The following is a 50,142-nucleotide window of genomic DNA, read 5'->3' on the forward strand; positions in this document are numbered from 1 at the left end:
TCCACCACGTAGTTGCTCTCCGGCCGGCCCGCGCCGCGATAGGCATCGACCGGCACGGTATTGGTCAGCACGCCGATGACGCGGGCATGGATGGCCTGGAAGCCATAGACGCTGGCCAGCACCTTGGTGCCCGCCATCGTCGGGATCATGGGCGCGAAGGTATTCAGGTAGGCGCCCATATTGGCGTAGTTGCGGGTACGCAGCGCGAGGAACTTGCCGTCCTTGTCCACCGCCAGCTCGCCGAGGGTGATGTTGTCCCGGCCATGGGTGTCGGACTGGAAGGCCTCCGTCCGCTCGCTGACCCACTTCACAGGGCGCTTGAGGCGCCGCGCCGCCATGCAGACGAGCGCGTATTCGGCATAGAGGTAGAGCTTCATGCCGAAGCCGCCGCCGACATCGGGGGTGACGACGCGGAACTTCTCGGGCGGCAGGTTGAAGACGTTGCCGGCCAGCAGGTTCTTCACCAGCCAGGAGCCCTGGGTGCCGCAGGTCAGGGTGAACTTCCCCTGCGCCGCGTCGTACTCGGCCAGCGCCGCGCGGCTTTCCATGGAGGCGACGACGACGCGGTTGTTCACCACCGTCAGCCGCGTGACATGGGCGGCGGACTTCACCAGCGCCTCGGCCTTGGCCTTGTCGCCGGTCTCCCAATCGAAGGCGATGTTGCTGGCGACGCCCTCCCAGACCTTCGGCGCGCCGGCCTCGTGCGCGGTGGCGAGGTCGGTGGCCGAGGGCAGGACCTCGTAGTCCACCACGACGGCCTCGGCCCCGTCGCGCGCCGCCTTGGCGTTCTCCGCCACCACGAAGGCGACGGCATCGCCCACGAAGCGCACGCGGTCCTCGGCCAGCGCGCCGCGCGGCGTCTCGGCCCTCGGGCTGCCATCCGAGTTCTTCAGCGGAATGACGCAGGGGATCTCGCCGAGACCCTCCTCCTTCCACTCCTTCGCCGTGATCACCGCCAGCACGCCGGGCACGGCCAGCGCCGGCGCGGTATCGATGGAGAGGATCTTCGCCGCGGCATGCGGGCTGCGCAGGACCACGCCATGCGCCGCATCCGTCCTGACCGCGATGTCGTCGGTATAGCGGCCGCCGCCCTTGAGGAGCCGCGGATCCTCGATGCGCCGCAGCGGCTGGCTCAGCCCGAACTTGGCCATGGGGCCCTCCCGTCTCTTGCGTTCGCCCCATCATCTGCGGAGGAAGGGGGCGGCGTGAAGGGGGAAAGGGCAGGAAAAGGCATTGTCCCCATCCCGGCGGCGGGATGGGGACGGTTTCGTGACGCCTGCGCTACTTCGCCATCTCGGAGACGCGCTGGTCCGGCGCCGGGTGCGGGCTCTGCCCCGGGCCGCGGCTCGGCGGCTCGACCGGGCGCACGCCGAACCAGGACTTCACCTTCTCCCGCGTCCACTGGAAGGTCACGTAGAGCATCGGGATCATGAAGATGCCGACCAGCGAGGCCGCGAGCATGCCGCCGAAGACCGGCGTGCCGACGGCGCGGCGCGACAGCATGGCCGCCCCCGTCGCCGTCACCAGCGGCAGCAGGCCGAGGCAGAAGGCGATCGAGGTCATCATGACGGCGCGGAACCGCAGCCGCGACCCTTCGATCGCTGCGTCGCGGATGGACATCCCGCGCTCCCGCGCATCCTTGGCGAATTCGATGATCAGGATGCCGTTCTTCGCCGCCAGCGCGATCAGCACGACGAGGCCGATCTGGGCATAGACGTCGAGGCTGAGGCCCGCGATCACGATGGCGAGGAAGGAGCCGAGGCCGCCGACCACGACGGACATCAGCACCGGGATGGGAATGGTCCAGCTCTCGTACAGCGCCACCAGGAAGAGGTAGGCGAAGAGCACCGCGAGCGCGACCACGTAGATGGTCTGCCCGGCGGCCAACTTCTCCTGGTAGGCGGTGCCGGTCCATTCGAAGCTGTAGCCCGCCGGCAGCACGCGGGCCGAGAGCTGCTCCATGGCGGCGAGCGCATCGCCCGAGGAGACCCCGGCCTTGGGCGAGCCGTTGATCAGCACCGAGCGGTAGTTGTTGTAACGGCTGATGGTCTGCGGCCCGACCACGATGCGGATATCGGCCAGTGCCCGCAGCGGCACCATGACGCCGCTGCTGCTGCGGACCCGGATGCGCCAGATGTCGCTGATGTCGTCGCGGTCCTGCGCCTCCGCCTGGATGTTCACCTGCCAGGTGCGGCCGAAGAGGTTCAGGTCGTTGACGTAGTAGCCGCCGAGCGAGGCCTGCAGCGACTGGAAGATGGCGCTGATCGGCACGCCGAGGGCCTGCGCCTTGTCCCGGTCGACGTCGAGGAAGATCGAGGGGTTGGTGGCCGAGAAGGTGGAGAAGACCTGCTGCAGCCGGGGATCCTGGTTGGCGGCGACGACGAGGCCAAGCATGGCGCTGCCGAGTTCCGCCGGGTCGCGCCCCTGCAGGTCCTGCAACTGGTACTCGAAGCCGCCGCCGGTGCCGAGGCCGATGATGGGCGGCAGGTTGAAGGCGACGACATTGGCCGTGCGCACGCCGGCGCCGGCCCGGAAGACCCGGCCGATGGAGGCGAAGACCGAATCCGCCGGGTTGGTCCGCTGGTCGAAGGATTTCAGCCGCGCCACCATGAAGGCGGAGTTGGACTGCGCGCCCTGGTCGATCAGCGAGAAGCCGACAATGGCGAGGACGTTCTCGACCGCCGGGATCTGCTTCAGGATGCCCTCCACCTGCTCCACCGCCGCGCGGGTGCGCGACAGGGAGGCCGCCTGCGGGAGCTGGACCTGGACGAAGAAGGTGCCCTGGTCCTCCTGCGGCAGGAAGCCCTGCGGCGTCTTCGAGCCGATGGTGAAGATGGCGAAGGCGAGGCCGGCGGTGACGGCGAGCGAGATGACCGCGACGCGCACCAGCCGCCGCACGACCGCGGCATAGCCGTCCCGCACCTTGTCGATGCCGCGCAGCACATACTTGATCGGCCCGCGCTTCGGCCCGGTATGCCGGAGGAAGAGCACGCAGAGCGCGGGGGAGAGGGTCAGGGCGTTCATCGCCGAGATCACCATCGCCGCCGAGATCGTCACCGCGAACTGCCGGAACAGCACGCCGGAGAGGCCGGGGATGAAGGCGATCGGGACGAAGACCGAGAGCAGCACCAGCGTGATCGCGATGATCGGCGCCGTGATCTCGTTCATCGCCTGCTTCACGGCCTGGTTCGGCGTCCAGTCCGGGTGCTCCTCCATCACCCGCTCGACATTCTCGACCACCACGATGGCGTCGTCGACGACGATGCCGATCGCCAGCACCATCCCCAGCAGCGAAATGGTATTGGCGCTGTAGCCGATGGCGAGCAGGACGGCGAAGGACCCGATCAGGCTGACCGGCACCGCGATGGTCGGGATCAGCGTGGCGCGGAGCGAGCCGAGGAAGAGATAGACCACGATGACGACGAGGACGAAGGCCTCGAGCAGGGTCTTGATCACCTCCTGGATCGTGTCGACCACGAAGCTGGTGCTGTCATACAGCACCTGCGCCTTCAGCCCCTCGGGGAAGCGGGTGCCGAGCTCGTCCAGTGTCCGCCGCATGGCATTGGCGACGGTGACCGCATTGGCGCCGGGCGAGAGATAGACGCCCATGGTCACCGCCGGCTGGCCGTTCAGGCGGCTGACCGTGTCCATGCTCTGGGCGCCGAGCTCGACCCGCGCGACGTCGCGGATCCGCAGGACCGAGCCGTCCGGGTTGGCGCGGATGACGATGTTGCCGAACTGCTCCGGCGTCACCAGCCGCCCGAGGGTCTGGATATTGATCTGGAACTGCTGGGTGTCCGGGATCGGCTGGGCGCCGATGCGGCCGACGGCCGCCTGGACGTTCTGGCTCTGGATCGCCGTGATCAGGTCCTGCGGCGTCAGGTTCAGGTTGGTCAGGCGGTCGATCTCGTACCAGACCCGCATCGAGTAGTCGAGCCGGCCGAACAGGTTCACCTGGCCGACGCCCGGCACGCGGGCCATGCGGTCGATCATGTTGATCGTCGCGTAGTTCGACAGGAAGACCGGGTTGTGGTCCGGGTTGGTCGAGGTCAGCGCGATGAACTGCAGGACCGAGGAGGACTGCTTGCGCACGATCAGGCCGGCGCGCTGCACCTCCTGCGGCAGGCGGGCGATGTTGGCCTGGATGCGGTTGTTGACGTTGACGGTGTTGATGTCGCCGTTGGTGCCGAGGGCGAAGCTGACCGAGAGCTGGTAGGACCCGTCATTGGCGCTGTTCGAGCGCATGTAGATCATGTTCTCGACGCCGTTGACGGCGCTTTCGATGATCTGCCCGACGGTCGATTCCACCACCGCGGCCGAGGCGCCGGGATAGGTCGCCTGCACCGAGACCTGCGGCGGCACGATGTCCGGGAACTGCGCGACCGGGATGCGCAGCAGGGCGAGGGCGCCGGCAAGCGTGGTGACGATCGCGATGACGATCGCCAGCCGCGGCCGGTCGACGAAGACGCCGGAGATCACCGCGTCAGCCCTGCCGGCCGCCGGCGGGGGTGCCGCCGCCGGGTCCGCCGGACGGGGCGGCCGGGGCGCCGGGCGGCCGGCTGCCGGGCGGCGGCGCGCCGGCCGGGGCGGCGTTCACCTCCTGGCCCGGGCGGACGCGCTGCAGCCCCTCGGCGATCACCGTCTCGCCGCCCTGCAGGCCGTTCTCGATCACCACCTGGTCGCGGATGGTCTGGCCGAGGCCGACCGGGCGGCGCTGCGCCTTCTTGTCGGCATCCACCACCAGCACGTAGTTGCCGCCCTGGTCCTGCAGCACCGCGGCGCGCGGGATGACGATGGCGGGCACCGGCTCGGCGCCCTCGACGAAGACGGAGACGAACTGGCCGTCGATCAGTTCCCGGTCGCCGGCGCCGCCGCTCATCGCTTCCCGCAGCCGCGGGTTCGGTATTAGGGCGCGGATCAGCAGGCTGTCGGTGTTGCGGTCGACCTGGGTGTCGATGAACTCGATGCGTCCCTTCTGCGGATAGATGCGCCCGTCGATGGTGCGGATGCGGACCACCACGGCATTGACGCCGCCGCGCGGCTCGTAGCGGTTGCGCAGCTCCACCGCCGTCCGGGAGCTGATGGTGAAGACCACGCGCATCGGGTCCTGGCTGACGATGATGGCCAGCGGGTCGGTCAATGTGGGGGAGACGACGTTGCCCGGCGTATAGGTGGCGCGGCCGATCTTGCCGTCGATGGGCGAGATGATGTCGGTATAGCCGAGGTTGATCTCGGCTGTGCGGACCTGCGCCTGGGCGCCGAGGACCTGGGCATTGGCCGTCCGCTCCTGCGCCTGCGCATTGTCGAGGTTGACCTGCGGGCCGTAGCCAGTCTGCCGCAGTTCCCGCGCGCGCTGCAGGGCGATGCGGGCATTCTCGAGCGTCGCCTGGGCGGAGGCGGCCGAGGCCTGCGCCTGCTCGAGCGCCGCCTCGAAGGGCGGCTTCTCGATGCGGAACAACACGTCGCCGGCCTTGACCTCCTGGCCCTCGGTGAAGGCGCGTTCCTGCAGGAAGCCGGTGACGCGGGCGCGGATCTCGACGCGGTTCACCGCCTCGATCCGGCCGGTGAACTCGGCGCTCTCGGTGACCGGCTTCTTCTCGGCAGTGACGACGCCGACGGCGGGCGGCCCCTGCGGCCCGAACTGCGCCAGCGCCGGCGCCTGCGCAAGCAGGAGGAGAAGCAAGGCGAGGGGGAGACGACGCATGCAGGAAGTCCGGCTCTGGGCAGGGGATACTGCACCAGCGAAGTACGGTTTGGCAGTTGGCCGGGTGGCGGGCAAGGCTGGCGTGGGAGGATGACAATCCCGCCATCGCCGGCCTGGCCAAGGATCACCCCGATCCGGCCGCCGTCGCCGGTGCCGCGACGGGCGCGGGCGGCGGGATCAGCAGCAGCGCCGCTATCGCGGCGAGGCCGGCGCAGGCCGCGCCCAGCAGGGCGGCGAGGCGGAAGCCGGCGATGAACTCCGCCGGCCCCGGTAATGCCAGCACCGCCCCGAGCAGCGCGGTCGCCACCAGCCCGCCGAGCCGCGCCACGGCGCTGTTGAAGCCGGAGGCAGCGCCGGTATGGCCGGCATCGACCGAGGCCATGACGGTGGTGGTCAGCGGCGCCGCCGAGAGCGCCATGCCGATCCCGACGAGCGCAGTCGCGGGCATCAGCCCCGTCCAGACCGCGATGCCCTCCCCGTCGAGCCGGGCATAGAGGGCGAGGCCCGCCGCCGTCACGGCGGCGCCGGCCGCGAGCGGCAGCCGCCCGCCATGCCGCGCCGTCAGCCGCCCCATCAGCGGCGAGCCGAGCCCGATCAGCAGCGGCAGCGGCAGCAGCGCCGCGCCGGCGGCGAGGGCCGACCAGCCCTCGATGCGGATCAGCAGATAGGGCAGCAGCACGATCAGGCCGCCGAGCGCGCCGTAGAGCAGGAAGGTGAGCAGCGTCAGGCCGAGGAAGGGCCGCGAGGCGAACATCGCCATCGGCAGCAGCGCGCGCGGGCCGCGCCGCCGCTCGAGCCAGAGGAAGCCGGCCAGCAGCGCCGCGCCCATGAGCGTGGCGGGCAGGACGAGGCCGCCGGCGCCGCGCCCCGCCGCCTCGGTCAGCGCCCAGGTGAGCAGGGCGAGGGCGAGGGTCGCCAGCGCCGCCCCCGCCCAGTCCAGCCGGGCGGCGGCCCTGCCATGGCTCTCCCGCACATGCGCATGCGCCAGCCAGGCAGCCGCGGCGGCGATTGGCAGGTTGATCAGGAAGATCGCGCGCCAACCCACGGTCTCCACCAGCCACCCGCCCGCGAGCGGCCCGATCGCGCCGGCCAGCGCGCCGACCGCCGCCCAGGTGCCGATGGCGCGGCCGCGCGCCTCGCCCTGGAAGGTGGCGCCGAGGATGGCGAGGCTGTTCGGCATCAGCAGGGCGGCGCCGACCCCCTGCATCGCCCGGCCGGCCAGCAGCCAGGCGATGGAGGGCGCGGCGGCGCAGGCGGCGGAGGCCAGGCCGAAGAGCCCGAGGCCGAGCAGGAAGAGCCGGCGCCGGCCGAAATGGTCGCCCGCGCCGCCGCCCAGCAAGATCAGCGCGCCGAGCGGCAGGAGATAGGCATTGATCGTCCAGGCCAGGGCGGCGGCATCGGCGCCGAGGTCCCGCTGCAGCGCCGGCAGCGCGACATTGACCACCGAGCCGTCGATGAAGGCGAGGCTGGAGCCGAGGATGCAGGCGGCGAGCGTCCAGCGGCAGGCGGGGTTGCGCGCCGGCGGGCGGGCGGCCGCCACGGCGGCGTCGCAGGGCGTGGCGAGGGCGCCGGTCACGCGGCGCGGCCCGGCGGGGAGATCGGCGGCATCGGCATGGCGGCGAGGATTGCCGCTGGCCTCGGCGCCGACAATGCGCTGCCGCTGGCCGCATGGCCGGGCGCCGCGCTTTTCACGGCATGGTCATGGCAGCGAAGGGCGGCCCGGCCGCCGCAGCCAGAGATAGGCGAGGCTGCACACCACCAGCGCCACCGCGAAGGTCGAGAGCGCCGCGCCCGTGCCGCCCCAGGCCGCGGCGAAGCCCGAGACCGCCTGCAGCACCGCCGCGCCGCCGAAGAAGGCGATGTTGTTGGCCGAGAGCGCCCGGCCTGTCTGCTCCGGCGGCACCGCCGCGCGGACCTGGGCGAAGACCAGGATCTGGAAGGAGATGACGAGGCCGATCGCCACCATGACCGCGGCATCGAAGGAGGCCGGCAGCACCTCCTGGCCGAGCGCGCGGGACAGCCAGCCGCCCGGCCCGCCCGCCGGCAGCAGCAGCACCAGCGCCGCCACCGTCAGGTGGCTGCCCGCCAGCAGCGCGACCGGCCGGCCGACGAGGCGCTGCACCACGCCCGCGATCGCCGGGCCGGCGACCAGCGCGACCGCGACCAGCAGCAGCACATTGCCGGCCTCGACCCGCGTCAGCCCCTTGGCCTGCATCAGCCAGGGCCCACCCCAGAGGCCGCGCACGCCCAGCACCACGGCGAAGCTGGCGAAGCCGATGGTCATCGGCGCGCGCAGCCGTGGCGAGACGGCGATCGCCAGGATATCCCGCGTGTCCTGCCAGAGCGAGCGGCGGCCGGCCTGCGCCGGCGGCGTCCGCTGCACCGTCGCGGCGACCGCGACGAAGGCCAGCGCCGCCAGCGCGCCGGAGGCCCAGAAGCCGGCGCGCCAGCCCTGCCGCTCCACCAGCAGCGCCAGCGGCGAGGCGCTGAGCAGCATGCCGCAATTGCCGAAGGCCTGGATGATGCCGGACCAGAGGGCGAAGCGATGGCCGTCCATGGCGCGCGCGGCATAGGTCATCGGGCACATCAGCGCGCCGGCGCAGCCCATGCCGAGGACGCATTGCGCCAGCAGCATGGTGCCCGGCCCGGGCGCGAGGGCGGCGAGCGCGCTGCCCGCCATGCCGATCCCGAGCAGCACCAGCGCCGTCCGCCGCACGCCCCAGCGGTCGAGGCCGATGCCGACCGGGACCATGGCGAGGGCGAAGGTGGCGGGGAAGGCGCCGGTCAGCGCCGCCAGCCCCTCCGGCGTCAGGCCGAGGTCGCGCGAGAGAACGTCGGCCGCGATGGCCGGCAGGGTGCGGACGGCATTCGAGAAGACATGGCCAAGGGTGAGCGCCAGGATCGGCAGCTCGGGGCCGGAGAGGCGACGCACGTTTCCCCCGTATTTTGCTTGTGGCCCGGGGGGAAGGGAGAGAACGTTCGGCGCAGTGCGCCGAACCCCCCGTACCCCCCAACCCACCTTTTTCTCTGAGTCCGCTGTTGCAGCCTGCAGACTCACGGAAAAAGGTAGGGTGGGCGTGGGAGGGGAGTTCCCTCCCCTCCCACTCTTCCTGTCTCAGTTCCGGAACAGCTTCCCCGGATTGAGGATCCCCTTCGGATCGAGGCTCGCCTTGATCCCCCGCATGACGGCCAACGCCTCGACGCCGTGCTCGGCCTCGAGGAATTCCCGCTTGCCGATGCCGACGCCATGCTCGCCCGAGCAGGTGCCGCCGAGCGAGAGGCCGCGCGCCACGATCCTGCGGTCGAGCTCCCAGGCGCGGTCGAGCGCCGTCGGGTCGTTCGGGTCGAAGAGGATGATCTGGTGGAAATTGCCGTCGCCAACATGGCCGACGATGCAGGTGGTGAAGCCCGCCGCGATCGCATCCTGCTTGGCGCCGACGATGGCATCGGCCAGCTTCGAGATCGGCACGCAGACATCCGTCGTGATGCCGCGATAGCCGGGGATCAGGTTGATGCCGGCCCAATAGGCGTCGTGCCGCGCCTGCCAGAGCTTCGTGCGCGTCTCGGTATCGGTCGCCCAGCGGAAGTTGTCGCCGCCGTAATCGGCGGTGATCGCCTGCACAGCCTCCGCCTGCTCCTGCACCGCGGCCGGGGTGCCGTGGAATTCGAGGAAGAGCGTCGGCGTCGCGCGCAGGCCCTCGAGCTTGCTGTACCTGATGCAGGCCTCCATCTGGTCCGCATCGATCAGCTCGATCCGCGCCACGGGGATGCCGGACTGCATGGTGACGATCACCGAGTTCACCGCCGATTCCAGGTCGGCAAACTGGCAGACCGCCGAGGACATCGCCTCCGGGATGCCGTGCAGGCGGAGCCGCACCTTGGTGATGATGCCGAGCGTGCCTTCCGAGCCGATGAAGAGCCGCGTCAGGTCGTAGCCATTGGCGCCCTTGCGGGCGCGGCCGCCGGTCTGGATGACGCGGCCATCGGCGAGCACCACCTCCAGCCCCAGGACGTTCTCCCGGATGGTGCCGTAGCGGACCGCATTGGTGCCGGAGGCGCGCGTCGCGCACATGCCGCCGATGGTGCAGACGCTCCCGGGGTCGACCGGGAAGAACATGCCCTGGTCGCGGAGGTAGTCGTTGAGCTGCTGGCGGGTCACGCCGGGCTCGATCAGGCAGTCCATGTCCTCGGCATTGACCTCCAGCACCGCGGTCATGCGGGAGAGGTCCACCGAGATGCCGCGCCGCACCGGGTTCACATGCCCTTCCAGCGAGGTGCCGGCGCCGAAGGCGACGACCGGCACCTCGTGCCGGTGGCAGAGCGCGAGCAGGCGGCTGACCTCCTCGGTGCTCTCGACGAAGGCGACGGCGTCCGGCAGGGTCGGCGGGGTCTGGTCCTCGCCGCGGCTGTGCTGCTCGCGGATCGCCTGGGCGGTCGAGAGGCGGTCGCCGAGGAACTCCCGCGCGGCGGCGATGACGGCGTCCACCGGACGCGAGGCGATCGTGTTCATGGCGTGTCCTCGTCCCGCGCCAGCGGGCATGTCAAGCAATGCGGTCCGCCGCCGCCGGCGGTGAAGAGCGAGAGGGCGGGGTCGAGCACCGCCAGCCCCTCCGCCCGCAGCGCGGCGTTGAGGTCGCGGCTCTCGGCCGCCGATATAACCTGTTCCGCGCCGAGGGCCAGGATGTTGCAGCCGAGCCGCATGGCGTCGCGGTAGGGCACGGGGATGCAGCGGATGCCGTGCCCCTGCAGCCAGGCGACGAAGCCCGGGTCCAGCACGTCGAGGCAGGCGACGGCGAGGCCGGGCGCGGCCAGGCAGAAGATCACGTCGAGATGCAGGAAATGCTCGTCGAAGGGCTCGACGCGCACCTCCCAGCCCTCCGCCCGCAGCCAGCCGGCAAGCTGCTCCGCGCCCTCCAGGTCGGTCCGCCCGCCGCTTGCGCCGATCACGGCGAGGCCGGGGCGGAGGATCTGGATGTCGCCTCCCTCCAGCGTCCCGGCCGACGACCTGCGCCAGAAGCGCGAGCCCTGCGCCTCGTGCCAGTCGATGAGATGGGCGTATTCGCCGCGCCGCTGCGGCCGCTCGAGCTGGCAGAGCACCGGGCCGCGATGCGTCACCACCACGCTGTCGCGGGTATAGGCCATGTAGGGCAGGTGCGGCTGGGGCGGCAGGTGGTGGACCCGGGCGCCGCCCTGCTCCAGCGCCGCCACCAGCTCCCGGTGCTGCGCCTGCAGGCCCTGCAGGTCGGGCTGCCCGCCCGAAGCCAGGGTCCGCCGGGCGATCGCGTTGGTCGGGATCCAGCGGTAGTGGTCGGGCGCGCAGACCAGCACCTCGGTCAGGCGTCCGGTCTCGGAGGCGACGGTGAAGGGCGGCGGCATGCGGCCAAGGTGCGCCCCGTGAGGCCCGGCGTCCAGCGGTGGGGCGGCGGGCTTGTTCCGGGCTTGGACTCGATCCGGGCTCATCTGCTGTTCTGGCAAAGTCTTCGGAGCACGAGGCGGGCCGAAGCCCAACGCAGGACGCAGAGGCCTGACCGGTCGAGGCACTCCCGATCACTGGCCAAGCGACGGCAGCGGTTCGGCCGGATGCTGGTCCGTTCGACAGCCCAGCGCTTCACCACTGCTCAGGCCGTCAAATACATGGCTGGCGACCATGGCGGATGCGGAAGATCGTTCTGGGCACAAGTGCCTCCATGTGCCCGGCTTGGGCGACGTCACCTCCTTGATGGCCTCCGCAGCAGGGATCCGACGCGGGATATCTGCGCCAGCGGCCGAACCAGCCGAGCAATCTCTCGGCCCCCAGTACCGGGGCTGCACGACCAAGCCGGTGGCGCCTGCGGGGCGGCGAACGATGATCGGCAGCAGGTCCGCCGGATAGCAGCCGAGCCAGGCCGCACGCCCGCAACGCCGGGCGCCGCGGCAATGCCCTCCACGGCGCTCTCGTCGCAGCCCTGGTCGTGCGACGTGCCCCCGTCACCCCGGATCCCGTCAAGAACCGGTTCGATTATCAGCGGACGAGCGCTCATATCGCTGCCGTGCTCGATCAATTGGCCGGCGGCCATATCAGCAGTCGCATCGACTGATTACTGCTCCGGAACTCCAGACCACGCCGTCGGGCCGCACAGATTGTCTGTCACCCACTCGATTTCCGGCTTCCGTCCGACTCTTGGAAATCGATGCGGATTGACACGATATGTTGGAACGTAATATCAACTAAGGAAAGAAATTGGTGGTAGAATGTTTACGCTTTTCAAGCGCGGACGTCCCGTCGCGACTGCGCCGGGCCCTGGTGCGCTGGCATCCAGGATCGCCAACTTCCCCGTCGTAAGCTGTGACGTATTTGACACCGCTCTGGTGCGTCTCCTTGCCCGGCCGGAGGACGTGCACCTGGCGACCGGCGCTCGGGCCCGGGCCCGGGGGCTCACGACGTTCGCAGCCGCGGCATTCCGCGAATATCGGGTCGAGGCCGAACGCTCAGCCCGCGCCGAGGTCGAGGCCGAGGGTCGGGACGAGGTCACTATCGCAGAGATCTACGGGCGCTTCCTGCAATGGGGGCTGGTCGGGGACCGTGGTGAAGCGGAACAACTCGCCAAGATAGAACTGGCGACGGAGCACAGCGTATGCCGGGCGGCAGCGGCCCTGAGGATGGCGGTCATGGGCCGCGCGGCGGGCCAGAAGCTGATCTTTGTCTCTGACAGTCCATTGCCGGGCGCCTGGATCGAAGAACTGCTCCGGAAGAATGGCTATGAGAGGGATTTCGAAGTCTTCTCCTCTGCGGATGCAGGTCTCAGCAAGCACTCAGGGCGGTTGTTCCCCTTCGTGCTCAACAGGATCGGCTGCACGGCGCGGGAAGTCGTCCATCTCGGGGACAACCCGATAGCGGATGTCGCTCGCGCTGAGGCCCACGGCATCACGGCAGTGCACATCCCACAGCGCGGCAGGCCCCCGGAGGCCGATCGCCTGGCCGGTGCCTCCACCGCCGTGCGGCTGTTGCACAGCCATCGGCGCTCATTGGCCGTGCAACAGTCCCGTCAGGACAGTGATGGCCGGCACGCCGAGAAGGGCGCTGCCCCGGAGAGGGATGCCATCGACATTGCGCGCTACGGGACGATCCTGCTGCTTGGCTATACCCTTTTTGTGCTGTCCGAGGCGCGCAAGCGCGGCATCGACCGGGTCTACTTCGTCGCACGAGATGGCTACCTGCCCTGGCAAATCGCTCAGCGTCTCGCCCCGCGTCTTCTTCCGGGAGCACGGCTCCACTACTTGTATGCATCACGACGCGCGGTCGTCTTGCCGGCCCGCATGAACGATCTCGCATGGGTGGCGGGCGAGATCGCCGGCAGCCTGAGCGGCCAGACCCTCGATACGGCGTTCGATGTGATCGGCACCGCCCGGGAGCAAACCGCTGCGATGCTCCGTGAACTCGGAATGGACCCCTCGATGCGCTTGGGGCAGGGGGCAGGTCAAGCCGAAGTGCTCAGATTGCTCGAGGGCCAGCGGGCCTTCTTCACCGCGCGCATGGCCGAACGCCGCGCAGCCCTGCTCGCCTATCTCCGCCAGTCCGGCTTCCTGGAGCCTGGTCCGCGGATCGTCGCCGACATCGGCTGGCGGGGTTCCATCCAGGAAGCGCTGCAGATGTCAGGCGGGTTGCGTCCTGACGAGGTGTTCGGCTGCTATGTGGGGCTCTGGCCGAACGCACTGCGGGAAAGGCTCAATCCCGGGAATGCCGCCGGCTACTTGTTCGCATTTGGGCATCCCCGCTCTGCCATGGACGTCGTGGCGGATGGCTATGCCGTGCCCGAACTGTTCTTCTCGGCGCCACACGGGTCCACCATCCAGTACGAGATGGCCGGCGAGATCGCGCACCCCAACCTGGCCGTGGAGCAGGAGCCAGGCGCTTCCAGCCGACGGCGCGCATTCGAGGTAATCGAGCGGGAGTGTCTGGCCGAGATCGAGATGCTCGACACCATCCTCGATGGTGCCTGGGAGGACGGCGTCGATCCGTGCAGCGCGCTAGTGGATCTCGAGCAACTGTTGACGCGTCCGACGGCCGAACAGGTCAAAGCCATAAATCGGGTTCCGTTCATCTCCGGTATCAACGCCGAACGGATCACGGCCCTCGTCAATCCTGTCCCGTTGCACGAATGGGTGCTTTGGCCGCAGAGGACGCTTCGCAGGATCGGGAGGTCGCCTTGGCGCGGCGGCACTGCCCGGGCGAGCCTGCCTTGGCCAATCCCCTCCATGACGTACCGGGACCTGGAGCACCGGGCCCGATGGCTGTTTCGCCGCCTCGGCCGATCCGTCGGATGACATGCCGGGATCTGCATTGCCAGGCATCCTGGCCGCTGCGCAGGACGTCAGGCCAGGCGGATTTCGTCGACGGGCAGGTAAGCCCATGTTCCCTGTCTTCGAATGGGTTTCAGTTGATCCGGGCAGCGCTCCGCGATCGGCCGCCGGGTCCGCCGCTCCTGCGCCGGCGAGAGGGGCTTCTGCTTGCCCGGTCGGCGACCACGACGCCTGGCCTCCAGCGCCGCGTCCCCCAACTGCAGCGCCGCCCCGACCCACTCGCCAAGGAAGCGGCGGTTCACGCCGACCGCGGCCGCGGCCTCGACCCGCATACTGCCGGCTTCGACCACGGCAACCGCCACCCGGCGGCGCCATGCCTGGGTGGCCGGATCGGGCTTGCGGAAGTCACGATGGAGCGCCACGCCTGAACCATCGCACGGCACACAGCACCATGAGACCTGTTCGGTAGCCGGCTTGGTCAGATCGTCATTCCCGGATCGCTGCTCGATGCCCGTATGACCAAGCGTGGTCGTCGCTGCCTTCTGCCGTGCCGATGCACGCAGCCTCGCCGCGGCGCCGGGCGGGGCCTGCCCAGCGACGCCGCACGATGAGGCACCTCCGGCCCCGATGTCTCGCGCATTCATCCGGCACATCGGCTTTGATGCGGACGGCCGCACTGCTTGCGGGTCAGGCAACATCATGAACTCTCTCCTGAGCCGTCTTTCCATTCGTGCCAAGCTCGCCACCGTCATGGGCAGTCTGGGCCTGCTTCTGCTCGCCTTCGCCGCGCTGGGCTTCACCACCAGCCTGCGGGACAGCAACGCCTCCCGGCTCGTCGTCTCGATGACGAGCATCGGCGAGCAACTCTTCGAGGCGATGCTCTCCGCCCGCCTCGAGCGCGGGGCCCTGCTGGGCGGCCTCTCCTCCGATGCCCCTGCCGATGTGGCGCTCCGGGACCGCATCGGGACCGCCCGCCGCGCCTCGGACGAGGCGCTCGCGCGTGCCATGGCAGAGCTGGCGGTCGAGGGCACCGCCGTGGCCCCCGTGGCGGAACGCCTCGCCCGCGCCAGGGATGGCGTCGCCGCACTCCGCTCGCAGATCGACGCCGCGCTCGGGCTTCCCCGCGCGCAGCGGCCGGCGGAGGCTGCGGCGGAGGCCCCTCGCGCCACGCAAGCCTATCTCGACGCCCTGATCGCCGCCCATGACGAGGTGATCGGCCGGGTCCGCCTGATCAGCAACCGCGTCGACGAGACCCTAGCCGTCAAGTACGACGCCTGGGCGGCCCGGCTCGCCGGCGGGCTGATGACGCTCCATGTCGAGGGGGCCCTGGCGCGCGGCGGCACCCTGCAGGCTGCCGACATCGTGGCGATGGCCGAGTTGCGCGGCCGCGCCTCAGGCGCCTGGGCGCGTATCAACGCCGCCGCGGCCAGGCCAGGCCTCGGAGAGACGCTCGTGGCAGCCATCCGCCGCGCGAACGAGGTGTTTCCCGCCGCCTTCGTCGCCCACCTCGATGAGGTGGCAAAGAGCCTGGAGGCGGGGCGGCCCACGATGACGCTGGTCGAGTTGCAACGGCGGAACACCACGATGCTGAACTCCGTCGCCGATGTCGTCCGCGCCAGCCTCGGGGAGGCCGTGGGCATCGCCCGTGCCGAGGCGGAGTCCCGGCAGCGCGCATTGCTCGTTGATGGCGTCACGCTCGGCTTCGCCGTCGCGCTGCTGGCGATCGGGCATCTGGTCGTCACCCGCGACGTGACGGGCCCCATGGCCCGCATGGCCGACCAGGTCGGCCGCATTGCTGGCGGGGACCTCCAATTGGCCGTCGAGGGAACCGGCCGCGGGGACGAGGTCGGCACGCTCGCCCGCGCCGTCGAGGTGTTCAAGCGCAACGCCGCGGACCGCATGAGGCTGGAGGAGACGAGCGCAGCCGACCAGGCGGCGCGGCTGGAGCGGGCCGAGCGGCTGGCAGCGCTGCTGCACGGCTTCGAAGGCAAGGTGCGCCACACGGTCGAGGCGCTGGGCGGTGCAGTGCGACAGCTCCAGGGCACCGCCCGCAGCATGGCCGGCACTGCCGAGGGCACCCTCTCCCAGGCCGGCGCGGTCACCTCGGCCGCCGAGCAGACCAGCGCCAATGTGCAGACGGTCGCCGCCGCCGAGGAGCTCTCGGCCTCCATCGCCGAGATCACCCGCCAGGTGGCGCAGTCCTCGAAGGCGGCCGGCCAGGCGGTGGACGAGACCCGCAGGACCGACGAGGTGGTGCATAGCCTGGCCGAGGGCGCGCAGAAGATCGGCGAGGTCATGCGCCTGATCACCGACATCGCGGCCCAGACCAACCTCCTGGCGCTCAACGCCACGATCGAGGCGGCCCGCGCCGGCGAGGCCGGCAAGGGCTTCGCGGTGGTCGCCGGCGAGGTCAAGAACCTCGCCGCCCAGACCGCGCGGGCCACCGAGGAGATCGCCGCCCAGATCGGGGCGATGCAGTCGGCCACCGGGGATGCGGTCGGTGCGATCCAGGCGATCAGCGCCCGCATCGGCGAGGTCAGCGAGATCGCCTCGGCCATCGCCGCGGCCGTCGAGGAGCAGGGCGCGGCCACCGCCGAGATCGCCCGCAACGTGCAGCAGGCCGCCCAGGGCACGCAGAACGTCACCGGTGCCATCGGCGGGGTCAGCCGGGCAGCGTCGGAGGCCTCCGCCGCTTCCGGCGAGGTGCTGGCCTCGGCCGAGGAGCTCTCCCGACACGCCGGCAACCTCGACCAGGAGGTCGGCGGCTTCCTGCGCGACGTCGCTGCCATCGAACCGGGCGCCCGCGACCGCTGCGCGGCATAGGGCCCGCGGCGCGGGCGGCCTGACATCGCCACGTCGCCGGAATCACACCTGCCGCATGCCGGTCAGGGTCAACCCGCGAGAGGAGCGCACTGTCCCGCCCATTCGGGCCGGCAAGTGCGTCGGGGATGTCTCCGGCCGATTGCATCGGGCCTGCAGGCCACCTGCGGCCGCGGAGTACGTACAGGTTGCCCGCGTGCGGATCACGCCCGGGCGCCTGCTGCACCTGCGGAGCCAGCGCGTGCATCCCACGACGCAAGCGGTATGGCCGGCGGCCAGCCGGACGTGCACGCCAGTCGGAACCGGGATCATCCGCGCAGCACCGCCACCACGCGATGCAGTGCCGCGGCGCTGACCACCTCCGTCACCCGTACCGCCCTGCCGTCCGGCAGCAAGATCCCGATGCGGCCGTCCGGCTCGTCGTCCGCGTCGCTCCCCGCCGTGCGACATATCGGTGCCGACGTCGCCGCTCCAACCGGGTGATGATCCCCATCCCCGCCCTCCGTCCTTCGGCGCTCCAAGGAACGCCCGAGGGCAGGGTCCCGAAGGACACGGCGCCCGTCCTCGCCCGCAATCGCAAGCCGAACACTGGCCCCGACCCGACAGCCTGAATGGGGCCGGCTTCAGCAGCGGAGGTTGTGCCCCTTCACTTCGGCGGCTGCCTCACCGCACCAATCGGTCGCACGAAGGCTTCCGCGTTCCAGGTGCAGTAGCGCAACTGGATGCCCCGGGTCCCGCCGGTCCGGCGCAGGAGCACCTGCACGCCATGCTGCGGCAGCCGTTCCAGGGCCAGGGCGACATTCCGCGCCCCGACATCGTTGTTCCCGCTGAGACCGATCAGGGTCGAGGCGCCGCCGAAGATCTTGGCGCGCAGATCCTCGACCCGGCAGCCGATGGCCACCATCCGCTTCAGCAGCAGATCGATGGCGACATCCCCGTAACGCGGGCCGCCGCCGCCGGGTGGGGACTCCGGCAGGACGAAATGGTTCACCGCGCCGATATGCAGCCGGCAATCCCAGAGGCAAACGGCAACGCAGGAGCCAAGGATGGTCGTGACAAGGGAAGGCCTTGCCGCGCAGTGGATCTCACCCGCGTGCAGGAATCGCTGCGGTATGACGGGGTCACCGAGCCAGATCACATGCGGCCCCGGACGATCTCCGCGGCGAGCTGCTCGAGCGGCAAGATGCGGTCGACGGCACCCCGCTGGATCGCCTCCTTCGGCATGCCGAAGACGACGCTCGTCGCCTCGTCCTGCGCCACCGTGAGGGCCCCGGCCTCATGCATCTCCTGCATGCCGCGGGCGCCATCGTCGCCCATGCCGGTCATGATGATGCCCACGGCATTGGCGCCGGCATATTGCGCCGCCGACCGGAACAGCACGTCGACCGAGGGGCGGTGGCGGGACACCAATGGCCCGTCCTTCACCGAGACATAGTAGCGCGCGCCGCTGCGCTGCAGCAGCATGTGCCGGCTGCCCGGCGCGATGAGCACCCGCCCGCGCAGGACGGAATCGCCATCGGCCGCTTCCTTGACCTCCATGGCGCAGAGCGTGTTGAGGCGCTTGGCGAAGGCGGCGGTGAAATTCTCGGGCATGTGCTGCACCACGACGATGCCCGGCGCCGAGGCGGGCAGCGCTTCCAGCACCACCCGCAGGGCCTCCGTGCCGCCGGTGGAGGCGCCGATGCAGATCACCGCCTCGGTGGTCTGCGCCATCGACTTGCGCGGCGTCGCCCGGGGCAGCACCGCGTCGGCGGTCAGCTTCTCCTGCACCGGCCGGCGCGTGCTGCCGGCCGCGCCGCCGGCGCCGTTCCGCCGCGGCCGTGCCCGTGCCGCCGCCTTCACTGCGTCGCAGATCCGCATGCGCGATTCCAGCAGGCCCTGGCGCGTATCGAGGCGCGGCTTCTCGATCACCTCGACCGCCCCGGCCTCGAGCGCTTCCAGCAGCGTCTCGCTGCCCGGCCCGGCCAGCGAGGAGCAGATCACCACGGGGATGGGATGTTGCGCCATGATCTTGCGCAGGAAGGTCACCCCATCCATGCGCGGCATCTCGACGTCCAAGGTGATGACGTCCGGGCATTCCTGCTGGATGCGGCGGGCCGCCACGAAGGGGTCCATCGCGCTGCCGATGACCGTGATCTCGTCGTCCGAGTTCAGGATTTCGGTCAGCGCGTTCCGCACCGTGGCGGAATCGTCGACGATGAGGACGCGGATCTTGCCAGCCATGGATTCGTCCGGATCAGGTCAGGAGAACGGGAAGACAGGGGGTCAGAGGCGACGGAAGACCGTGGGCGCCACGGGACGGAGAGGTACGCTCTGGCCGGCCAGGGATTCGGAATGGCCGAGGACGAGATAGCCGCCGGGCACCAGATGGTCGCAGAGCCGCTCCAGCACCCCGTTCTGCGTCGGCTTGTCGAAATAGATCAGCACGTTGCGCACGAAGATCACGTCGAAGTCGCGCCCCATCGGATAGCTGTCATCCATCAGGTTCAGGCGCTGGAACTGCACGAGGCGCCGCAATTCGGGCACGACCCTCACCAGGCCCTGGCCGGGCGTCTTGCTGCGCAGCAGGTAGCGTTGCCGCATGGGCGCCGGGATCGGAGTCGCCATGGCTTCCGGATAGATGCCGAGCGCCGCGGTCCGCAGCACCCGGGTGGAGATGTCGGTGCCGAGGATGGATATCTCGAAGGGTGCGGTGCGGGCAGCGAGGTCGGTCAGCACCATCGCCAGGGTATAGGCCTCCGCACCGGTGGAACTGGCCGCGCTCCAGACCTTCAGCACCGCGCCTCTGCCCGGCCGCTTCCAGGGCGCCAGCTCCGGCACCGCCTTCTCCGCGAGGTAGCGGAAATGCTCGGGCTCGCGGAAGAACTCGGTCTTGTTCGTCGTCACCACATCGATGAGCGAGAGCGTCTCGAGCTCGAGCCCGTTCCGTTCGAAGAGGTAGTTGCAGTAGTCCGCCAGGTTGGCGCAGCCGGCGGCGGCCACCCGCTTGCGCAGGCGCCCTTCCAGCATCGTCTTCTTCGTCGCCGGCATCTTGATGCCGGCGTAGTCCTCGATGAATTTGGCAAGACGGCGGAACTGGCTGTCGCTCAGATGATCGAGCTGACCCGTGCTCCGCTCGGCGCTCGCCGTCTGGCTCATGGCTCAGTACCGCTCGAAATCGGCGTCATGGGCATCGGGGCCCGGGCTGAGGTCGAGGGCGACGCCGCCGCCGGCCGCGGCGCGCTGCTGGCGCGGCGCGGGCGCCGGCGCCGCGGGCCGGCGCTGCGGGCGCGGCCGGCCATTGGCCTGCAGGGCGTCGTGCAGGCGCACCACCTGGACCCGCGTCGCCGGGTGCTGCGGCGCCGGCGCCGCCGAGGGACGCGGCGGCGGCGCGCCGCCATCGACCCGGAAGAAGGCGATGCTGGACTGCAACTGCTCGGCCTGCGCCGCCAGCTCCTCCGAGGTCGCCGACATCTGCTCCGAGGCCGAGGAGTTCTGCTGCGTCACCTTGTCCAACTGCTGGATCGCCTGGTTCACCTGCTCGCCGCCGATGTCCTGCTCGCGGCAGGCCGCGCTGATCTCCTCCACCAGCTCCGCCGTCCGCTTGATGTCGGGCACCAGCCGCGCCAGCATCGTCCCGGCCTCCTGCGCCACCTTCACCGTCGCCGAGGACAACCCGCTGATCTCGGCCGCCGCCGTCTGGCTGCGCTCGGCCAGCTTGCGCACCTCGGACGCCACCACCGCGAAGCCCTTGCCGTGCTCGCCAGCCCGCGCCGCCTCCACCGCCGCGTTCAGCGCCAGCAGGTCGGTCTGCCGCGCGATCTCCTGCACGATGGTGATCTTCTCGGCGATCGTCTGCATCGCCTGCACCGCACGGCCCACCGCCTCGCCGGTCAGTTGCGCATCGGACGAGGACTGCCGCGCGATCTTCTCGGTCTGGCTGGCATTGTCCGCCGTCTGCTTGATGTTCGCCGCCATCTCCTCCATCGAGGCCGAGGCCTCCTCCGTCGAGGAGGCCTGCTCCGTCGCGCCCTGCGACAACTGCTGCGCAGACGCCGAGAGCTCCTGGCTGCCGGACGACACGTTCTCCGCCGCCGCCAGCGTCTCGCCGACGACGGAGCGGAGGCGGCCGATCATGGCGTTCAGGTGCTGGACCAGGTCGCCCACCTCGTCCTGGGACGGCTTCTCGACCGTGCGGGTGAGGTCGCCTTCGGCCACCGCCTGCGCGAGTGCCCCGGCACGGCGCAGGTTGCGGCTGATGCCGAGCGCGATGACGGTACCGGCGATGATCGCCAGCAGGGTCGAGCCGGCCGCGATGCCGACCAGCCAGTTGCGGGCAGCCACGTATTGCCTGTCGGCGCCCTGCTGAGCTTCCTGCATGAAGCCCTGGTTCAGGCTGACCACCTCTCCCAGGATACGCTGTGCCTCGGCCGTGGCGTCACGCCCCTCGCCGAGCGAGAGCCGGATTGCATCCCCCTTCGAGTCCTGGCGCCCGAGTTCGAGCACCCGCTGGTGGATGGGCAACCAGGCGTCCATGCTGCGGGCGATCTGCTCCGGCAGGGCGCGATCCGGCGCTGGGAGCACGCCACGCAACTGTTCGCGCAGCCTGCTCAGTTCGGCCAGCATCGAGTCCTGGGCCTGCTGGTACCGCTTCATGTCGTCATCGGTGGTGGCGAGGATGAAATCGGCTTCCGCCCGCAATACTTCCTGCAAATGGCCATAGATCCGCTCCGCGAGGCGACCGGCATCGCCCTGGCGGTCCGCGAGCTGGCGGAGCATGGCGAGCGCCGGGGCAAGCGCCGCCACCCCGTCGCGCTGGGACATGTCGCGTGCAGCGACGATGGTGTTCCGGGTCGCCTGCGTGCGGATGCGGTCCTGCGCGGCGAGATATTTCTGCCAGGCCGCATTGAAGGCATCGAGCTTCTGCCGACCCTGAGGCGAAGCGATCATCTTCCACCGCTCGACCAGGTCGGTCACCGCCTTGTTCCGCTCCTGCATCTCGCGGACTTGCCGCTCGATCGTGGCAGGATCATTGGCTATGACGAGGTTCTTCTCGGTCCGAACCGCGTTGTTGACGGCGATAACGATGTCCTTGACGAGCAGGGACCGCTGCACCGGACCATCCACCAGCTCGCGCATGGTAGCGTTCACGGTTCCCAGGCTTTCGATGCCCAGCGCCGCGGTGGCGGCGGAGAGCAGGATGATGGTGCCGAAGGCCATCCCGAGCCGGGCCTTCACGGTGATACGCATGGTGCTGAGCTCCTGGTCACGCCCGGCGGCCGCGCCTCGGGCATCGTTCGGCAGTTCGGGCGGGTCAGGCAGGCACGGCTTCGGTGCCCCGCAGCAGGTGCGGGACATTGAGGATGATGACGAATCCCTCGTTGCGCCGGCCAACGGCGCAGACATGGTCGGAGCGCCAGGCACCGCCCATGTCCGGCGGCGGCTCGGCACCGGGCGGGTCGAGGGCGGTGATCTCGAAGACCCGATCCACGACCAGTCCGGCGACGAGCCTGCCGCCATCGCCCGGCACGTCGAGCACCAGGATCCGGCTGTGTTCCGTCGCCGGCACCCGCGGCAGGCCGAGCCTGGTCCGCAGGTCCATCACCGGCACGCTGCGGCCGCGCACATCGATGAGGCCGAGGATCCAGGCCGGCGCGTCCGGCAGCTTCGTCACCCGCCGCGTGTCCAGGATCTCCAGCACCATCTCCACCGGGACGGCGAAGACCTCGTTCTCGATGCCCAGCGTGACAAGCTGGGCGGTCGCGGTCGGGCGCTCCTGGCTCATGGCTCAGTACCGCTCGAAATCGGCGTCGTGGGCATCGGGGCCCGGGCTCAGGTCGAGGGCGACGCCGCCGCCGGCTGCGGCGCGCTGCTGGCGCGGCGCGGGCGCCGGCGCCGCGGGCCGGCGCTGCGGGCGCGGCCGGCCATTGGCCTGCAGGGCATCGCGCAGGCGTACCACCTGGGCCCGCGTCGCCGGGTGCTGCGGCGCCGGCGCCGCCGAGGGACGCGGCGGCGGCGCGCCGCCATCGACCCGGAAGAAGGCGATGCTGGACTGCAACTGCTCGGCCTGCGCCGCCAGCTCCTCCGAGGTCGCCGACATCTGCTCCGAGGCCGAGGAGTTCTGCTGCGTCACCTTGTCCAACTGCTGGATCGCCTGGTTCACCTGCTCGCCGCCGATGTCCTGCTCGCGGCAGGCCGCGCTGATCTCCTCCACCAGCTCCGCCGTCCGCTTGATGTCGGGCACCAGCCGCGCCAGCATCGTCCCGGCCTCCTGCGCCACCTTCACCGTCGCCGAGGACAACCCGCTGATCTCGGCCGCCGCCGTCTGGCTGCGCTCGGCCAGCTTGCGCACCTCGGACGCCACCACCGCGAAGCCCTTGCCGTGCTCGCCAGCCCGCGCCGCCTCCACCGCCGCGTTCAGCGCCAGCAGGTCGGTCTGCCGCGCGATCTCCTGCACGATGGTGATCTTCTCGGCGATCGTCTGCATCGCCTGCACCGCACGGCCCACCGCCTCGCCGGTCAGCTGCGCATCGGACGAGGACTGCCGCGCGATCTTCTCGGTCTGGCTGGCATTGTCCGCCGTCTGCTTGATGTTCGCCGCCATCTCCTCCATCGAGGCCGAGGCCTCCTCCGTCGAGGAGGCCTGCTCCGTCGCGCCCTGCGACAACTGCTGCGCGGACGCCGACAACTCCTGGCTGCCGGACGACACGTTCTCCGAGGCGGCGAGGATCTCCGACACCACGCCCCGCAGCTTCTCCAGCATCCGCTCCAGGGCCAGGGCCAGCCGGTCCTTGTCCGACTGCGGCGACACGCGGGCAGTCAGGTCGCCATCGGCGATCGCATCCGCCGTAGTTGCCATGCTGCGCAGATTGGCGGTCATGCCGTTCAGGGCATCGACCAGGTCGCGCACCTCGTCATGGCTCCTGACCTCGATCTTCTGGTCGAGGTCGCCGACCGCCACCGCATTGGCCAGCGCCACCGCCTTGCCGAGGCCCCGGCTGATGCCGAGCGCGATGGCGAAGGCGGCGCCGGTCGCCAGCAGCAGCATGGCCATCATGGCGGTGATCAGCATGGTGCGGGAGGTGTCGTAGGTCTCCGCCAGGCCCTCGATGGTGGTCCGCAGGCGCGTCTCGTTCAGCTTGACCACATCCTCGAGCTGCTGCTGCGCCTGCCGGACAATGTCGCGTGCCTCGGTGGCCGAGAGCTGGGCCGCTTGCCGCTTGGTGTCATGCTTCGCCAGGTCCAGCACCCTCTGCTGGACCGGCAGCCAGGCGTCGATGGCACGGCCGATCTGGTCCGCAGTCGCGCGGTCGGCCTCCGGCAGCGCCCGGCGCAGGGCCTCGCGCTGGGTGGCGACGTCGCTCAGCGCGGCGGAGAGCTGCTGCGAGAAGCGGCGCTGGATCGCCGCATCCGTGGCGGAGACCAGGTCGGCCTCGGCCCGCAGCGCTTCGTGCAGGCGAAGCTGGAGCTGCGTCGCGGCCCGTTCGGCGGGCGCGGCCGGTGAGCGCTCCCGCACCTGCTGCAGCGCCGCAAAGGCCGGCGCCAGGCTGACCAGGCCCTCCTGCTGCGACAGGTCGCGCGCCTGCTGCAGGGCATCGCGAGAGGCGAGTTCGCGGATGCGGTCCTGCACGGTCACGTAGCGCTGCCAGAGGCCGTTGAAGACCTCGATCTTCTGGCGCCCTTCCGGCGATGCCACTTGGAGCAGCCGGTCGCGCGCAGTAAGGACCTGTGGCCGCAGATCCGTGATCTCCTTGACGAAGCGGTCGATCATCTCTGGCGATGAGGCGATGACCAGGTTCTTCTCCGCCCGTACCAGCAGCAGCAGGTTGCTGTAGATGTCCTTGGCCAGTTGCATCCGCTGCACCGGCCCCTGCACCATCTGCTCGACCTCCTCATTGAAGGCGGACAGCTTGCTGATGCCGAGGCTGGTCGCGGCCACCCCCAACAGGATGACGGCGCCGAAGGCGCCGGCGAGCTTGGCTTTGATCGTGAGACGCATGGGGTGCTCCGGCGGGCGGCTCAATGGGCGGGTGAGGGAGGAGGCTCGGACAGGGCGCTGGCGAAGATGCGCGGGGGATCCAGCACGATGATGAAGTCGTCGGCGCGCTTGCCGATGCAGCGGACATGCTCGGGCCGGCAGCGCAGGCCGAGCTTCGGGGTCTGGGTCAGCGCGGTGGCCGCCAGCTCGGTCACCTCGTGCACCTTGTCGGCCAGGATGCCGACGATGCTTGAGGTGCCGTCGAGCTCGATATCCATGACGATGATGCGGGAATCGATGGTCGGCGGCCCCTGCTCCAGGCCGAGCCTGAGGCGCAGATCGGCCAGCGGCACGACCTTGCCGCGCACATTGATCAGCCGGTTGACGAAGGGCGAGGCATTCGGCACCTCCGTCATCGGCCCGAGATCCAGGATCTCGCGCACATACTGCGTCTCCAGGGCGAAATGCGTGCCCTGGAGCTCGATGGTGACCACCCGCAGGGGGTTGGTCGTGTCCTGCCCGGTCATCCGCCGCGTCTCCTCAGGCCGCACTCAGCAGGCCGGCCTCGTGCGCCTGGCCGAAGGCGACGAGCTGGGCGATGTCGAGGATCAGGGCGACGCTGCCATCGCCCAGGATGGTGGCGCCGGAGAACATCGTCGCGTCGGCATGCAGCTTGGAGAGCGACTTGATGACGGTCTGGTGGTCGCCGATCACCTGGTCGACGACCAGCCCGACATGCTGCTCGCCGGAGGAGACGATGACCGCCTTCGGGAAGAGCTCGGTGGCCGGGGCGCTGGCGAAGACTTCCCGCAGCCGCAGGAAGGGCACGAGCCTGCCGCGGATGTTGAGGAAGTTGCAGCGGTCCTGCCGGTGCTCCGCCTCGGCCGACAGTTCTACGCATTCCTCGACGGCCGAGAGCGGGATGACGTAGCGGCCCTGGCCGACGCGGACCAGCAGCCCGTCGATGATGGCGAGCGTCAGGGGCAGGCAGAGCGTGATCTCCGTCCCCTGCCCCAGCGTGCTGGTGATGTCGATGCTGCCGCGCAGGCCCTCGATCGTGCGCCGGACCACGTCCATGCCGACGCCGCGGCCGGAGAGGCTGGTGACCTGCTGGGCGGTGGAGAAGCCGGGCTCGAAGATGAGCTGGAACAGCTCGCCCTCGGTGAGCTTCTGTCCGGGCACGATCAGCCCGCGTTCCTCCGCCCGGGCGCGGATCCGGGCCTGGTCCAGGCCGCGCCCGTCGTCGCGGATGGAGATCTGCACCTGGGCGCCGGCGTGCCGGGCGGAGAGATGCAGGCGGCCCGCCCTGGGCTTGCCGGCGGCAGTGCGGCCCTCCGGGGTCTCGAGCCCGTGGTCGAGCGAGTTCCGGATCATGTGCACCAGCGGGTCGGCGAGACGCTCGATCATCGTCTTGTCGAGCTCGGTCTCCTCGCCGGTCGTCACCAGCTCGATATCCTTGCCGAGCTCGCGGGCGGTGTCGTGGACGAGGCGGCGGAAGCGGTTGAAGAGCTGGGCGATGGGGACGGTGCGCATCCCCATGGTCGTGTCCCGCAGCTCCAGGGCCAGGCGCTCCAGCTCCTCGGCGACCGAGCGAAGCTGCATGTCGGTGCTGGCGGCGGCGACCTGGCGCAGCCGGGACTGCGCGATCACCAGCTCGCCCACGCGGTCCATCAGCTCGTCCAGCCGCTCGGCGGGGACGCGGATGCTGTAGGTGTTCTTCGCATCCTCGCGGCGCGGCGGCGGCTCGGCGGCTTGCCGGGGCGCGGGCTCGGCAGCGGTCGGCGCGGGCGGACTGGCCGGCGGGGCCTCCGGCTGCGCGGCGGCGGGCGGCGTCTCGCGCAGCGGCTTCAGCTCGAGCGTCATGTCGTCGAGGACGAAGAGGAACACCTCCTCGATCGCCGCGCGCGGCCGGTCGGTGTGCAGGACCACCTCCCAGGCAATGTGGCAGTCGCTGGGCTGCAGGTCTTCCAGCGGCGGGATGTCCTGGGTCCGCGCCACCACCGTCGCGGTGCCCATCTCGCGCAGCTCGTCGAGCAGCAGGAGCGGGTTGGTCCCCATCGCCATGGCATCGCGCGGCAGGCGGATGCTGATCTGCCAGGCGCCCGGCGCCTCCTCCTCCTGCATCGCAGCCGGCATGGCCGCGGCACCGGCGGCGCCGACATGCTCCAGGATCTGCTGCAGGCCGGCGAGGATCGCGGCTTCCTCTGGCGTTCCCGCGGTGGCGGTGCCTTCCAGCAGACCGCGGATATGGTCCTTCGCGGCCAGCGCCAGGGCGATCAGTTCCGGCGTCGCGGCAATCCTGCCCTTCCGCACCTCATCGAAGGCATTCTCGACATGGTGCGTGAAGGCCGCCACCTTCTCGAAGCCGAACATCGCGCCCGAGCCCTTGATGGTGTGCAGGGCGCGGAAGGCGCTGTCGATCAGCTCCATATTGCCGGGCATCTGGTCGAGGTCGAGGAGCGCCTGCTCGAGCTGCTCCAGCAGGTCCTGCGCCTCCTGCCGGAAGGTCTCGGCCGGATCGGCACTCATGCCCCGAGGACCTTCCGCACCACGCCGACGAGCTGCTCCTGCTGGAAGGGCTTGGTGATCCAGCCGGTGGCGCCCGCCGCCTTGGCCTGGGCCTTCAGCGACGCGTCCGATTCCGTGGTCAGGAAGATGATCGGCACGCCGCGATAGGCCGGCAGCTTGCGCAGCTCCTGGATCAGCTGCAGGCCGTTCATGACGGGCATGTTGAGGTCGGTGACGACGAGGTCGGCCTGCCGCTCCTTCGCCTGCTTCAGCCCCTGGGCGCCGTCGCCAGCTTCCATGACCTGATAGCCGGCGCCCGAGAGGGTCATCTTGACCATCTGGCGGAGGCTCGCGGAGTCATCCACCGTGAGAATGAGCTTGGCCATTGCCGTTCAGTCTTTCAGCCAGGACGAGGAGGGGTCGGCGAAGCTGCCGTCGTCGTGCAGGATTCCCGCCTGCAGCAGGACCTGCGTGAGGGATGGCGGAAGGGGTTGCACCATGCGGCAGGTCTTGCCGCTGGCGGCGGCACTGCGGCGGGCGGCCAGCAGCATCTGGACGAAGCAGAGATCGGCCTGGGGCGCCTTCCGGCAATCGATCTCGATGCCCTGTCCGGCCGCCAGCGCCTCGCATAGCCGCGCGTGCAGCGTCTCGGCATGGCGGATCGTCAGCTCGCTCTCCAGGACGAGGCGGGCGACCGGCACGGCGGCTGCGACGGCATTCTCCGGGTTCATGGGGGGAAGGGGCTCCGAAATCCGCTCTATTTTTCGCATAACGCTAAAAAGGTCAAACAAATTTGAGTGCGGCGGTGCCTCGATCTTTCTCGCACGCCCGGAACCTAAATAATGCGAAATTGTAATCTCATGCGGAGGCACGGGACTCGCTGCCCTTGCACCTCTAGGTGAAAGGCTCTACGCCCCGCTATCCCTGGAAAAACAGGTGTTTACACCTGCTTCTGAACAGCATTATAGATATTTTCGCACACATTGCCAGCCTGCGATGCCGCCTCGGCCGCGGATCCCGATCGGCCGCATCGAGGCACCGAAACCTTTCAGGAAATTTTGCGCAAATGGTCCGACTGCGCTAGGGTCTAGTGGATACGGCAAATTTTCGCAGGACCCTTCATGATCAGTGCCGCCGACGAGAACGGTCTGACGGACATGGCCTCGGCCCTCCGGGCGGTCGCGGCACCCCTGGAGCGCGACTTCGCCGAGGTCGGCGGCCGCCTGGCCCGCTCCGACCAACTGCTCGGGAAGGTCATCGCCCGATCCGAGTCCCTGGTCGACGAGTTGGGCGGCACGGCGCTGGCGGATGCGACCCGGGGCCTCCGCTCCGTCGCGGAGCAGGTCCCGCAGCTCGCCTGCGCCCTGCGGGAACGCCAGCAGACGATCAGGCGGCTGGAATCCCTGGTCACGAATGTCCGGCAGCACGCGTCGCAGATGGCCAATACCATCCGGACCATCGGCATCCTGGCGATCAACGCCCGCATCTCCGCCGCCGGCCGCGGCGTGATCAACACCGAGTTCGCGGTCTTCACCAACGAGGTCTTCCGGATCTTCGAAGCATCGCGCAGCAGCCTGGAAGGCTTCGGCCGCGACCTGGCCGGCTTCAGCAGCCTGGTGCTGGAATCCGCCGCCAGCCAATCGGCCAGGACGGGGCCCGAGGCGGGAGCCGTGGACAGCATTCCGCGCACCCTGGGCGACGACGCGGCGGCGATCAGCCAGCGCTGCGCCGCCGGTGCCGTCACCTCCCAGGCCATCCGCCAGCGCTCCACCCTCGTGCAGGAGAAGGTGTCCAGCGCGGTGATGGCGCTGCAGATCGGCGACACCACCCGGCAGCGCGTCGAGCATGTGGCCGAGGCGATGGAAGCCACGCAGGGCCTGCTCTCCGGCCCCGTCCCGCCGGTCGAGGTCGCGCCGGCGCAGCGGGGCATGGTCCTGGCCCTCGCCGGCCGCCTGGAGGTCGCCTTGCTGAACGAGGCGGCGGACGACTTCGAGGCCGAGAGCCGGCGCGTGTCGCAGGCGCTGCGCGGCCTCGCCGCCGATGCGGAGGATATCTGCCGGATCGGCGCCGGCGCGCTGGGCGCGGCCGGCGAGGACGTCTCCCTGTTCCTCGGGAAGATCGAGGCCAGTGTCGGCGAGGCCGCCGAGCTGCTGCAGCACTTCCAGACGGCCTACGAGGATTCGGAGACGCTGGCCGCCTCCGTCGCTCAGGCAGTGGCGAAGCTGGTGGCCCAGATCCGCACCGTCAGCGTCCTGGAAGCGGAGCTTCGGCTCATGGGCCTGAACATGGTGCTGAAATCCAACCGCCTCGGCGATGCCGGGCGGGTGTTCCGGGTCGTCGCACAGGAACTGCGCGCCTGCGCCGATCAGACGACCGTCAGCGCCGCCGACATACGGGACGGCCTGACCGAGATGGAAAGGGCCGCCGCCGCTCTCGCCCCATCGGCAGGCGCGGCGAACCCGGGCATCGCCGAGGTTGCCAGGACGCTGAAGCATTCCATGGCGAGCCTTGCCGCCACCACCGGCGCCGTCACCTCGATGCTGACAGAACTGCGCCTGGACAGCGAGGCGCTCGGCGAGGCGTTGAGCGAGGCGGCAGAGCGGATCGAGGGCACGGGCATCGCCGCGGTCATGCGCCAGACCGCGGCGCGCACCGGCGTGCTGGCGGCCGGGCCGATGCCCCATGGAGAGGAGCTGGAGGAGATCAGGAACATCCTGACCCTGACGCTGCCGGCAAAATACACCATGGCCAGCGAGCGCGAGACGCATCGGCGCCTGCTCGGCGGCGCCGCCCCTGCCCTGCCCGAACCGGAGCCCGCCGGCAGCCTCGAGGATCTGCTGTTCTGATACGGGCGGCCGCACGGATCCCGCCAGGCGACTGCCGCCGGAACGGGAGGTCCACCGCTGGCCTGCCGAGGCCTGGGGCGCGTCGCGGTCGCGCGACGGTTGCCATGGCGCCGGCGGCTGTCCTGGCCCCCGTGCGCGGCGCCGAGGCGTGGTCCGCGCGACGCGCCCCCGCCCCCTATCCCGGCCCCATGCCCGGCCCCATGCCCGGCCCCATACCCGGCAGGCCATCGGGAATTTGCATTTCCAAAGGTTGAAACCCCGGCCCACCATCCTTCCGTTGCGCAGGCCGGCACGCAACCAGCGTGATCACCAATCGGCCAGGGGTCAGGAGCACCTTATGCTTCGGCAGATCGCCGGTCGTTACGAGATACGCAAGGAAATCGGTTCGGGGGCATCGGCCAAGGTCTACGAAGCCTTCGATACCGGCGCCCTGCAGCGGCTCGTCGCGGTCAAGGTGTTTCAACTCCGGATGCTCGGGGACGCCGCGGCGCAGGAGGAACATGCGCGGTTCCGTCAGGGCGCCCGTGCCGCCGGCGACCTCTTTCATCCCAACATCGTTTCCGTCCTCGATTTCGGCGAGGACAACGAGTGCGCCTGGATCGTGATGGAACTGGTCGACGGCGAGACCCTGCGCGCGCTGCTCGACCGCGGCGTGCGCCTGGACACGCCGGCGATTGTCCAGCTCATGGGCCAGATCCTCAGCGCGCTCGGCTACACCCATTCGCGCGGCGTCGTGCACCGCGACATCAAGCCCGAGAACGTCATGCTCACCCGCGACCGGGTGGCGAAGATCACCGATTTCGGCATCGCCCGCATCGAGGACGCCTCGATGACGGTGGTCGGCACCATGCTGGGCTCGCCGGCCTACATGGCACCGGAGCAGGTGCTGTGCGAGCCTGTCGATCACCGCGCCGACCTCTGGGCCGCGGGCGTCATCCTCTATCAACTGTTGACCGGGGAACGCCCTTTCGAGGGCAGCCGCACGACGGTGGGGCACAAGGTGCTCTATGCCGAGCCCGTGCTGCCCTCGCGGACGCGCGCCGCGGTGCCGCTGCAATTCGATGCCGTGGTGGCGAAGGCCCTGGCCAAGCAGCCGGAGATGCGGTTCGGCTCCGCCGCGGAATTCGCCACCGCCTTGCGGGACGCGGCCGCGCAGGTCGGACCCCAGCCGGCCGCGACGGGGGCGGAGCCGCCGCTCCCGCGACGGGGCCCCGCCGCGGAGGAGCCGGGCCGTGACGGAGCGCGCACGAGGCCGCCGCCCGCGAGCCGTCCCCGTCCGCCGCGCCGCCCCCAGCCCGCCCCCTGGCTCATGCCGGTCGCGGTCGGTGGCATGGCCGTGATGCTGGCCGTGGGCGCGGTGGTGTTCGGCCTGCCGGCGGAGCGCAGGGCCGAGCCGTCCGGGCCCTCGGCGGAGCTTCCGCCCTCGAGCGGACCGGCCCTACGCCCGGATCCCGGCCCGCAGGGGGTCCCGCCGGAGGCCGACAGGGCGCCAAGCTTCGCCGAGCGCGAGCAGGTGCCCCAGCCGCTTGCGCCAGTGCCGCGTCCGCCGGTGCCGGATCCGGCGCCGGTCCCCATGCCCCTGCCGGAGCCACCCCTGCCCGCCGTGCCGCAGAGGCCAGACTATCGGCCGGCGGCGGCCGAGGCGCTCGGCGCGTTCCGCTGCGGCGTCGTCGCCTCCGTCGGCACGGTGGACAGCGTCGCGCTGCGTGGCTTCGCCCCGATCGCGGAGATCCAGGCGGCACAGCGCAGCCTTGCCGCGGCGGGCGTGCCGGCGGCCGCGTCCCGGATGCAGGTGGACACCATCGGCAGCCATTTCTGCCGGATGCTGGCGGCGGCGCGACCCTTCATGGAGGACGAGCCCAACTGGCAGGCCGGGCTCGATGGGCCGAGCCGCCTTGCTCCCGGGCAGGCCCTGCGCGTGCGCGTGGAGCTTCCCGACTGGCCGGCGCATGTCTATCTCGACTTCCTGCAGGCGAACGGCCAGGTGGCGCATCTCGCGGCCTTGCCGCAGCGGCATCCTCCGCGCACTCGCCTGCTGCTGACCGACCCGCGTTGGGTGCTGGACCAGATGCCGGCGACCGAGTTGCTCCTCGTCGTCGTCTCGGAGCGGCCGCTCTTCGCGCGCCCGCGCCCTCAGATGTTCGAGCGCCTGGACGAATTCGCCCAGGCGCTCGGTCCCGCCCTGCGGGCCGCGCAGGAGAACGGCGGCCGCGTCTCCGCGCAGGCCTTCGTCGTCCAGACCGTGCCACGGTAGGGTCCGGATGCGCCGCCTCGCCCCGCTGCTTGCCCTCGCCCTGCCGCTCCTCCTGCCGACCCCGGCGAAGGCGCCGCTCGATCCGAAGCAGTTCTCTGAACCCCGCCCTTCTGAACCCCGGCCGCCGAAGCCCGCTCCCCCGCCCGGCGCAGGCGGGTCCAAGCCAAGGCCGAACAGCGAGCCGTCAGGCGGTCCGCCGCCGACGCCGCCCGAGCAAGTCCCGGGACCGACCGCGCCCAGCGAGCCTGGCTGGGCCTTCGACGCGCGCTCCGGCTGCCAGCTCTGGGCGCCCGAGGTGACCGCGGACACCACGATCACCTGGTCCGGCCGCCGCTGCAGCCGAACCCCGGCAAGCGGCGAGGGCGAATTGCAGATCTGGTCCGGCGAGCACGTCGTCGCCCAGTACAATGGCACCTTCTCCGGCGGCCGCCTGACCGGGCAAGGTCTGCGCATCGCCGCCAATGGCGACCAGCTTGAGGCGCCCTTCGTGGAGGGACGCGCCCAGGGCCAGGGCACGCTGCAGTTCCGTGATGGCCGGCGCTACGAGGGGATGTTCCGTGCCGGCCGCTTCCACGGCCGCGGCACGCTGGCCGAGCCGAGCGGCGCGCGATACGAGGGAGGCTGGGCGGAGGGGCGGCGGTCCGGCACGGGGGAACAACTCTATGCCACCGGCGCCCGCTACAAGGGCGGCTGGCAGGACGACCAGCCAAATGGCACCGGTTCCATGCTCTATGCCAATGGCAACACCTACGACGGCAGTTGGGCGGCCGGCAAGCGTGACGGAAAGGGGACCTTCCGCTGGTTCGAGCCGGGCCGCGCGGGCATGTATGTCGGCGAGTGGCGGAACGACCGCAGGCAGGGCGCGGGCGTAGAAACCTTCTACGCGGAGAACGGCGTCTATGACGGCAGCTATGTGAACGACCGGCCGCAGGGCCGCGGCACCTATGTCTTCGCCGGCCGCGACCGCTACGACGGCGAGGTGGTCAATGGCTGCATGCGCACCTCCTGGCGCACCATCGGCATTGGCCGGCCGGATGCGGAGTGCCGCTGAAGCATTGCCGCGGCGGCCCGCCCCGGTCCCATTCCCGGCGGGTTCCGGAGAGGAGCGATGGTCGTGTCGGCTGGCGCGCTTGCGACGGCCGTGAACGCCGCCGCAACCGCCGGGACCTGCGCCGCGGTGGCGCTGCAGGGGCGCGGCTTCACGCCCACGACACCCCCGCGGGCGGCATCGAGACCCCACCCCAGCCGCCAGGTCCGCTGGCCGCCCCCGCTCTGCACCGCGGCCGAAGGCGGATTTTCCATCACCGCCATGGACGCTACCACAAGCCCGACCAGGCCACGCACCGCACCGGTCCATCTGGCGCAGACGACATCCACACCGGGGCCGCCGCGCATACTCGCAACACCGATCCCGCCGTCACCGAACCCGGCTGTCGTACTGGAACGCAGAAGGTCCCGCGGGGACGGCCACGGTGCAGCCGGGGCCAGCCGGCTTTACGACCCGGCCGCCGGCATGCGAGGCTTCCGGTCAAAATCCCGGGGAGGGGGTCTTGCAGGATCGCCGCGCGACCCGTCGCGCGGGACCTGCCCGGCAACTCCGACCCGCGCCGGGATCGGCCGCGCCCCGCGGGGCCGTGCCGCGCTGCAGACAGGACGGGGAGCCCCGCCCGCAGGACCTGACGGAGGACGCAAGAATGGATGGCATGACCAGGCCCGAATGCCCCTGGACCCGCACGGCGGAATCCCTCGGCAATTCCGTCGAGCTGCAGCACGTGAACCTGCGCGTGCCCGATCAGCTCAAGGCCACGGCCTTCTACATCTCGGCGCTGGGGCTGACGCGCGACCCCTATCTCGTGACCGGCATCGACAACATGTGGGCCAATGCCGGCGTCAGCCAGTTCCACCTGCCAACCGGCCCGGCGCAGCGGCTGCGCGGCACGGTCGGCCTGGTGCTGCCGGACCGCGAGCAGCTCCTGCACCGGCTGCAGACCGCCCGGCGCTGGCTGGACGGCACGATGTACGCCTTCGAGGAGCGGGAAGACCATGTCGCGGTCACCTGCCCCTGGGGCAACCGCATCCGCTGCCACGGCCCGGACGCCGACCGCTTCGGCCGCATCGTGCTCGGCATGCCCTATGTCGAGTTCGACGTGCCGCCGGACACGCTGGACGGCATCATCCGCTTCTACCGGGAGATCGTGGCGGCGCCGGCCGCGATCGAGAACGGCGTGGCCCGCGTCCTGGTCGCGCCCGGCCAGGTCCTGACCTTCCGCGAGACCGATGCGCCGCAGCCCGCCTATGACGGCCACCACATCCAGCTCGCCTTCGTCGATTTCGGCGGCGTGCATGCCCGGCTGTCCGAGCGCGGCCTGATCAGCCAGGAGGACAGCCAGCACCAGTACCGCTTCATCAAGGTCGTCGATCCCGACAACGGGCGGCTGCTCTTCGAGGTGGAGCACGAGTGCCGGTCGGTGACGCATCCGCTGTTCATGCGCAAGCTGGTGAACCGCAATCCGGCCGTCACCAACACGATCTACGCGACGGGCCAGGAGGCGATGGCCTGGACCATGCCGCCGGCCTGAGGCGCGCGGCGGGGTGGCGCGCCGCCCCGCCTACAGTCCCAGATACACCTTCCGCACCAACTCGTTGTCCTGCAGCGCCGCGGCGGACTCGCCTTCGAACACCATCTTCCCATGGGCGATGACATAGCCGCGGTCGGCGATGCGGACGGCCTGGTGGAAGTTCTGCTCCGCCATCAGCACCGTCAGGCCGAGCCGCCGCTTCATCTCCGCGATCATCTCCATGGTGCGGGCGACGAGGATGGGGGCGAGGCCGACCGAGGGCTCGTCCACCAGCAGGATGCGCGGCGCCGACATGACGGCGCGGCCGAGCGCCACCATCTGCTGCTCGCCCCCGCTCATGCTGCCGACGAGCTGCGTCCGGCGTTCCGCGAGGCGGGGGAACATCTCGAGGCAAAGCGCGAGGTTCTCCGCCATCCGCTCCCGCGCCGCCGGCCGGTAGGCGCCGAGGCGGAGGTTCTGCTCCACCGTCAGGCGCGGGAAGAGCCGCCGCCCCTCCGGCACCAGGACGATGCCGAGCTCGACCACCTGCTCCGGCGAGAGGCCGGCAAGGTCGGTCGCGCGGCCGTCGAGGACCGCGCGGATGCTGCCGGCGCTGGGCTTCACCTGGCCCATGATGCTGCGCATCAGCGTGGTCTTGCCGTTGCCGTTGGTCCCGAGCAGCACGACGGTCTGGCCGGAGGGGACGGTCAGCGTCACGTCCTCCAGCACCCGCACCGCGCCGTAGCCGGCATCGATGCCGCTGATCTCCAGCGCGCTACTGCTTGCCAAGATAGGCCCCCTCCACCTCGGGCAGCGCCAGCACCTCGCGCGGCAGGCCGTCGGCGATCTTGCGGCCGGCGACGAAGACGATCAGGCGCTCGGAGAACTCGGTCACCGCGCGCATAATGTGCTCGATCATGATGACGGCCGTGCCGGCGGCATTCAGCCGCCGCAGCAGGTCGAGGATCTGGTCCACCTCGGCATGGCTGAGGCCGGCCATGGCCTCGTCGGCGATGAGGAGCTGCGGCCGGAGCGCGATGGCCCGCGCCAGCTCCAGCCGCCGCTGCTCGACCTGGGTCAGCTCGCGCGGCAGCTTGTCCGCCTTGGCGGCCAGCTCGACCTGCTCCAGGCACTCCATCGCCCGCGCGGTGGCATGCGCCGCCTCCCCGGCAAAGAGCAGCGGCACGCGGACATTCTCCAGCACCGAGAGGCTGTTGAAGGGCTGCGGCAATTGGAAGGTGCGGGCGAGGCCGAGCCGCGCCCGCCGGTGCGGCTTCAACCCGTTCAGTTTCTGGCCGCCCAGCGTCACGCTGCCGTCATGCGCGGCGAAGTCGCCGCTGATGCAGTTGACGAAGGTGGACTTGCCGGAGCCGTTGGGGCCGATCAGCCCCAGCCGCTCGCCCGGGCGCAGCGCGATGTCGACGCCCTGCAGCGCGGTGAAGCCGCCGAAGCGCTTGCCGACGCCCCGGGCCTCGAGGAGGACGGCACCGCTCATCGCCGGCGGAACCAGCCCATGATGCCGCGCGGGAAGAGTGCCACGAAGACCACCAGCATCCAGCCGACGATCCAGAGGTTGAGGGCGGAGGAGATGGTCACCGTCGCCGCCTGCTGCAGCGTCGCCAGCAGCACCGCGCCGATGACCGGGCCGAGCCAGGTGCCCGCGCCGCCGATCAGCGGCATGGCGATGGAATTCACGGCATAGGCCAGGTTGAAGGCGCCCTCCGGGTTGATGTAGCCGGCATAGAAGGGCAGCGGCGCGCCGGCGACCCCCATCAGCGCGCCCGAGAGCGTGCAGGCCAGCAGCTTGAGGCGCAGCGTCGGCACGCCCACCGCCTCCGCCGCGCGTTCGTTGTCGCGGATCGCCTGCAGGCCCCGCCCGAGGCGCGAGAATTCCACCATGCGGCCGATGCCGACGGCGAGCACGGCGAGGACCAGCATGACGACGAAGATGTATTCGCCATAGCTGGCGAAGCCCGGCAGCGTCGCGGGGCGGATGATGTAGGCGCCGCGCGAGCCGCCGACATAGTCCCAGTTCACCACCAGCGTCTGCAGCACGACCGCGAGGCAGAGGGTGGCGATGGAGAAATAGACCCCGCGCAGCCTGAGCGTGAGATAGCCGGTGCCGAGGCCGAGCAGCCCCGCGGTGACGGCGCCGCCGATGATGCCGGGGATGACGCCGAGGCCCATCGACTCGTAGAGCACGATGGAGGTGTAGGACCCCGCCGCCATGAAGCCGGCCGCGCCGAAATTCACGTAGCCGGCATAGCCGCCCAGGATGTTCCAGGCGGCCGAGAGCACGACGTATTGCAGCACGAAGTAGCCGGCGTACCAGCCGTATTCGTTGCCGACCAGCCGCAGCGCGACGGCGAGCGCGACGGCGATGCCGAGCGCGCCGAGCCAGTAGGTTAGGTGCCCGCGCTCCGCCCGCAGCGCCGGCGCGGGCAGGGTCGCCGCGCTCATGCCTGCGGCCCCCTGCGGCGGCCGCAGGCATGGCGTTCCTTGCCCTCAGACGCCGGGCGCGGCCATCCGGCCGCTTGGCTTGCGCCGCACGACGGGTCCCCATGGACGTTGCCTGGCAACGTCCATGGGAGCCCGATGCGGCGGCGCGCAGAAGCGCGCTCGGCCGGCTGCGCCGGCCGCATGATGCGCCATAGGAACAGCATCATGCCGCCCTCCCGAACAGGCCCTGCGGCCGCACGGCGAGGACCAGCAGCAGCCAGCCGAAGGCGACCGCCGGCGACCAGGAGGGGCCGAAGAAGGTCGCCGTCACGTTCTCCACCACGCCGAAGAGGAAGGCCGCCATGACGCAGCCCGAGAGGCTGGCCATGCCGCCCATGATGCAGATGGCGAAGACGCGGCCGATGAAGACGGCATGCGAGGAAGGGTCGATCGGCTGCACCACCACCAGCGCGCCGCCCGCGATCGCGGCGAAGGCGGTCGAGATGCCGAAGGCCAGCCGCTTCACCCGCACCGGGTCCACCGCCATCAGCCGCAGCGCCTGCGCGTCCTGCGCGACGGCGGCGATGGCGAGCCCGGTGAAGCTCCGCTGCAGGAAGAGCCAGAGCAGCCCGATCGCGGCCAGCGAGACCAGCGCCGGGACGAGCATGCGGAGCGGCAGGTCGATCTCGCCGAGGCGCCAAGTGGTGAAGGCCCAGGGCGGGTCGAGGAAGCGCTGCTCCGGCCCGAAGGCCATGACGAGCCCGACCTCGATGATGAACATCACGCCGAAGAAGAAGGCGAGGCCCTGCAGCGCCTCGTCGCCGCGGCGTTCGAAGAAGTGGTGGTAGGCGCGGTAGATCCCGGTCCCCAGCAGGTAGAAGGCCGGCGCGACCAGCAGGGCGACCAGCAGCGGGTCGAGCCCGAGCGCGCCGCCGACGAGGATAACGGCGAAGCCGGCCGCCACCATCAGCGCGGGATGCGCGATGTTGACGATATCGAGCATGCCGAAGGAGACCGCGAGGCCCGAGGCCGCGGCGGCATAGAGGCCGCCCAGCAGCAGGCCGCTGACGATCCCGTTCAGCAGCAGCGAGAGATCGGGATCCATCCTGCCCTCAGGCGGGCTGGCCGTAGGGCGACTTCAGGGTGCCGGACTTCAGCTCCGGCGGGTAGAGGATCACCTTGGTCCCCGCCTGCTTGTACTTCTCGAGGTCGCCATCGGCGATGTTCTGGAACTGCACGAAGAGGTTGCGGTCCTTCACCCATTCGCCGAGGGCGCCGAACCTCACCTCGCCGACGATGGTGCCGAAGGCATTGGCCTTCATGTCGGCGGCGAGCGCGGCCTGGTCGAGGCTCTTCGCCCGGTTCACCGCCTGCTCCACCACCTGCATCTGCGCATAGGCATAGGGCTGCAGGTAATTGCCGAGCACGTCGGTCTGCTCGGCCGGCGCGCGGGCGCGGTACTTCTCCTGGAAGGCCTCGACGCCCGGGAATTTCATCGTCGGCTCGGGCGAATAGACGTCCCAGTTCACCAGGTTGTTCAGGATGGGGCCGAGCTGCGCCTGCACCGCCGCGATCTGCGGCCCGACCATGCCGCCGCCGAACAGGGCCGCGGTCAGCTTCAGCTCGCTCACCGCGCGCAGGATGCCGTTGGAATCCGGCGGGTAGGAGGCGAAGAAGACCACGTCCGGCCGCGCCGACTGGATGGCGCGGATGGTCGGGGTGAAGTCCACTGTGGAGGGCGGGTAGGAGCGGTCATAGACGATGCGCAGCCCGTATTCGCGCGCCATGCCGCGCACGCTCTCGGCCGCGCGCTGGGCGAAGTCGTTGTCCACCGCGAGGATGGAGATGGTCCGCGGCGGGGTGGGGAGCATCTTCGTGCATTCGAGGAAGCCGCGGGCATAGGTGCCCTTGATGTCGCTGCCCGTCACGTTCATGGAGAAGTGCCGGTCGTATTTCAGCTTCTCGTTCACCCCGGCGCCGAACAGCGTCACATAGGTCATGCCGCGCTGCATGATCACGGGCATGGAGGGCGCGATCATCGCCGTCGCATAGGGCGAGGTGACGATGTCCACCTTGTCCACATCGATCAGCTTGGTATAGAGCGCGGGGACGTTCGCGGGATTGCTCTGGTCGTCATAGCTGACGATCTGCACGGGCCGGCCCATCAGCCCGCCCTTCGCGTTCACGTCCTCCGCCCAGATCCGGTGCGCGAGGAGGGAGGAGCGGCCGTTGGCCGCCAGCCCGCCCGAGAGCGACATCGAATAGCCGATGCGGATCGGGTTCGCCCCCTGCGCGAAGGCGGGGAAGGCGCCCGCGGTGAGGGCGCCAGCCAGCGCCGCGCGCCCCAGGCCGCGGCGGGTCAACTCGGTCATCGTTCTTCTCTCTCTCCCTTGGACGTCCGCGGCCTCTTACTGGGCCGCTGGCAATATCTGCGACGGATCCGCGCCGACCCGCCCGCCGGTCTCCCCGGCGGCGAGGCGCGAGAGCCGGAAATCGTAGCGGATCGCCGGCAGGTCGCTGCGCGGCGCATCCGGCAGGCCCTTCTCGGGCATCACCACCAGCGACTGCGACACGCCGAAGACGGTGTCGCTGTCGATGTTCCGGTCATCCGCCATGTAGAGCGCGGTGACGAGTTCCCGGTAGCCCGGCGCCTGCACCAGGATGTGGATATGGCCCGGCCGCATGCCGTGCCGGTTCTGCCGCTGCACGAATTGCCCGACCGGCCCGTCCATCGGGATGGAATAGCCCATCGGCTTGACCGTGCGCATGTGGAAGCGCCCCGCCGCATCGGTGCGGAAGCGGCCGCGCATGTCCATGTGCTCGGCGTCGTTGGCCTGCAGGTCATAGAGGCCGGTCGCGTCCACCTGCCAGATGTCGATCTCCGCGCCGGGGAGCGGCTTGCCCTCGGCATCGGTGACCTGGCCGAAGAGGATGATCTCCTCGCCGCCCTTGTCGGTCGCGGCGATGCTCTCGCCGGCCTGGAATTCCGGCGCCTTCTCGCGGAAGAAGGGGCCGAGCAGGCTGGTCTCGGTCCCCGCCGCCTCGCGCCCCTCGGCATCGTGCATGACATTGACCAGGCGCGAGAGGCCGAGCACGTCCGACAGCAGGATGAATTCCTGCCGGAAGGGCGTGCAGGCCTGGCCGACCGCGGTCAGGAAGGCGATGCCGGCCAGCCATTCGTCGGGCTTGAGGTCCACCTCGCGCGCGAAGTCGTGCAGGTGGCGGATGGCGGCCGCCATGATCTCCCGCATCCGCGGGTCGGGCGTATTGGCCATCTGCGCCAGCGCCTCGGCGGTCACGCCCATCCGGTCGAGATCGGGCATATCGGTCGCTCCCTCCTGCGCGCCAGGCGCGCCTTGGCGCAACGATGCGCGGCGGCCCGGCCCCGGTCAATGCGCATTGCGCGGCAGCGGCCGGCCGCTGAGCTCGAGCAGCCGGGGCAGCGTCAGCCCGAGCGAGGGGTCGGCCTCCGGCCGCGGCAGCCGCCGCTCGATGAAGGCGCCGAGGAAGCGGCTCATCGCCACCGTGGCGCGGGAGGGCGGGATGCGTGCCGCGGAATAGGCCTGCAGGGCGTCCGGGATGTCGGGCCCGGCCGCCAGCGCCTCGGCCAGGGCCAGCGCGTCCTCCGCCGCCTTCAGCACGCCGGTGCCGATATGCGGCCGGGCGACGAAGGCGGCATCGCCCAGCAGCGCGACCCGGCCGAAGCCCATGCTTGGGCTCTCCAGGTCGTAGATCGGCTGCACCAGGAATTGCCGGGCGCGCCGCGGCGCCTCGGCATAGGGCGCGGGGATGCGGGCCGCGGCATCCGCCTGCAGCGCCGCCACATGCTCCGGCCGGATCAGCGCCGGCGGGATGGACCAGGCATGCACGCGGCCGGTCGCATCCGTCAGCAGGTCGGTCAGTGCCGCGCCGGCATCCACCGGGTAGTACCAGAGGAAATTGTAGCGCCGCTCGCCCGGGGCGACGCTGTCCCGCAGGCCGGGGATGGGATAGCCGATGACCTCCCCATGGTCGGGGAAGCCGAAGGTGAACTGCCCGAAGATGGGCGCGAAGCCAGCGGAGAATTCCGCCTCCTCCACCAGCCCGCGCCAGCCGACATAGCCGGCATAGAGCGGCACGACCTCCGGCGCGACGATCGCCCGCACGGCGGAGCGGAAGCCGTCCGCGCCGACCAGCAGCGCGGCCCGCATCGCCGTGCCGTCGGCGAAGTGGGCGGTGACGCCCTCCGCATCCTGCGAGAGGCCGGCGAATTCCTTCCCGCCGTGGTAGCGCTCGGCCGGGAAGGCCTGGCGCAGCGGATTGAAGACGCGGCCCCAGGCCGTGACGTATTGCGGGTAGTGGTGGCGCGCCGCGACCTCGCCCCGCGCATCCACCGCGCAGCGGCCCTCGACGCGCACGCCCGGCGCGTGCTCGTCCCGCACGCCGGCCGCCGCCATGATCGCCTCGGTCTCCGGGTGGTGGGCGATGCCGGTGCCGCGGGATTCCAGGCCCTCGGTCGCGCGCTCGAAGACATGCACGTCCCAGCCGCGCCGCAGCAGCAGGTTGGCGGCGAAGAGTCCGCCGACCGAGCCGCCGATGACGATCGCGCGGCGGCCCTCGCTGGTCGCCATGCCCATCTCCTCCCGCGGGCCTGTCGCGGCCCGTCGGGCGGCAGCGCAGCAGGCTTCGCGCCGGGGCGCAAGCGGCCCCGGCGCACCGCGCTGCGTCAGGAGGCCGGCTGCGGCTCCAGCTTGTCCTGGGTCTTCGTCTCGAAGTCGCCGGCGTCGTGGCGCTCGCGCAGTTGCTCGGAGGGCTCGCCCTGCACGCGGTTGACCATGCGGCCGCGCTTCACCGCGGGGCGGGCATGGATCTGGTCGGCCCAGCGGTTGACGTGCTTGTACTCCTGCACCGAGAGGAACTCGGCGCCGCCATAGAGCCAGCCCTTCACCAGCCCGCCATACCAGGGCCAGATCGCCATGTCGGCGATGGTGTAGTCGGGGCCGGCGATGTACTCGCTCTCGGCCAGCCGCCGGTCGAGCACGTCGAGCTGCCGCTTGGTCTCCATGGCGAAGCGGTCGATCGGGTATTCCATCTTGGTCGGGGCATAGGCGTAGAAATGCCCGAAGCCGCCGCCGAGATAGGGCGCGCTGCCCATCTGCCAGAAGAGCCAGGAGAGGCACTCGGCCCGCGCCGCGCCGCCCTTGGGCAGGAAGGCGCCGAATTTCTCCGCGAGATAGGTGAGGATCGCGCCCGATTCGAAGACGCGGATCGGCTGCGGACCGCTGCGGTCGAGCAGCGCCGGGATCTTCGAGTTCGGGTTGATGGCGACGAAGCCGCTGCCGAACTGGTCGCCCTCGCCGATCTTGATCAGCCAAGCGTCGTATTCGGCGCCGCTGTGCCCGAGGGCCAGCAGCTCCTCCAGCATCACGGTCACCTTCACGCCGTTCGGCGTGCCGAGCGAGTAGAGCTGCAGCGGATGCTTGCCGACCGGCAGTTCCTTCTCATGCGTCGGGCCGGCGATGGGGCGGTTGATGTTGGCGAAGCGGCCGCCGCTTCCCTTGTTCCAGGTCCAGACCTTGGGCGGCACGTATTCGGACGTCTCGGACATGCATGGGCCTTTCGCGGCATGGGCGGGCGCGGGCCCGCCCGGTTGCGGACAGCGCAGCGCCATGTGGGGGCGCGGCGCCGGACGCGCTAGCGAAGCAGCACCGGCAGCATGGCGTCCAGCCGCATCCGGCCCTCCCCGGTCGCGGCGAGGCGCCCGTCCGCGCGCCATTCCAGGTAGCCTTCCTCCAGGCAGGCCAGGAGCATGGCGGGGTCCACCGCCTCGGCCAGCGTCAGTCCGCTCCGCGCCGCGAGCCTCGCCGGATCCACGCCTTCCGCGAGGCGGAGGCCCATCAGCAGCGCCTCCCGCGCCCGGTCCTCCGGCGCCAGCGCCACCTCCTCGGTCCGCGCATGACCGTCGCGCGCGACGCGGGCCAGCCATTCCTCCGGCGCGCGGTGCCGCCGCGCCGCCAGCAATGCGCCATCCAGCCACAGGCGCTGATGCGCCCCCGGGCCGATGCCGAGATAGTCGCCATAGCGCCAGTAGACGAGGTTGTGCCGGCTCTCGGCGCCGGGCTTCGCGTAATTCGAGACCTCATAGGGCCGGAGGTCGAAGCGCGCCGCCTCCTCTATCGTCGCATAGTAGAGGCGGGCGGCCTCGTCATCCTCCGGCAAGGCGAAGGCGCCGCGGGCATGTTCCGTCGCGAAACGCGTGCCCGGCTCGATCGTGAGCTGGTAGAGCGAGAGGTGGTCGGCGGCCAGCGCCAGCGCCCGCCGCAGCTCCTCCCGCCACGGCGCCTCCGCCTGGCCGGGGCGGGCATAGATCAGGTCGAAGGAGAGGCGGGGGAAGGTCGCCCGCGCCAGCTCCAGCGCCGCCACCGCCTCCCCCGCATCGTGCTGCCGGCCGAGGAAGCGCAGCGCCGCCCCGTCCAGCGCCTGCACGCCGAGCGAGAGACGGTTCACCCCCGCCGCGCGGAAGTCGCGGAGCTTCGCCGCCTCCACGCTGGTCGGGTTCGCCTCGAGCGTGACCTCGAGCCCCTCCGGCGCCGCGAAGAGCGACTGCGCATCCTCGATCAGCGCGGCGACCGTGGCCGGGTCCATCAGGCTCGGCGTGCCGCCGCCGAAGAAGATGCTGGCCAGGGGTCGCCGCATCCCCGTCCCGTTGGCGCGCGCCGCCTCCCCGGCCAGTTCGCGCCGCAGCGCGTCGCGCCAGGCGGCCTGGTCGATGCGCTCCCGCACATGGCTGTTGAAGTCGCAATAGGGGCACTTGGCACGGCAGAACGGCCAGTGGATGTAGAGGGCAAGGGGTTCGCTCACGGAGGGGGATATGGCGATGCCGGGGCCGTCTGTCGAAGGGGGAGTCGCGGCGCCGCCCGGCGCGGCCCCGGCGGGGCGGGCGGGCTGAGCCCATGCCGCTGCCCGCCACCTCGCTTTATGCCGCGCTCTTCGCGCTGCTCTTCCTCGCCCTCTCGCTCCGGGTCATCCGGCTGCGGCAGCGCTACCAGGTCGTGCTCGGCACGCCCCACCGGCTGGTGGAGCGCGCCGTGCGCGCGCATGGCAATTGCGCGGAATACGTGCCTCTCGGCCTGATCCTGCTCGGCCTGCTGGAGGGGATGGGCCTGCCCCTCTGGGGCGTGCATGCGCTGGGCACCGTCTTCCTCGCCGGCCGGGTGGTGCATGCGCGGGGGATCAGCCAGGAGCCGGAATCACTCCGCCTGCGGGTCGTCGGCATGGCGCTCACCGTCACCGTGCTCGGGGTCGGCGCCGCCGCGCTGCTCGGCCTCGTCCTCGCCGATGCCTTCGGATAGGCTGCCGCCGAGCAACCGAGGAGGAATGCCATGCCGACCACCGTGAAGGACATGCTGGCCGCCGCCAATGCCGCCGTGCCGCGGATCAGCGCCGAGGAGGCGAAGGCGCTGCACGCGAAGGGCGAGGCGGTGTTCATCGACCTGCGGGAGCCGCCGGAACTGGCCGCGAGCGGCACCGTCCCGGGCGCCCTGCCGATCCCGCGCGGGCTGCTGGAATTCCGCGCCGACCCGGAAAGCCCGGAGCGCAACCCGGCCTTCCAGAAGCCGGTGGTGATCACCTATTGCGCCTCCGGCGGCCGCGCCGCGCTGGCGGGCAAGCTGCTGCAGGAACTCGGCTACAAGGACGTGCGCAACCTCGGCGGCTTCAAGGACTGGGTCGCCGCCGGCGGCGAGGTGCAGAAGGCCTGAGCGGCCATCCGGGAAAAAGGCAAGGTCGGGGAGGAAGGCATTTCCTCCCCGAACCCCACCTTGGTTGGGGTGGACGGCCCCACGGAATCGCGTGCCGCGGTTGGTTGTCGACCGGCGGGCGCAGGGTCTCGGGATCCGCGCCGGCGTCTACCGGGCGCAGCTCCGCCATGACCTCGGCCACCGTCCGGCAGGTCATCGAGGCGGAGGGCTGCGTCCGCAACCGGTCCAGCTCCGGGGGCTGACCGGACGTACGAGGGCCACCGCACCCCCGCCTCGGTCGAGCCGCCTTGCGTGCAGTATTGAACGCCAAGCCGCCGTAAGGTCGAGCTCAGAAGTCGACGCGGAGCGAGCCATAGACCGAGCGCCGGGCCTCGAGACCGATGGACTGCCTTTGCTTCTCGCTCAGCAGGTTCGAGCCTTCGAGCGCCAGGGTGAAGCGTTCGGCGAAGCGATAGGCGATCCGGGCCCCGGCCGAGGCGTAGTCGTCCACGGTGACATAGGTGAACTTCTGACTCACCGCACGCCAGCCGCCCGCGGTGCTGGCGTAGCGGAGGAAGAGGTCGGCCTGGAACGGTCCCTGGCCCCAGCCGAGCCGGCTGGAGACGAGGTGGCGCGGCGAGGCGTGCTTCGGATCGAAGGTGACGGTCGGATCGAGGTCGCCCGCGACCGCGGCCAGCCGGTACTCCACGCCCCAGTCGAAGCCATGGACGAGCTTGCCCTTGCCGGAGAGCTCGAGGCCGGAAACAGTGAGGGTCGGGATCGTCCGCGCCTCGAAGGACAGCCCCCTGATCCCCGGATTCCGCGCGGGCCGGAGCGCGAAGAGCGTGCTGCTCATGTCGCGGTTGACCTGGTGGAAGGCGGTCACGCCGAAGCTGGCATCGAGCGCCGCGACCCGCCGCCGGTAGCCGATCTCGTAGTTGTCGACCACGGTCGGCTTGAGGTTCGGATTGCCGACATAGGAGAACTGCGGATAGACCATCTGCAGGCCGAGATCGACCAGGCTCGGCATGCCGATGCCGCGCGAGGCCGTGAGCCGGACGGAATCGTCCGGGGTCGGGCGCCAGACCAGGCCGGCATTGTAGCCGAAGGTGCCGAAGGCGCGGTCGTAGAGCGCGTTCCGGTTGGGTGTGACGGGGCTGTTGTAGCCCTCGCCTTCCAGCCAGACCTGATCCCGGCGGCCCGCGAGCGTCAGGTCCAGGGTGTCGGTGATTGCCCAGTCCCACATGGCGCCGAATGCGGCGACCTTGTAGCCGACAATGCTGCCATGCCCCGTATCCAGCGCGTTGTGGCGGAATTCGAAGGAGGGCCGCAGCGTGTGGCTGGCGCCGAGCTTCACCGTGTCGCTGAGCTGCAGCACGGTGACCGCCTGGTTGATGGCGACGGACAGGCTGCGCGCCGTCATGTCGAGGCCATTGTGGTAGGCGGAGGCCTCGACCAGGCCGATCCCCGTCTCGGCCGCGACGCGGCCGCGGATGCTGAAGGCGCGCGTGTCGAAGCGGGTCAGCATGCCGGTCAGCGCGAGATCGGGTGCCAGCGAGCGGGCATAGCTGCCGTCCAGCGAGACCTGCACGCCCTCGGCCACCTTGGCGACGGTATTGGCGGCGAACTGGTAGCGCTCCGGCTCGCTCCGCAGGTCGCGGCCGCTCTCGCCGGGCAGGAAGCCGCTGAGCCAGGGTGTGCTATCGCGCGCCCCGGCGGAGAGCCTGACGCCGCCGCCATCGCCGAGCGGCGCCGTCGCCACGCCGGAGAACTCCTTGTAGCCATGCGTGCCGAGCCGGACGGTCGCGTTGTTCACGCGGTCATAGGCCGGGTTGAGGGTGACGATGTTGATCACGCCGGCGACCGCGTTGAAGCCGAAGAGGGCCGTGTTCGGGCCGCGCACCACCTCGATCTGCCGGATCTCGCCGAGCTGCACCGGGATCATGTGCCAGTCGGTGCGGCCGTAGTCGTCGAAATAGACCTGCCGCCCGTCGACCAGCACCAGCAGGCGCGAATTCTGCTGCGTGGTCAGGCCGCGCACGCCGACGGAGAAGTCGTGCTCGTTGTACTGCTGCACATCGAGCGAGGTGTAGCGGGCGAGCACGGTCGGGATGTCGTGGGCGCCGGACCTGCGGATCTGCTCGGCGGTGATGATGTCCATCGCCACCGGCACCTCGGAGGCGCGCTGGGGCTTGCCCGTCGCGCTGGTGGTGACGGGCTCCTCGAACAGCGCCTCGAGCGCGCCGTAGTCGAGGCCCTGCGCCATCGCGGGCCCGCCGGCGGCTAGGGCGAGGAGGCCGAGCGCGGCCGCGGCGCGGCGCGTCCGATGCGGGGCGGGGACTTGCGCGCGCATGCTCAGCGCTCCTGGATCATCATGCGGAAGGCGGCGGAGAAGGTGACGCCCGCGGCCTGGGCGGCGGCCCGGCTGACCAGGATCTCCACCCGCGGCTCGCTGCGGACCGCCATGACCACGCGGTTGCCGTCGAGCGCGGCGGGCGTGGTGGCGATGAGCGGAATGCCGCGGCCGGCAAGCGCGCCGGCGATCTGCCCGGCCTCGGGCAGCGCGGCCTCGGTCAGCAGCAGCGCGGCCACCTGCGCCTGCCCGGCGGCCTCGGCCGGCACCAGCCGCGGGTGGAGCGTCAGGGCGCCGGCGCGCAGGCCATCGCCGCAGAGGGCGGCCACCCGCTCGGCCTCGGCCTTCGCGGCCGGCGAGGCGGCGGGATAGACGATGCCGAGTTCGCCCGTGCCCTTGGGCGCGCGGTCGAGGAAGCCCAGGGCCCGGGCGAGGACCTGCAGGTCGCGGGCCGTGGTCTCGGCCGTGGCGGGCGGGGCGCCGAGGCAGAGCGCGATGAGCCCGCACAGGGCGGCAATGCCCATCGGGGATCCGGTCCCACGGTCTCTGGGGGTGCGGGCAGCCATTTTTCGCATACCATGGGCTGGAGGGCGGAAGGCGAACGGGACGGAGACCTTCCCCCACCCGCACCGTTATTTTCGCATAGCACGAATGGTAGAACTTTCCCAGCGCAGTCCGCCGCAGACGATGCCTCGCGGCCTGCTCCCGCTCTTGGAGGCACCGCAGCCGCCGGCCCGGGGGTGAGGCGGGCAGCATCCTCGCATAGAACAACGGCAGCAACGCCGCGCTGTTTTCGCCGAGGTGTCCCGTGTCGTTCCCCGCTCTCGCCCTGCCGCGCCTCCTGCCTCAGGCCTGGGCCCTCCTGTCGCAGCGCATGACGGTCAAGACGCCCGCCGCCGACGTGGCCAAGGTCGTCACCCTGCTCGCCGGCCTGGCCGCGCTGGTCATCGCCCTCACCCTGCCGGCCGCCTACCTCTTCGCCGCCCATGGCCGCCTGCAGGGCGCGCTCGAGACCAGCGCGACGCTGCATGCCGCCGAGGTGGTCGAACTGGCGCGGCAGAACCCCGCCTTCTGGGAGTTCGACGGGCTGCGCATCGCAACCCCCGCCGAGGCAGCCTCGGGCCGCGCCGCCGAGCGGCGGCGCGTCTTCGACGCCCATGGCCGCCTCGTCCTCGAGGCGGCGGAGGAGGCCGAACTCGCCTGGCCGGTCCTGACCTGGCGCGCCCCGATCCACGACGCCGGCACGCTGCTCGGCGAGACCGAGGCCGCCCGCTCGGTGCGGGCCGAACTCGGCATCGCGCTCGCCCTCGCCCTGGCCTCGGCCCTGCTCGGCGGCGCCATCTTCGTGGTGCTGCGGGTCGTCCCGCTGCGGCTGCTGCAGCGCGCCCTCGACCGCGCCGCCTACCTCGCCGCCCACGACCTGCTGACCGGCCTGCCCAACCGCGGCATCTTCGGCGACCGGCTGCGCCAGGCCCTGGCCCTGTCGCGCCGCAACGGCCAGCCGCTGGCGGTCTTCTGCCTCGACCTCGACCGCTTCAAGGAGGTCAACGACACCCTCGGCCATGCGGCCGGCGACAAGCTGCTGCGCGAGGTCTCGCGCCGCCTCACCGCCTGCCTGCGCGACAGCGACACCCTCGCCCGCCTCGGCGGCGACGAGTTCGCCGTCATCCAGCCGCGGGTCGCCCAGGCGCAGGATGCGGAGGTGCTGGCGCGGCGGCTGATCGCGGCCATCGAGCCGCCTGTCGACCTGGATGGCCAGCAGGTTACCGTCGGCGTCAGCATCGGCATCGCCCTGTCGCAGCCGGACCAGGCGGACGAGCCGCAGCAACTGCTCAAGAACGCCGATCTCGCCCTCTACCAGGTCAAGGAGAAGGGCCGCGGCGACTTCTGCTTCTTCGCCACCGAGATGAACCAGCGCCTGCTGGAGCGCCGCGCCCTCGAGGCGGATCTCCGCCGCGCCCTCGGCGAAGGCGAGTTCCGCCTGCACTACCAGCCGCAGATCGACCTGCCCACGGGGCGGGTGATCGGTGCCGAGGCGCTGCTGCGCTGGACCTGCCCCGGGCGGGGCAACGTGCCGCCCGACGCCTTCATCCCGCTCGCCGAGGAGACCGGGCTGATCGCCCAGATCGGCGCCTGGACGCTGCAGGAGGCCTGCCGGCAGGCCGTGACCTGGCCCGAGGAACTCGGCGTGGCGGTGAACGTCTCGGCCGTGCAGTTCCGCCTGCCCGGGCTCTACGAGGCCGTCGCGGCGGCGCTGGCCACCACCGGGCTGCGGCCGTCGCGGCTCGAGCTCGAGATCACCGAGGGCGTGCTGCTGCGCGACACCGACGAGACGCTGGCCATGCTCGACCGGGTGCGCCGGCTCGGCGTCAAGATCGCCATGGACGACTTCGGCACCGGCTATTCCAGCCTCGGCTACCTGCAGAAGTTCTCCTTCGACAAGATCAAGATCGACCGCGGCTTCATCCGCAGCCTCGGCCAGAACGTCAACTCCGAGGCGATCGTGCGCGCCGTCGTCGGCATCACCCGCAGCCTCGGCGTGCGCGCCAATGCCGAGGGCGTCGAGACCGACGATCAGGCCCGCCTGCTGCTCGCCGAGGGCTGCGGCGAGGTCCAGGGCTACCTCTTCGGCAAGCCCATGCCGGCCGAGGATTTCCGCATCTTCTTCAGCCGGCAGATCGCGGCATAGCCCATCGCCCAGCCAG

Annotated in this window: 38 protein-coding genes (1 of these 38 running past the window's edge); 9 read left to right on the forward strand and 29 right to left on the reverse strand. The window is 70.8% G+C overall.

Annotated features, from left to right (window positions below):
* The 7 genes from Q7A36_RS21365 to Q7A36_RS21395 form a co-directional block, all read right to left on the reverse strand.
* Positions 1 to 1,151 carry the beginning of a xanthine dehydrogenase family protein molybdopterin-binding subunit gene (locus Q7A36_RS21365; RefSeq protein ID WP_305105774.1) on the reverse strand. It extends 1,204 nt beyond the left edge of the window, so the window shows 1,151 of its 2,355 coding nt (coding positions 1–1,151); its start codon is at positions 1,149 to 1,151; the stop codon falls past the left edge of the window.
* Between the two features lie 130 nt (positions 1,152 to 1,281).
* Positions 1,282 to 4,479: an efflux RND transporter permease subunit gene (locus tag Q7A36_RS21370; RefSeq protein WP_305105775.1), complete on the reverse strand. Its 3,198-nt coding sequence runs from the start codon at positions 4,477 to 4,479 to the stop codon at positions 1,282 to 1,284.
* Between the two features lie 4 nt (positions 4,480 to 4,483).
* On the reverse strand, positions 4,484 to 5,704 hold the full coding sequence (locus Q7A36_RS21375) for an efflux RND transporter periplasmic adaptor subunit (RefSeq protein ID WP_305105776.1): 1,221 nt from the start codon (positions 5,702 to 5,704) through the stop codon (positions 4,484 to 4,486).
* Between the two features lie 124 nt (positions 5,705 to 5,828).
* Entirely contained in the window at positions 5,829 to 7,280 is a 1,452-nt protein-coding gene (locus tag Q7A36_RS21380) for an MFS transporter (protein ID WP_305105777.1), read from the reverse strand.
* A gap of 123 nt (positions 7,281 to 7,403) precedes the next feature.
* Positions 7,404 to 8,636: an MFS transporter gene (locus Q7A36_RS21385; protein ID WP_305105778.1), complete on the reverse strand. Its 1,233-nt coding sequence runs from the start codon at positions 8,634 to 8,636 to the stop codon at positions 7,404 to 7,406.
* 183 nt (positions 8,637 to 8,819) lie between these two features.
* Complete coding sequence (locus Q7A36_RS21390; RefSeq protein WP_305105779.1) at positions 8,820 to 10,214, reverse strand: FAD-binding oxidoreductase; 1,395 nt, start codon at positions 10,212 to 10,214, stop codon at positions 8,820 to 8,822.
* Positions 10,211 to 11,080, reverse strand: coding sequence for a dimethylarginine dimethylaminohydrolase family protein (locus Q7A36_RS21395; protein ID WP_305105780.1), 870 nt, complete (start codon positions 11,078 to 11,080; stop codon positions 10,211 to 10,213). The genes Q7A36_RS21390 and Q7A36_RS21395 overlap by 4 nt, the downstream gene beginning before the upstream one ends.
* A gap of 855 nt (positions 11,081 to 11,935) precedes the next feature.
* On the opposite strand from Q7A36_RS21395, the gene Q7A36_RS21400 reads away from it, so the two are divergent.
* Entirely contained in the window at positions 11,936 to 14,008 is a 2,073-nt protein-coding gene (locus tag Q7A36_RS21400) for an HAD family hydrolase (protein ID WP_305105781.1), read from the forward strand.
* 47 nt (positions 14,009 to 14,055) lie between these two features.
* Here Q7A36_RS21400 and Q7A36_RS21405 read toward each other — a convergent pair whose 3' ends face one another.
* A complete protein-coding gene (locus Q7A36_RS21405; protein WP_305105782.1) occupies positions 14,056 to 14,685 on the reverse strand; it encodes a COG3415 family protein in 630 nt (209 codons plus the stop codon).
* Between Q7A36_RS21405 and Q7A36_RS21410 the strand changes: the two genes are divergently transcribed.
* A complete protein-coding gene (locus tag Q7A36_RS21410; RefSeq protein ID WP_305105783.1) occupies positions 14,684 to 16,807 on the forward strand; it encodes a methyl-accepting chemotaxis protein in 2,124 nt (707 codons plus the stop codon). The two genes, Q7A36_RS21405 and Q7A36_RS21410, sit on opposite strands and share 2 nt — an antisense overlap.
* Positions 16,808 to 17,450: 643 nt before the next feature.
* On the opposite strand, the gene Q7A36_RS21415 is transcribed toward Q7A36_RS21410, so the two are convergent.
* The 10 genes from Q7A36_RS21415 to Q7A36_RS21460 all read right to left on the reverse strand — a co-directional run bounded on the left by Q7A36_RS21415 (position 17,451) and on the right by Q7A36_RS21460 (position 28,000).
* The gene (locus Q7A36_RS21415) at positions 17,451 to 17,942 is read right to left on the reverse strand and encodes a chemotaxis protein CheD (protein WP_305105784.1); all 492 of its coding nucleotides are present in this window, start codon (positions 17,940 to 17,942) and stop codon (positions 17,451 to 17,453) included.
* Positions 17,939 to 19,027: a protein-glutamate methylesterase/protein-glutamine glutaminase gene (locus Q7A36_RS21420; RefSeq protein WP_305105785.1), complete on the reverse strand. Its 1,089-nt coding sequence runs from the start codon at positions 19,025 to 19,027 to the stop codon at positions 17,939 to 17,941. Before Q7A36_RS21420 ends, Q7A36_RS21415 begins: the two co-directional genes overlap by 4 nt.
* Positions 19,028 to 19,069: 42 nt before the next feature.
* On the reverse strand, positions 19,070 to 19,942 hold the full coding sequence (locus Q7A36_RS21425) for a CheR family methyltransferase (RefSeq protein WP_305105786.1): 873 nt from the start codon (positions 19,940 to 19,942) through the stop codon (positions 19,070 to 19,072).
* A gap of 3 nt (positions 19,943 to 19,945) precedes the next feature.
* Entirely contained in the window at positions 19,946 to 22,033 is a 2,088-nt protein-coding gene (locus tag Q7A36_RS21430; RefSeq protein WP_305105787.1) for a HAMP domain-containing methyl-accepting chemotaxis protein, read from the reverse strand.
* Positions 22,034 to 22,097: 64 nt separating this feature from the next.
* Complete coding sequence (locus Q7A36_RS21435) at positions 22,098 to 22,568, reverse strand: chemotaxis protein CheW (protein ID WP_305105788.1); 471 nt, start codon at positions 22,566 to 22,568, stop codon at positions 22,098 to 22,100.
* 3 nt (positions 22,569 to 22,571) lie between these two features.
* Positions 22,572 to 24,782 (reverse strand): HAMP domain-containing methyl-accepting chemotaxis protein, encoded by a 2,211-nt coding sequence (locus Q7A36_RS21440; RefSeq protein ID WP_305105789.1) that lies wholly within the window; start codon positions 24,780 to 24,782, stop codon positions 22,572 to 22,574.
* 20 nt (positions 24,783 to 24,802) lie between these two features.
* Positions 24,803 to 25,288, reverse strand: a complete 486-nt coding sequence (locus Q7A36_RS21445; RefSeq protein WP_305105790.1) for a chemotaxis protein CheW — start codon at positions 25,286 to 25,288, stop codon at positions 24,803 to 24,805.
* 13 nt (positions 25,289 to 25,301) lie between these two features.
* The gene (locus Q7A36_RS21450; protein WP_305105791.1) at positions 25,302 to 27,290 is read right to left on the reverse strand and encodes a chemotaxis protein CheA; all 1,989 of its coding nucleotides are present in this window, start codon (positions 27,288 to 27,290) and stop codon (positions 25,302 to 25,304) included.
* Positions 27,287 to 27,655, reverse strand: a complete 369-nt coding sequence (locus Q7A36_RS21455; RefSeq protein WP_305105792.1) for a response regulator — start codon at positions 27,653 to 27,655, stop codon at positions 27,287 to 27,289. Before Q7A36_RS21455 ends, Q7A36_RS21450 begins: the two co-directional genes overlap by 4 nt.
* A gap of 6 nt (positions 27,656 to 27,661) precedes the next feature.
* On the reverse strand, positions 27,662 to 28,000 hold the full coding sequence (locus Q7A36_RS21460) for an STAS domain-containing protein (RefSeq protein WP_305105793.1): 339 nt from the start codon (positions 27,998 to 28,000) through the stop codon (positions 27,662 to 27,664).
* A gap of 390 nt (positions 28,001 to 28,390) precedes the next feature.
* Between Q7A36_RS21460 and Q7A36_RS21465 the strand changes: the two genes are divergently transcribed.
* The 4 genes from Q7A36_RS21465 (at position 28,391) to Q7A36_RS21480 (ending at position 34,948) form a co-directional block, all read left to right on the forward strand.
* The gene (locus tag Q7A36_RS21465) at positions 28,391 to 30,115 is read left to right on the forward strand and encodes a methyl-accepting chemotaxis protein (protein ID WP_305105794.1); all 1,725 of its coding nucleotides are present in this window, start codon (positions 28,391 to 28,393) and stop codon (positions 30,113 to 30,115) included.
* Positions 30,116 to 30,452: 337 nt separating this feature from the next.
* The gene (locus Q7A36_RS21470; protein WP_305105795.1) at positions 30,453 to 32,369 is read left to right on the forward strand and encodes a serine/threonine-protein kinase; all 1,917 of its coding nucleotides are present in this window, start codon (positions 30,453 to 30,455) and stop codon (positions 32,367 to 32,369) included.
* 295 nt (positions 32,370 to 32,664) lie between these two features.
* The gene (locus tag Q7A36_RS21475; RefSeq protein WP_305105796.1) at positions 32,665 to 33,420 is read left to right on the forward strand and encodes an MORN repeat-containing protein; all 756 of its coding nucleotides are present in this window, start codon (positions 32,665 to 32,667) and stop codon (positions 33,418 to 33,420) included.
* A 652-nt stretch (positions 33,421 to 34,072) separates the two neighbouring features.
* Positions 34,073 to 34,948, forward strand: a complete 876-nt coding sequence (locus Q7A36_RS21480) for a VOC family protein (RefSeq protein ID WP_305105797.1) — start codon at positions 34,073 to 34,075, stop codon at positions 34,946 to 34,948.
* A gap of 30 nt (positions 34,949 to 34,978) precedes the next feature.
* On the opposite strand, the gene Q7A36_RS21485 is transcribed toward Q7A36_RS21480, so the two are convergent.
* The 9 genes from Q7A36_RS21485 to hemW form a co-directional block, all read right to left on the reverse strand.
* On the reverse strand, positions 34,979 to 35,716 hold the full coding sequence (locus Q7A36_RS21485) for an ABC transporter ATP-binding protein (protein WP_305105798.1): 738 nt from the start codon (positions 35,714 to 35,716) through the stop codon (positions 34,979 to 34,981).
* On the reverse strand, positions 35,703 to 36,422 hold the full coding sequence (locus tag Q7A36_RS21490; RefSeq protein ID WP_305105799.1) for an ABC transporter ATP-binding protein: 720 nt from the start codon (positions 36,420 to 36,422) through the stop codon (positions 35,703 to 35,705). The genes Q7A36_RS21485 and Q7A36_RS21490 overlap by 14 nt, the downstream gene beginning before the upstream one ends.
* Positions 36,419 to 37,387, reverse strand: a complete 969-nt coding sequence (locus Q7A36_RS21495; RefSeq protein ID WP_305105800.1) for a branched-chain amino acid ABC transporter permease — start codon at positions 37,385 to 37,387, stop codon at positions 36,419 to 36,421. Before Q7A36_RS21495 ends, Q7A36_RS21490 begins: the two co-directional genes overlap by 4 nt.
* Positions 37,388 to 37,589: 202 nt before the next feature.
* Entirely contained in the window at positions 37,590 to 38,471 is an 882-nt protein-coding gene (locus Q7A36_RS21500) for a branched-chain amino acid ABC transporter permease (RefSeq protein ID WP_305105801.1), read from the reverse strand.
* 7 nt (positions 38,472 to 38,478) lie between these two features.
* Positions 38,479 to 39,738: an amino acid ABC transporter substrate-binding protein gene (locus tag Q7A36_RS21505; protein WP_305105802.1), complete on the reverse strand. Its 1,260-nt coding sequence runs from the start codon at positions 39,736 to 39,738 to the stop codon at positions 38,479 to 38,481.
* 36 nt (positions 39,739 to 39,774) lie between these two features.
* A complete protein-coding gene (locus Q7A36_RS21510) occupies positions 39,775 to 40,689 on the reverse strand; it encodes a dioxygenase family protein (RefSeq protein WP_305105803.1) in 915 nt (304 codons plus the stop codon).
* Positions 40,690 to 40,755: 66 nt separating this feature from the next.
* The gene (locus tag Q7A36_RS21515; protein ID WP_305105804.1) at positions 40,756 to 41,976 is read right to left on the reverse strand and encodes an FAD binding domain-containing protein; all 1,221 of its coding nucleotides are present in this window, start codon (positions 41,974 to 41,976) and stop codon (positions 40,756 to 40,758) included.
* 95 nt (positions 41,977 to 42,071) lie between these two features.
* Complete coding sequence (yghU, locus tag Q7A36_RS21520) at positions 42,072 to 42,953, reverse strand: glutathione-dependent disulfide-bond oxidoreductase (protein WP_305105805.1); 882 nt, start codon at positions 42,951 to 42,953, stop codon at positions 42,072 to 42,074.
* An 86-nt stretch (positions 42,954 to 43,039) separates the two neighbouring features.
* A complete protein-coding gene (gene hemW / locus Q7A36_RS21525) occupies positions 43,040 to 44,206 on the reverse strand; it encodes a radical SAM family heme chaperone HemW (protein WP_305105806.1) in 1,167 nt (388 codons plus the stop codon).
* Between the two features lie 92 nt (positions 44,207 to 44,298).
* Here hemW and Q7A36_RS21530 point away from each other — a divergent pair, with 92 nt between their 5' ends.
* Positions 44,299 to 44,697, forward strand: coding sequence for an MAPEG family protein (locus tag Q7A36_RS21530; RefSeq protein ID WP_305105807.1), 399 nt, complete (start codon positions 44,299 to 44,301; stop codon positions 44,695 to 44,697).
* Positions 44,698 to 44,727: 30 nt separating this feature from the next.
* Positions 44,728 to 45,105 (forward strand): rhodanese-like domain-containing protein, encoded by a 378-nt coding sequence (locus tag Q7A36_RS21535; RefSeq protein WP_305105808.1) that lies wholly within the window; start codon positions 44,728 to 44,730, stop codon positions 45,103 to 45,105.
* A 328-nt stretch (positions 45,106 to 45,433) separates the two neighbouring features.
* On the opposite strand, the gene Q7A36_RS21540 is transcribed toward Q7A36_RS21535, so the two are convergent.
* Together Q7A36_RS21540 and Q7A36_RS21545 are read right to left on the reverse strand one after the other, a co-directional pair.
* Positions 45,434 to 47,437, reverse strand: a complete 2,004-nt coding sequence (locus Q7A36_RS21540) for a TonB-dependent receptor plug domain-containing protein (RefSeq protein ID WP_305105809.1) — start codon at positions 47,435 to 47,437, stop codon at positions 45,434 to 45,436.
* A gap of 2 nt (positions 47,438 to 47,439) precedes the next feature.
* The gene (locus Q7A36_RS21545; protein WP_305105810.1) at positions 47,440 to 47,961 is read right to left on the reverse strand and encodes a hypothetical protein; all 522 of its coding nucleotides are present in this window, start codon (positions 47,959 to 47,961) and stop codon (positions 47,440 to 47,442) included.
* Between the two features lie 284 nt (positions 47,962 to 48,245).
* On the opposite strand from Q7A36_RS21545, the gene Q7A36_RS21550 reads away from it, so the two are divergent.
* Entirely contained in the window at positions 48,246 to 50,126 is a 1,881-nt protein-coding gene (locus Q7A36_RS21550; RefSeq protein ID WP_305105811.1) for a putative bifunctional diguanylate cyclase/phosphodiesterase, read from the forward strand.
* Positions 50,127 to 50,142 lie beyond the last annotated feature (16 nt).

The organism is Paracraurococcus lichenis (genome assembly GCF_030657435.1).
In the GTDB taxonomy this organism is placed as follows: Bacteria; Pseudomonadota; Alphaproteobacteria; order Acetobacterales; family Acetobacteraceae; genus Paracraurococcus; species Paracraurococcus lichenis.

Excerpts from the sequence above, each read along its gene's own strand:
- Q7A36_RS21440 (WP_305105789.1), bottom strand. The coding sequence starts at position 24,782 with ATGCGTCTCACGATCAAAGCCAAGCTCGCCGGCGCCTTCGGCGCCGTC.
- Q7A36_RS21430 (WP_305105787.1), bottom strand. The coding sequence starts at position 22,033 with ATGCGTATCACCGTGAAGGCCCGGCTCGGGATGGCCTTCGGCACCATC.
- Q7A36_RS21500 (WP_305105801.1), bottom strand. The coding sequence starts at position 38,471 with ATGGATCCCGATCTCTCGCTGCTGCTGAACGGGATCGTCAGCGGCCTG.
- Q7A36_RS21435 (WP_305105788.1), bottom strand. The coding sequence starts at position 22,568 with ATGAGCCAGGAGCGCCCGACCGCGACCGCCCAGCTTGTCACGCTGGGC.
- Q7A36_RS21460 (WP_305105793.1), bottom strand. The coding sequence starts at position 28,000 with ATGAACCCGGAGAATGCCGTCGCAGCCGCCGTGCCGGTCGCCCGCCTC.
- Q7A36_RS21480 (WP_305105797.1), top strand. The coding sequence starts at position 34,073 with ATGACCAGGCCCGAATGCCCCTGGACCCGCACGGCGGAATCCCTCGGC.
- Q7A36_RS21490 (WP_305105799.1), bottom strand. The coding sequence starts at position 36,422 with ATGAGCGGTGCCGTCCTCCTCGAGGCCCGGGGCGTCGGCAAGCGCTTC.
- Q7A36_RS21420 (WP_305105785.1), bottom strand. The coding sequence starts at position 19,027 with ATGGCTGGCAAGATCCGCGTCCTCATCGTCGACGATTCCGCCACGGTG.
- Q7A36_RS21455 (WP_305105792.1), bottom strand. The coding sequence starts at position 27,655 with ATGGCCAAGCTCATTCTCACGGTGGATGACTCCGCGAGCCTCCGCCAG.
- Q7A36_RS21505 (WP_305105802.1), bottom strand. The coding sequence starts at position 39,738 with ATGACCGAGTTGACCCGCCGCGGCCTGGGGCGCGCGGCGCTGGCTGGC.
- Q7A36_RS21425 (WP_305105786.1), bottom strand. The coding sequence starts at position 19,942 with ATGAGCCAGACGGCGAGCGCCGAGCGGAGCACGGGTCAGCTCGATCAT.
- Q7A36_RS21445 (WP_305105790.1), bottom strand. The coding sequence starts at position 25,288 with ATGACCGGGCAGGACACGACCAACCCCCTGCGGGTGGTCACCATCGAG.
- Q7A36_RS21470 (WP_305105795.1), top strand. The coding sequence starts at position 30,453 with ATGCTTCGGCAGATCGCCGGTCGTTACGAGATACGCAAGGAAATCGGT.
- Q7A36_RS21515 (WP_305105804.1), bottom strand. The coding sequence starts at position 41,976 with ATGGCGACCAGCGAGGGCCGCCGCGCGATCGTCATCGGCGGCTCGGTC.
- Q7A36_RS21450 (WP_305105791.1), bottom strand. The coding sequence starts at position 27,290 with ATGAGTGCCGATCCGGCCGAGACCTTCCGGCAGGAGGCGCAGGACCTG.
- Q7A36_RS21540 (WP_305105809.1), bottom strand. The coding sequence starts at position 47,437 with ATGCGCGCGCAAGTCCCCGCCCCGCATCGGACGCGCCGCGCCGCGGCC.
- Q7A36_RS21405 (WP_305105782.1), bottom strand. The coding sequence starts at position 14,685 with ATGATGTTGCCTGACCCGCAAGCAGTGCGGCCGTCCGCATCAAAGCCG.
- Q7A36_RS21530 (WP_305105807.1), top strand. The coding sequence starts at position 44,299 with ATGCCGCTGCCCGCCACCTCGCTTTATGCCGCGCTCTTCGCGCTGCTC.
- Q7A36_RS21395 (WP_305105780.1), bottom strand. The coding sequence starts at position 11,080 with ATGCCGCCGCCCTTCACCGTCGCCTCCGAGACCGGACGCCTGACCGAG.
- Q7A36_RS21410 (WP_305105783.1), top strand. The coding sequence starts at position 14,684 with ATGAACTCTCTCCTGAGCCGTCTTTCCATTCGTGCCAAGCTCGCCACC.
- Q7A36_RS21510 (WP_305105803.1), bottom strand. The coding sequence starts at position 40,689 with ATGCCCGATCTCGACCGGATGGGCGTGACCGCCGAGGCGCTGGCGCAG.
- Q7A36_RS21375 (WP_305105776.1), bottom strand. The coding sequence starts at position 5,704 with ATGCGTCGTCTCCCCCTCGCCTTGCTTCTCCTCCTGCTTGCGCAGGCG.
- Q7A36_RS21535 (WP_305105808.1), top strand. The coding sequence starts at position 44,728 with ATGCCGACCACCGTGAAGGACATGCTGGCCGCCGCCAATGCCGCCGTG.
- Q7A36_RS21400 (WP_305105781.1), top strand. The coding sequence starts at position 11,936 with ATGTTTACGCTTTTCAAGCGCGGACGTCCCGTCGCGACTGCGCCGGGC.
- Q7A36_RS21465 (WP_305105794.1), top strand. The coding sequence starts at position 28,391 with ATGATCAGTGCCGCCGACGAGAACGGTCTGACGGACATGGCCTCGGCC.
- Q7A36_RS21495 (WP_305105800.1), bottom strand. The coding sequence starts at position 37,387 with ATGAGCGCGGCGACCCTGCCCGCGCCGGCGCTGCGGGCGGAGCGCGGG.
- yghU (WP_305105805.1), bottom strand. The coding sequence starts at position 42,953 with ATGTCCGAGACGTCCGAATACGTGCCGCCCAAGGTCTGGACCTGGAAC.
- Q7A36_RS21390 (WP_305105779.1), bottom strand. The coding sequence starts at position 10,214 with ATGAACACGATCGCCTCGCGTCCGGTGGACGCCGTCATCGCCGCCGCG.
- Q7A36_RS21545 (WP_305105810.1), bottom strand. The coding sequence starts at position 47,961 with ATGGGCATTGCCGCCCTGTGCGGGCTCATCGCGCTCTGCCTCGGCGCC.